56 protein-coding genes, 2 pseudogenes and 1 riboswitch (1 of these 59 cut by a window edge) are annotated in these 56,646 nt (G+C 54.6%); of the genes and pseudogenes, 32 read left to right on the forward strand and 26 right to left on the reverse strand.

Annotation, left to right across the window (positions count from 1 at the left end; genetic code table 11):
• Positions 1-33: 33 nt before the first annotated feature.
• Entirely contained in the window at positions 34-1,767 is a 1,734-nt protein-coding gene (gene argS / locus ENTMO_RS0115005; RefSeq protein ID WP_010432547.1) for an arginine--tRNA ligase, read from the reverse strand.
• 238 nt (positions 1,768-2,005) lie between these two features.
• On the opposite strand from argS, the gene ENTMO_RS0115010 reads away from it, so the two are divergent.
• Positions 2,006-2,566, forward strand: a complete 561-nt coding sequence (locus ENTMO_RS0115010; protein ID WP_010432549.1) for a VOC family protein — start codon at positions 2,006-2,008, stop codon at positions 2,564-2,566.
• Between the two features lie 78 nt (positions 2,567-2,644).
• The gene (cutC, locus tag ENTMO_RS0115015) at positions 2,645-3,388 is read left to right on the forward strand and encodes a copper homeostasis protein CutC (protein ID WP_010432552.1); all 744 of its coding nucleotides are present in this window, start codon (positions 2,645-2,647) and stop codon (positions 3,386-3,388) included.
• Between the two features lie 262 nt (positions 3,389-3,650).
• Here cutC and cmoB read toward each other — a convergent pair whose 3' ends face one another.
• Genes cmoB through ENTMO_RS0115040 form a run of 5 tightly spaced genes read right to left on the reverse strand, consistent with a single transcriptional unit; the run spans position 3,651 to position 7,232 of the window.
• Positions 3,651-4,622, reverse strand: a complete 972-nt coding sequence (gene cmoB, locus ENTMO_RS0115020; protein WP_010432556.1) for a tRNA 5-methoxyuridine(34)/uridine 5-oxyacetic acid(34) synthase CmoB — start codon at positions 4,620-4,622, stop codon at positions 3,651-3,653.
• On the reverse strand, positions 4,619-5,362 hold the full coding sequence (gene cmoA / locus ENTMO_RS0115025) for a carboxy-S-adenosyl-L-methionine synthase CmoA (protein WP_010432559.1): 744 nt from the start codon (positions 5,360-5,362) through the stop codon (positions 4,619-4,621). The genes cmoB and cmoA overlap by 4 nt, the downstream gene beginning before the upstream one ends.
• Before the next feature lie 40 nt (positions 5,363-5,402).
• The gene (locus ENTMO_RS0115030) at positions 5,403-5,798 is read right to left on the reverse strand and encodes an MAPEG family protein (RefSeq protein ID WP_010432562.1); all 396 of its coding nucleotides are present in this window, start codon (positions 5,796-5,798) and stop codon (positions 5,403-5,405) included.
• Between the two features lie 52 nt (positions 5,799-5,850).
• A complete protein-coding gene (locus tag ENTMO_RS0115035; RefSeq protein ID WP_010432565.1) occupies positions 5,851-6,669 on the reverse strand; it encodes a DUF72 domain-containing protein in 819 nt (272 codons plus the stop codon).
• Positions 6,666-7,232 carry a hydrolase gene (locus ENTMO_RS0115040; protein ID WP_010432567.1) on the reverse strand — a complete coding sequence of 189 codons (567 nt, stop codon included), beginning with the start codon at positions 7,230-7,232 and terminating at the stop codon, positions 6,666-6,668. Before ENTMO_RS0115040 ends, ENTMO_RS0115035 begins: the two co-directional genes overlap by 4 nt.
• Positions 7,233-7,496: 264 nt before the next feature.
• Here ENTMO_RS0115040 and aspS point away from each other — a divergent pair, with 264 nt between their 5' ends.
• From aspS to ruvB, 6 genes are all read left to right on the forward strand, one after another.
• Positions 7,497-9,269 carry an aspartate--tRNA ligase gene (gene aspS / locus ENTMO_RS0115045; protein WP_010432570.1) on the forward strand — a complete coding sequence of 591 codons (1,773 nt, stop codon included), beginning with the start codon at positions 7,497-7,499 and terminating at the stop codon, positions 9,267-9,269.
• Position 9,270: 1 nt separating this feature from the next.
• A complete protein-coding gene (gene nudB / locus ENTMO_RS0115050) occupies positions 9,271-9,714 on the forward strand; it encodes a dihydroneopterin triphosphate diphosphatase (protein ID WP_010432572.1) in 444 nt (147 codons plus the stop codon).
• 27 nt (positions 9,715-9,741) lie between these two features.
• The gene (locus ENTMO_RS0115055; protein ID WP_010432574.1) at positions 9,742-10,482 is read left to right on the forward strand and encodes a YebC/PmpR family DNA-binding transcriptional regulator; all 741 of its coding nucleotides are present in this window, start codon (positions 9,742-9,744) and stop codon (positions 10,480-10,482) included.
• A gap of 34 nt (positions 10,483-10,516) precedes the next feature.
• Positions 10,517-11,038 carry a crossover junction endodeoxyribonuclease RuvC gene (gene ruvC, locus ENTMO_RS0115060; protein ID WP_010432575.1) on the forward strand — a complete coding sequence of 174 codons (522 nt, stop codon included), beginning with the start codon at positions 10,517-10,519 and terminating at the stop codon, positions 11,036-11,038.
• 81 nt (positions 11,039-11,119) lie between these two features.
• A complete protein-coding gene (gene ruvA, locus ENTMO_RS0115065) occupies positions 11,120-11,734 on the forward strand; it encodes a Holliday junction branch migration protein RuvA (RefSeq protein ID WP_010432577.1) in 615 nt (204 codons plus the stop codon).
• An 8-nt stretch (positions 11,735-11,742) separates the two neighbouring features.
• On the forward strand, positions 11,743-12,753 hold the full coding sequence (ruvB, locus tag ENTMO_RS0115070) for a Holliday junction branch migration DNA helicase RuvB (RefSeq protein ID WP_010432579.1): 1,011 nt from the start codon (positions 11,743-11,745) through the stop codon (positions 12,751-12,753).
• 59 nt (positions 12,754-12,812) lie between these two features.
• Here the strand turns inward: ruvB and znuB are convergent, their stop codons facing one another.
• On the reverse strand, positions 12,813-13,598 hold the full coding sequence (gene znuB / locus ENTMO_RS0115075; protein WP_010432581.1) for a zinc ABC transporter permease subunit ZnuB: 786 nt from the start codon (positions 13,596-13,598) through the stop codon (positions 12,813-12,815).
• Positions 13,595-14,350, reverse strand: coding sequence for a zinc ABC transporter ATP-binding protein ZnuC (znuC, locus tag ENTMO_RS0115080; protein ID WP_010432584.1), 756 nt, complete (start codon positions 14,348-14,350; stop codon positions 13,595-13,597). The genes znuB and znuC overlap by 4 nt, the downstream gene beginning before the upstream one ends.
• A 77-nt stretch (positions 14,351-14,427) precedes the next feature.
• On the opposite strand from znuC, the gene znuA reads away from it, so the two are divergent.
• The 3 genes from znuA (at position 14,428) to lpxM (ending at position 17,798) form a co-directional block, all read left to right on the forward strand.
• A complete protein-coding gene (gene znuA, locus ENTMO_RS0115085; RefSeq protein WP_010432586.1) occupies positions 14,428-15,372 on the forward strand; it encodes a zinc ABC transporter substrate-binding protein ZnuA in 945 nt (314 codons plus the stop codon).
• 15 nt (positions 15,373-15,387) lie between these two features.
• A complete protein-coding gene (gene mepM, locus ENTMO_RS0115090; protein WP_010432589.1) occupies positions 15,388-16,707 on the forward strand; it encodes a murein DD-endopeptidase MepM in 1,320 nt (439 codons plus the stop codon).
• 119 nt (positions 16,708-16,826) lie between these two features.
• Entirely contained in the window at positions 16,827-17,798 is a 972-nt protein-coding gene (gene lpxM / locus ENTMO_RS0115095) for a lauroyl-Kdo(2)-lipid IV(A) myristoyltransferase (RefSeq protein WP_010432592.1), read from the forward strand.
• Between the two features lie 53 nt (positions 17,799-17,851).
• On the opposite strand, the gene pyk is transcribed toward lpxM, so the two are convergent.
• Both pyk and ENTMO_RS0115105 read right to left on the reverse strand, forming a co-directional pair.
• Entirely contained in the window at positions 17,852-19,294 is a 1,443-nt protein-coding gene (gene pyk / locus ENTMO_RS0115100; protein ID WP_010432595.1) for a pyruvate kinase, read from the reverse strand.
• A gap of 114 nt (positions 19,295-19,408) precedes the next feature.
• Positions 19,409-20,278, reverse strand: a complete 870-nt coding sequence (locus ENTMO_RS0115105) for a MurR/RpiR family transcriptional regulator (protein ID WP_010432597.1) — start codon at positions 20,276-20,278, stop codon at positions 19,409-19,411.
• 357 nt (positions 20,279-20,635) lie between these two features.
• On the opposite strand from ENTMO_RS0115105, the gene zwf reads away from it, so the two are divergent.
• From zwf to kdgA, 3 genes are all read left to right on the forward strand, one after another.
• Positions 20,636-22,111, forward strand: coding sequence for a glucose-6-phosphate dehydrogenase (zwf, locus tag ENTMO_RS0115110; protein WP_010432600.1), 1,476 nt, complete (start codon positions 20,636-20,638; stop codon positions 22,109-22,111).
• Positions 22,112-22,345: 234 nt separating this feature from the next.
• The gene (gene edd, locus ENTMO_RS0115115) at positions 22,346-24,157 is read left to right on the forward strand and encodes a phosphogluconate dehydratase (protein ID WP_010432604.1); all 1,812 of its coding nucleotides are present in this window, start codon (positions 22,346-22,348) and stop codon (positions 24,155-24,157) included.
• Positions 24,158-24,196: 39 nt separating this feature from the next.
• Entirely contained in the window at positions 24,197-24,838 is a 642-nt protein-coding gene (gene kdgA / locus ENTMO_RS0115120; RefSeq protein ID WP_010432605.1) for a bifunctional 4-hydroxy-2-oxoglutarate aldolase/2-dehydro-3-deoxy-phosphogluconate aldolase, read from the forward strand.
• Positions 24,839-24,879: 41 nt separating this feature from the next.
• On the opposite strand, the pseudogene purT reads toward kdgA, so the two are convergent.
• Positions 24,880-26,059, reverse strand: a pseudogene (gene purT, locus ENTMO_RS24205) (formate-dependent phosphoribosylglycinamide formyltransferase).
• 171 nt (positions 26,060-26,230) lie between these two features.
• Between purT and ENTMO_RS0115130 the strand changes: the two are divergent.
• Together ENTMO_RS0115130 and ptrB are read left to right on the forward strand one after the other, a co-directional pair.
• The gene (locus ENTMO_RS0115130) at positions 26,231-26,884 is read left to right on the forward strand and encodes a tellurite resistance TerB family protein (RefSeq protein WP_010432607.1); all 654 of its coding nucleotides are present in this window, start codon (positions 26,231-26,233) and stop codon (positions 26,882-26,884) included.
• Between the two features lie 83 nt (positions 26,885-26,967).
• Positions 26,968-29,028 carry an oligopeptidase B gene (gene ptrB / locus ENTMO_RS0115135; protein ID WP_010432609.1) on the forward strand — a complete coding sequence of 687 codons (2,061 nt, stop codon included), beginning with the start codon at positions 26,968-26,970 and terminating at the stop codon, positions 29,026-29,028.
• Here ptrB and exoX read toward each other — a convergent pair.
• The 3 genes from exoX to ENTMO_RS0115150 all read right to left on the reverse strand — a co-directional run bounded on the left by exoX (position 29,025) and on the right by ENTMO_RS0115150 (position 30,703).
• A complete protein-coding gene (gene exoX / locus ENTMO_RS0115140) occupies positions 29,025-29,687 on the reverse strand; it encodes an exodeoxyribonuclease X (protein WP_010432611.1) in 663 nt (220 codons plus the stop codon). The two genes, ptrB and exoX, sit on opposite strands and share 4 nt — an antisense overlap.
• A 24-nt stretch (positions 29,688-29,711) precedes the next feature.
• Positions 29,712-30,362, reverse strand: coding sequence for a carbon-nitrogen hydrolase family protein (locus tag ENTMO_RS0115145; RefSeq protein ID WP_010432614.1), 651 nt, complete (start codon positions 30,360-30,362; stop codon positions 29,712-29,714).
• A 110-nt stretch (positions 30,363-30,472) separates the two neighbouring features.
• Positions 30,473-30,703, reverse strand: coding sequence for a DNA polymerase III subunit theta (locus tag ENTMO_RS0115150; protein ID WP_010432616.1), 231 nt, complete (start codon positions 30,701-30,703; stop codon positions 30,473-30,475).
• 137 nt (positions 30,704-30,840) lie between these two features.
• On the opposite strand from ENTMO_RS0115150, the gene yobA reads away from it, so the two are divergent.
• The 3 genes from yobA to ENTMO_RS0115165 are packed head-to-tail and all read left to right on the forward strand — an operon-like array spanning position 30,841 to position 32,438.
• Positions 30,841-31,212 carry a CopC domain-containing protein YobA gene (gene yobA / locus ENTMO_RS0115155; protein WP_010432619.1) on the forward strand — a complete coding sequence of 124 codons (372 nt, stop codon included), beginning with the start codon at positions 30,841-30,843 and terminating at the stop codon, positions 31,210-31,212.
• A gap of 1 nt (position 31,213) precedes the next feature.
• Entirely contained in the window at positions 31,214-32,083 is an 870-nt protein-coding gene (gene copD / locus ENTMO_RS0115160; protein WP_010432620.1) for a copper homeostasis membrane protein CopD, read from the forward strand.
• Positions 32,084-32,099: 16 nt separating this feature from the next.
• On the forward strand, positions 32,100-32,438 hold the full coding sequence (locus ENTMO_RS0115165; protein ID WP_010432621.1) for a YebY family protein: 339 nt from the start codon (positions 32,100-32,102) through the stop codon (positions 32,436-32,438).
• Positions 32,439-32,804: 366 nt separating this feature from the next.
• Here the strand turns inward: ENTMO_RS0115165 and ENTMO_RS0115170 are convergent, their stop codons facing one another.
• Positions 32,805-33,785: a VirK/YbjX family protein gene (locus tag ENTMO_RS0115170; protein ID WP_010432623.1), complete on the reverse strand. Its 981-nt coding sequence runs from the start codon at positions 33,783-33,785 to the stop codon at positions 32,805-32,807.
• A gap of 167 nt (positions 33,786-33,952) precedes the next feature.
• On the opposite strand from ENTMO_RS0115170, the gene pphA reads away from it, so the two are divergent.
• Positions 33,953-34,591, forward strand: a complete 639-nt coding sequence (gene pphA, locus ENTMO_RS0115175; RefSeq protein WP_010432625.1) for a protein-serine/threonine phosphatase — start codon at positions 33,953-33,955, stop codon at positions 34,589-34,591.
• A 34-nt stretch (positions 34,592-34,625) separates the two neighbouring features.
• Here pphA and ENTMO_RS0115180 read toward each other — a convergent pair whose 3' ends face one another.
• The 4 genes from ENTMO_RS0115180 to yebS all read right to left on the reverse strand — a co-directional run bounded on the left by ENTMO_RS0115180 (position 34,626) and on the right by yebS (position 40,375).
• Complete coding sequence (locus ENTMO_RS0115180; protein ID WP_010432627.1) at positions 34,626-34,865, reverse strand: YebV family protein; 240 nt, start codon at positions 34,863-34,865, stop codon at positions 34,626-34,628.
• A 104-nt stretch (positions 34,866-34,969) separates the two neighbouring features.
• The gene (rsmF, locus tag ENTMO_RS0115185; RefSeq protein WP_029485123.1) at positions 34,970-36,433 is read right to left on the reverse strand and encodes a 16S rRNA (cytosine(1407)-C(5))-methyltransferase RsmF; all 1,464 of its coding nucleotides are present in this window, start codon (positions 36,431-36,433) and stop codon (positions 34,970-34,972) included.
• A 56-nt stretch (positions 36,434-36,489) separates the two neighbouring features.
• The gene (locus tag ENTMO_RS0115190; protein WP_010432633.1) at positions 36,490-39,123 is read right to left on the reverse strand and encodes a PqiB family protein; all 2,634 of its coding nucleotides are present in this window, start codon (positions 39,121-39,123) and stop codon (positions 36,490-36,492) included.
• A complete protein-coding gene (yebS, locus tag ENTMO_RS0115195) occupies positions 39,092-40,375 on the reverse strand; it encodes a membrane integrity lipid transport subunit YebS (protein WP_029485124.1) in 1,284 nt (427 codons plus the stop codon). Before yebS ends, ENTMO_RS0115190 begins: the two co-directional genes overlap by 32 nt.
• 132 nt (positions 40,376-40,507) lie before the next feature.
• Between yebS and ENTMO_RS0115200 the strand changes: the two genes are divergently transcribed.
• The 4 genes from ENTMO_RS0115200 to htpX all read left to right on the forward strand — a co-directional run bounded on the left by ENTMO_RS0115200 (position 40,508) and on the right by htpX (position 44,931).
• Positions 40,508-41,005 carry a GAF domain-containing protein gene (locus tag ENTMO_RS0115200; protein WP_010432639.1) on the forward strand — a complete coding sequence of 166 codons (498 nt, stop codon included), beginning with the start codon at positions 40,508-40,510 and terminating at the stop codon, positions 41,003-41,005.
• Between the two features lie 96 nt (positions 41,006-41,101).
• The gene (gene proQ / locus ENTMO_RS0115205) at positions 41,102-41,788 is read left to right on the forward strand and encodes an RNA chaperone ProQ (RefSeq protein WP_010432641.1); all 687 of its coding nucleotides are present in this window, start codon (positions 41,102-41,104) and stop codon (positions 41,786-41,788) included.
• A gap of 19 nt (positions 41,789-41,807) precedes the next feature.
• Positions 41,808-43,856 carry a carboxy terminal-processing peptidase gene (gene prc, locus ENTMO_RS0115210; RefSeq protein WP_010432644.1) on the forward strand — a complete coding sequence of 683 codons (2,049 nt, stop codon included), beginning with the start codon at positions 41,808-41,810 and terminating at the stop codon, positions 43,854-43,856.
• Between the two features lie 193 nt (positions 43,857-44,049).
• On the forward strand, positions 44,050-44,931 hold the full coding sequence (gene htpX / locus ENTMO_RS0115215) for a protease HtpX (protein WP_010432647.1): 882 nt from the start codon (positions 44,050-44,052) through the stop codon (positions 44,929-44,931).
• Positions 44,932-44,982: 51 nt separating this feature from the next.
• Here the strand turns inward: htpX and ENTMO_RS0115220 are convergent, their stop codons facing one another.
• Positions 44,983-46,356 carry an MFS transporter gene (locus ENTMO_RS0115220; RefSeq protein WP_010432651.1) on the reverse strand — a complete coding sequence of 458 codons (1,374 nt, stop codon included), beginning with the start codon at positions 46,354-46,356 and terminating at the stop codon, positions 44,983-44,985.
• A 178-nt stretch (positions 46,357-46,534) separates the two neighbouring features.
• Between ENTMO_RS0115220 and kdgR the strand changes: the two genes are divergently transcribed.
• Positions 46,535-47,326, forward strand: a complete 792-nt coding sequence (gene kdgR / locus ENTMO_RS0115225) for a DNA-binding transcriptional regulator KdgR (RefSeq protein ID WP_010432655.1) — start codon at positions 46,535-46,537, stop codon at positions 47,324-47,326.
• A gap of 64 nt (positions 47,327-47,390) precedes the next feature.
• On the opposite strand, the gene ENTMO_RS0115230 is transcribed toward kdgR, so the two are convergent.
• Positions 47,391-47,630, reverse strand: a complete 240-nt coding sequence (locus ENTMO_RS0115230) for a YobH family protein (protein WP_029485125.1) — start codon at positions 47,628-47,630, stop codon at positions 47,391-47,393.
• A 158-nt stretch (positions 47,631-47,788) separates the two neighbouring features.
• On the opposite strand from ENTMO_RS0115230, the pseudogene mgrB reads away from it, so the two are divergent.
• The 7 genes and pseudogenes from mgrB to rlmA all read left to right on the forward strand — a co-directional run bounded on the left by mgrB (position 47,789) and on the right by rlmA (position 53,024).
• A pseudogene (mgrB, locus tag ENTMO_RS24695) lies at positions 47,789-47,933 on the forward strand (PhoP/PhoQ regulator MgrB).
• A 74-nt stretch (positions 47,934-48,007) separates the two neighbouring features.
• Complete coding sequence (locus ENTMO_RS0115235) at positions 48,008-48,298, forward strand: YebO family protein (protein ID WP_010432660.1); 291 nt, start codon at positions 48,008-48,010, stop codon at positions 48,296-48,298.
• A 23-nt stretch (positions 48,299-48,321) separates the two neighbouring features.
• On the forward strand, positions 48,322-49,311 hold the full coding sequence (locus ENTMO_RS0115240) for an MBL fold metallo-hydrolase (protein ID WP_010432663.1): 990 nt from the start codon (positions 48,322-48,324) through the stop codon (positions 49,309-49,311).
• Between the two features lie 526 nt (positions 49,312-49,837).
• The gene (locus ENTMO_RS24700) at positions 49,838-49,981 is read left to right on the forward strand and encodes a DUF2627 domain-containing protein (protein WP_052302290.1); all 144 of its coding nucleotides are present in this window, start codon (positions 49,838-49,840) and stop codon (positions 49,979-49,981) included.
• Between the two features lie 12 nt (positions 49,982-49,993).
• Positions 49,994-50,203, forward strand: coding sequence for a transcription antiterminator/RNA stability regulator CspE (cspE, locus tag ENTMO_RS0115245; protein ID WP_001062678.1), 210 nt, complete (start codon positions 49,994-49,996; stop codon positions 50,201-50,203).
• Positions 50,204-50,439: 236 nt separating this feature from the next.
• Positions 50,440-52,140, forward strand: coding sequence for a peptidoglycan glycosyltransferase FtsI (gene ftsI, locus ENTMO_RS0115250; protein ID WP_010432666.1), 1,701 nt, complete (start codon positions 50,440-50,442; stop codon positions 52,138-52,140).
• A gap of 68 nt (positions 52,141-52,208) precedes the next feature.
• On the forward strand, positions 52,209-53,024 hold the full coding sequence (rlmA, locus tag ENTMO_RS0115255) for a 23S rRNA (guanine(745)-N(1))-methyltransferase (protein ID WP_010432669.1): 816 nt from the start codon (positions 52,209-52,211) through the stop codon (positions 53,022-53,024).
• On the opposite strand, the gene mntP is transcribed toward rlmA, so the two are convergent.
• The 5 genes from mntP to manX form a co-directional block, all read right to left on the reverse strand.
• Positions 53,021-53,587, reverse strand: coding sequence for a manganese efflux pump MntP (mntP, locus tag ENTMO_RS0115260; protein WP_010432671.1), 567 nt, complete (start codon positions 53,585-53,587; stop codon positions 53,021-53,023). The two genes, rlmA and mntP, sit on opposite strands and share 4 nt — an antisense overlap.
• 9 nt (positions 53,588-53,596) lie before the next feature.
• Positions 53,597-53,787: riboswitch (yybP-ykoY riboswitch) on the reverse strand.
• 198 nt (positions 53,788-53,985) lie between these two features.
• Positions 53,986-54,444, reverse strand: coding sequence for a DUF986 family protein (locus ENTMO_RS0115265; RefSeq protein WP_010432673.1), 459 nt, complete (start codon positions 54,442-54,444; stop codon positions 53,986-53,988).
• 54 nt (positions 54,445-54,498) lie between these two features.
• Complete coding sequence (locus ENTMO_RS0115270) at positions 54,499-55,350, reverse strand: PTS mannose transporter subunit IID (RefSeq protein WP_006810994.1); 852 nt, start codon at positions 55,348-55,350, stop codon at positions 54,499-54,501.
• 12 nt (positions 55,351-55,362) lie between these two features.
• Positions 55,363-56,163 (reverse strand): PTS mannose transporter subunit IIC, encoded by an 801-nt coding sequence (manY, locus tag ENTMO_RS0115275; protein WP_008500490.1) that lies wholly within the window; start codon positions 56,161-56,163, stop codon positions 55,363-55,365.
• 47 nt (positions 56,164-56,210) lie between these two features.
• Positions 56,211-56,646, reverse strand: the 3' portion of a protein-coding gene (gene manX, locus ENTMO_RS0115280) for a PTS mannose transporter subunit IIAB (RefSeq protein ID WP_010432678.1). 527 nt of this gene lie beyond the right edge of the window; the window shows 436 of its 963 coding nt (coding positions 528-963); its start codon lies off the right edge, out of view; the stop codon is at positions 56,211-56,213.

The raw sequence follows: 56,646 nt of genomic DNA on the forward strand, positions 1-56,646 counted from the left end.
AAAACAAAACCCGGCTTGCGCCGGGTTTTGTTTTTACATACGTTCTACGGTTTCGATACCCAGGGTATCCAGACCCAGCTTCAGGGTCTTCGCCGTCAGCTGCGCCAGCTTCAGGCGGCTGTTGCGAACCGCTTCGCTTTCTGCCGACAGGATAGGGCAGTGCTCGTAGAAGCCGGAGAACAGACCCGCCAGGTCGTACAGGTAAGCACACATCACGTGCGGCGTACCGTCACGCGCCACAACCGTCAGCGTTTCTTCAAACTGCAGCAGACGCGCTGCCAGCTGCGCTTCACGATCTTCGGTAATATTCACCGTGGCGTTCGCCAGCACGCTTTCGTCGATATTGGCTTTACGGAATACGGAGAGCACGCGGGTGTAGGCATACTGCATATAGGGTGCAGTGTTGCCTTCGAATGCCAGCATGTTATCCCAGTCGAAGATATAGTCGGTGGTACGGTTCTTGGACAGATCCGCGTATTTCACCGCGCCGATACCGACAGCGTTAGCCAGTTTTTCCAGCTCGTCGGCAGGCATGTCCGGGTTCTTCTCCGCGACCAGGCGACGGGCGCGTTCCAGCGCTTCGTCCAGCAGGTCGGAGAGCTTAACGGTGCCGCCCGCGCGGGTTTTGAACGGCTTACCGTCTTTACCCAGCATCATGCCGAACATGTGGTGTTCCAGCGGTACGGAATCCGGCACGTAACCGGCTTTACGCACGATGGTCCATGCCTGCATCAGGTGCTGGTGCTGGCGGGAGTCGATGTAATACAGCACGCGGTCTGCATGCAGGGTTTCGTAACGGTATTTCGCACAGGCGATATCGGTGGTGGTGTAGAGATAGCCGCCATCCTTTTTCTGGATGATGACGCCCATCGGTTCGCCTTCCTTGTTTTTGTACTCATCAAGGAATACCACCGTTGCACCTTCGCTCTCTACCGCCAGACCTTTAGCTTTCAGGTCTGCCACAATGCCAGGCAGCATTGGGTTGTAGAGGCTTTCACCCATCACGTCGTCGCGGGTCAGGGTGACGTTCAGGCGGTTATAGGTCAGCTGGTTCTGGGACATGGTGATGTCAACCAGCTTGCGCCACATCTCGAGGAAGTATGTGTCGCCGCCCTGCAGTTTTACTACATAGCTGCGCGCGCGCTCGGCAAAGGCTTCGTCTTCGTCGTAGTGTTTTTTGGCTTCACGGTAGAACCCTTCCAGGTCCGCCAGCGCCATCTCGCCTGCGTTTTCCTGCTGCTGTTTTTCCAGGTAAGCAATCAGCATACCGAACTGGGTTCCCCAGTCGCCCACGTGGTTCGCGCGGATCACTTTATGGCCGAGGAATTCATTGGTACGCACGGAGGCGTCGCCGATAATGGTGGAGCGCAGGTGGCCGACGTGCATCTCTTTCGCCACGTTTGGCGCGGAGTAGTCGATCACAATCGTCTGCGCCTTCGGCTGGGAAACGCCCAGACGGTCTGATTTCAGCGCCGCGTCAACGTGGCTTGCCAGGAACGCAGGCTCCAGGAAGATGTTGATAAAGCCCGGACCGGCGATTTCAGTCTTACTGGCAATCCCGGTGAGATCCAGATGCGTCAGTACCTGCTCAGCGAGCTGTCGCGGCGGCATGCCCAGTTTTTTAGCCACTGCCATCACGCCATTAGCCTGATAGTCGCCAAACTGTACTTTTGCTGACTGACGAACCTGCGGTTCGCAATCCGCAGGCGCACCTGCGGCAATCAGTGCCTGACTGACTTTTTCTGAGAGAAGAGCCTGAATATTCACCTGGATACCTTACGTTTTTGGTGCGGGGGAACAACGACCCGCGCCCGTTAAAGAATTTAGGGCGGGAGTATACTGCAAATGCCCTCTGGCGTCAGCATTGCGGGGGCTGAAGATAGTAAGAATCCAGGCTAAGAAGGTGTGCATAATCATGCAGTCGTAAAAACCCTTATTCTGCGGTTGGTCGAAAGAGGGGAACAGAGTAAATTAGCGGCTTTGCGACATGATAAGAGACTGACCTATGGCGAACTGGCAAACCATTGACGAACTGCATGATATTTCCGCAGATTTACCGCGCTTCACTCAGGCGTTCACAGAACTTGCCACCCGCCTGGGTCTGGATATCGCACCGCTTGAGGCCGATCACATCTCTCTGCGCTGTCATCAGAATGCGACAGCCGAGCGCTGGCGTCGCGGTTTCGAGCAGTGCGGTGAACTGCTTTCTGAGAATATCATTAACGGTCGCCCAATCTGCCTGTTTAAACTGCATGAACCAGTGCGTGTCGCGCACTGGCAGTTCACCGTGGTTGAACTGCCGTGGCCGGGCGAAAAACGCTATCCGCATGAAGGCTGGGAGCACATCGAAATTGTATTGCCGGGCGAGCCTGAAACGCTGAATGCGCGCGCGCTGGCGCTGTTATCGGACGCGGGCTTAAGCCAGCCGGGTATCTATGTGAAAACGAGTTCACCAAAAGGTGAGCGCGAGCGTTTACCCAATCCCACGCTTGCCGTTACTGACGGACAGGTCACGGTGAAGTTTCATCCGTGGACGATCGAACAGATCGTTGCCAGTGAAGCGTAAGAGTTGTGAGTTCAGGCCGGGACCGAAAAGGGATGGCGTGACATGATGGTTCGTTGAGTGGAAATTAAGGAGGATTAAATGGCGCTGCTGGAGATTTGTTGTTACAGCGTGGAGTGTGCCGTGACCGCGCAGGAGAAGGGTGCGGATCGCATTGAACTGTGCGCGGCACCGAAAGAGGGCGGGCTGACGCCCTCCTGCGGGGTGTTGAAGTCTGCCCGTCAGGCCGTCACGATTCCCGTTCACCCGATTATTCGTCCGCGCGGCGGTGATTTTTGTTACACGGCGGGCGAGTTCAGTGCCATGCTTGATGATATCGCGCTCGTTCGGGAACTGGGGTTCCCGGGGCTGGTAACCGGTCTGCTGGATGAAAACGGCAATATTGATATACCGCGCATGCGTCAGGTCATGAGCGCCGCGCAGGGGCTGGCCGTCACTTTTCATCGTGCATTTGATATGTGTAAAGATCCGCTTCAGGCCTTTGAAACACTTGGAGAACTTGGCGTGGCGCGCATTCTGACATCGGGTCAGCAGTCGTCAGCTGAAAAAGGACTGCAATTAATTACGGAACTAAAAGCACATTCCGGTGTTCCAATAATCATGGCGGGCGCAGGAGTACGCGCCAGCAATCTGGAACTGTTTTTAGACGCAGGGGTAGAAGAGCTTCACAGCTCGGCAGGTCAATGGATACCGTCACCCATGCGTTATCGCAATACAGGGTTGTCTATGTCGACGGATGCTGAAGCGGATGAGTACTCACGCTACGGTGTAGATGGAGAGTCGGTTGCGGTAATGAAATCGTTGATTGAACGTCATCACGTGTAGCAACGTACCGATTTTTACCGCGCATCATGTCGCCCAATATGATGCTTGCTTGTACCAGGCCCCTGCCAATTACACAGGGGCCTTTTTTTCTCCTTCATATTTCAAGCCGCAGCTGCGTTGGCCGCCTCGCTCACCCCGGTCACTTACTGATGTAAGCTCCAGGGGATTCGCTGCGTTGCCGCCTTGCTGCAACTTGAACTATTTCGGAGAAAACGTGCTACGAGTAGGCCGGGTAAGGCGCAGCCGCCACCCGGCTAAAAGGCTACGGCTTCGTTGCAATCAACACTGCACGCATCGGGGCAGGATAGCCTTCAATGGTTTTGCTGTGGTCGGCCGGATCGAGGAACTGCTCCAGCGATTCGGTGATCATCCAGTCGGTGCGGCGCTGTTCTTCGAGAGAGGTCACGCTGACATCCGCAATCCGCACATCCACAAACCCGCATTTTTCCAGCCAGTTCTTCAGCGCCAGCGCGGAAGGGATGAAATAGACGTTACGCATCTGCGCGTAGCGATCGCCCGGCACCAGAACGGCATGTTCATCACCGTCAATCACCAGCGTTTCCAGCACCAGTTCGCCGCCGCTGACCAGCTGATCTTTCAGTTGCCAGAGATGTTCAAGCGGTGAACGACGGTGGTACAGCACACCCATGGAGAAGACGGTATCAAAGGCTTTCAGGGCAGGGAGCTGCTCAATGCCCAGCGGCAGCAGGTGCGCGCGCTGGTCGTTGCCCAGCAGTTTACGCACCGCTTCAAACTGGCACAGGAACAGCTGCATCGGGTCGATACCGACGGCCAGATGGGCACCTGCGCCAATCATGCGCCACATGTGGTAACCGCTGCCGCAGCCCACGTCCAGAATGGTACGCCCGCTCAGGTCTGAAAGATGTGGCAGAACGCGATCCCATTTCCAGTCTGAGCGCCATTCGGTATTAATGTCCACACCGTACAGCGAGAACGGTCCTTTGCGCCACGGCATCAGGTTACGCATCAGGGTCTCGATGCGGTTTATCTGCCCGGCAGGGAGCGGCTCTTTACTTTCCGCCGTCACGCTGTGCAGCAGATCCAGGCGGTGTGGCGTCAGTTCCGGCAGAAACTCCACCGCGTTGGACCACTGCTTTAGCAGCCCATGCTGCTGATCGCGCTGCCAGGTGGCGATTTGCGCAGGCAGGGTTTCCAGCCAGTGGGAGAGGTGATTTTTTGCAATCAGCTGATAGAAGTTGCCGAACTCAATCATGCTGCATCCTCAGCTTTCAGCGCCACCAGAGAGCCAAAGTTAAAGCACTGGAACCACAGTTCACTGTGCTCAAATCCCGCTTTGCGCAGGCGCGCCTTGTGGGTTTCTACGGAGTCCGTCAGCATCACGTTTTCGAGCATGCTGCGCTTCTGGCTGATCTCCAGCTCGCTGTAGCCGTTCGCACGCTTGAAATCGTGGTGCATGTTGAACAGCAGTTCGCCTACGTTAGCGTCTTCAAAGCTAAACTTCTCTGAGAGCACCAGCGCGCCGCCGGGATTCAGACCTTTATAAATTTTGTCCAGCAGCAGCTGGCGGTCTTCAGGTACCAGGAACTGCAGGGTAAAATTCAGTACCACCATCGACGCGTTTTTGATCTCGATATCACGAATATCGCCTTCCACCACCTCGACAGGGGTGGGCGCTTTATAGGCGTCAATGTGGCGTCGACAGCGTTCGACCATGGCCGGAGAGTTATCGACGGCAATGATTTTGCAGTCATCCTGACGTACGTTACGACGGATCGACAGCGTTGCCGCGCCGAGCGAACAGCCCAGATCATAGACCTGCGTGCCGGGTTGAACGAAACGTTCAGCCAGCATGCCGATCATAGAAATAATATTGGAGTAACCGGGAACAGAGCGCTGGATCATATCCGGGAAGACTTCGGCTACCCGTTCATCAAAGGTCCAGTCGCCCAGGCTGGCGATAGGCGCGGAAAAAAGCGTGTCGCGATCTGACATAACGTAAAAATCCGGGAAAAATAAAGGGGCGTATTGTGCGCTAACGGAAGGAGAAAACCAACTCCCACGGCATATACCAAAGGTTAGCCAGCACCATCAGCACAAGCGAACACCAGGTCGCGCTCATGCCGGAACGACGCCAGCGAAATACGCGGTGGTGGTAGCCGTAATAATGCATTAACCGACCCGCAATCAGGAGCAGGCCGCAGACGTGCACCATCCAGGTTTCTGCCCCGTTCATTTCCATAAACAGCAGCAGGATCAGCGCGACGGGAATGTATTCAACCGCGTTACCGTGAATGCGAATGGCGCTCTGCAGTTCGGAAAAACCACCGTCACCGTAGGAGACGCGGTATTGCATTCTCAGGCGCACAACATCAAATGAAAACTTAATCAGCAGTAATGCACCTAACACCGCATACAGCGCGCTGACCATACAAACTCCCTGTTATTTGGCAGATGGCACCTCTCTATGATAAGTGCCTTCCTCAAAAAAGAGAAGATTGTTGTGGAATAGAAGGGGCGCTGCCGACGGACGGTACCGCGGCCTGCAAGGCCTGCCAGAGAGCATCGACCAGTTCGGGAGCCTGGGCAATGTCGGGAGTGTGCAGGAAAAGATAGGGCGTGGTCGTTTGTTCCCATTTCGCTAACGTTTGCAGCCAGACGGCGAACATATCCTGATTTTGCTGCATGTTATCGCTGCCGATGAACCTGACCATTGGATTTTGCGCGGTCACGATGGCGTGCACCGGAACTTTTGGCTTCTTGCGCTGGGCATCCACAATAGCCTCATTATGAGGAATTGCGCTGTGTACCGGGCGGCTATCGAGGATCACCCGGTTAATGGAACGTTCAAGAAGACCGCGATTGAGCGTGCGTTCGGCCTCACCTTTCGCAAAGAAGTCCTGGTGTCGGACTTCTACGCCATAGGTGAATTCACGGGGCAGAACATCCAGAAACTGCCACAGCGCGGGCAAATCGCGTGGGCCAAAGGTTGCGGGAAGCTGGAGCCAGTATTGGCCAATTCGGTTGGCCAGCGGGGACATGCGCGTAAAGAACTCTTCGGTTAAGTCACCGCAGTTACGCAGCGCGGCGTTGTGGGAGATAGTCGCCGGAAATTTAAAGCAGAAGCGAAACGCGTCCGTGGTTTGTTCCCGCCAGCGCTCAACAATCTCTGCTTTGGGGAGCGCGTACAGCGTGGTATTACCCTCGACACAGTTGAAGTGTCGGGCATACTCTTCAAGGCTGGTGATGCCCAGACGCACCCATCTCGGGTGCGACCACTGGGGCAGGCCCACGTATATCATAAGGCGCTTAAAATCTCGCTTGTGCTACGTACGCGACCGATGCGCGGGAAGATGTGGGTCATGCTGCCCTGATGCTGCTCCGCAGATGCCGCGCTGCAGGCATCTTCGGCGATCACCAGATTAAAACCCAGCTCCCAGGCGTTGCGGGCCGTTGACTCCACGCCGATGTTGGTGGAGATCCCGCACAGGATAATGGTGTCGATCCCGCGACGGCGCAGCTGCAGCTCCAGATCGGTGCCGTAGAACGCGCCCCACTGGCGTTTGGTGACTTCGATATCGCTGTCGCGTTTGCCGAGCGAGAGAGGATATGTCCACCAGTTGTCCGGCAATGCGTGCGCGGCAGCCTGTGCGTCAACCGGCTGTTTCAACGCTTCGGCGAAATCCACTGACCAGCCGACGCGCACCATGATAACAGGCGCACCGCTGGCACGGCATTTTTCCGCGAGACGGGCCGCACGGCTGACCACATCGTCAGCGGTATGTGGGCCACCGGCAAAGGGGAGGATCCCTTCCTGTAAATCAATCACCACAAGTGCAGTTTTGGTGGCATCAAGTGTCAACATAGTAACTCCAGTTAAATGAATAGCTTTGGCTACACCTTACGACGTGATGACCTGTTATCGGTCGGATAATTTTGTTAATTTTTGTGAGAATACGCAACAAGAGTGCAGCAAACGAGCGTCAGGCCGCGCTTCTCTCTTATCGTCCGGCGGAATTTCCAGTATAATAGCCGCCTTTTTTCATCCAGTTGTGACATACAGAAAGCTGCGACATCGTGGCCTGCAAGACAGGCGACAATCAGCCTGCGGCTAATTAAGGGATATCTCATGCGTACAGAATATTGCGGGCAGCTGCGTCAGTCCCACGTCGGGCAGCAGGTTACCCTGTGTGGTTGGGTCAACCGTCGTCGTGATCTTGGTAGCCTTATCTTCATCGATATGCGCGACCGCGAAGGTATCGTTCAGGTGTTCTTCGATCCGGATCGTGCAGAGGCGTTGAAGCTGGCTTCTGAACTGCGTAATGAGTTCTGCATTCAGGTCACCGGCACCGTGCGTGCGCGTGACGAGAAAAACGTTAACGCAGACATGGCGACCGGTGCGATTGAAGTCCTGGCGTCTGACCTCGTTATCATCAACCGTGCTGAAGCGCTGCCGCTGGACTCAAACCACGTCAACACTGAAGAAGCGCGTCTTAAGTATCGTTACCTGGATCTGCGTCGCCCGGAGATGGCTCAGCGCCTGAAAACCCGTGCGAAAATCACCAGCCTGGTGCGTCGTTTTATGGATGACCACGGTTTCCTCGATATCGAAACCCCGATGCTGACCAAAGCCACGCCGGAAGGCGCGCGCGATTATCTGGTTCCGTCCCGCGTTCATAAAGGCAAATTCTACGCGCTGCCACAGTCTCCTCAGCTGTTCAAACAGCTGCTGATGATGTCCGGCTTCGACCGTTACTATCAGATCGTAAAATGCTTCCGCGACGAAGACCTGCGCGCTGACCGCCAGCCAGAATTTACACAGATCGACGTCGAAACTTCCTTCATGACCGCCGAGCAGGTGCGTGAAGTGATGGAAGCGCTGGTGCGCGGCCTGTGGAACGACGTGAAAGGCGTTGAGCTGGGTGACTTCCCAATCATGACCTTCGCCGAAGCCGAGCGCCGTTACGGTTCTGATAAACCAGACCTGCGTAACCCGATGGAGCTGGTGGACGTGGCAGACCTGGTGAAAGCCGTTGAGTTTGCGGTATTTGCTGGCCCGGCTAACGATCCGAAAGGTCGCGTCGCGGCCCTGCGCGTTCCGGGCGGTGCGGCCCTGAGCCGTAAGCAGATCGACGACTACGGTAACTTCATTAAGATCTACGGTGCGAAAGGTCTGGCCTATATTAAAGTGACCGAACGTGCAAAAGGTCTGGAAGGTATCACCAGCCCGGTAGCGAAATTCCTGAACGCAGACATCGTGGAAGCGATCCTTGAGCGCACAGGCGCACAGGACGGTGACATGATCTTCTTCGGCGCAGACAATAAGAAAGTCGTGGCGGATGCGATGGGCGCGCTGCGTCTGAAGCTCGGCAAAGACCTGAGCCTGACCGACGAAAACAAATGGGCGCCTCTGTGGGTTATCGACTTCCCAATGTTTGAAGACGACGGTGAAGGCGGTCTGACCGCAATGCACCACCCGTTCACCTCGCCAAAAGACATGAGTGCGGCAGAGCTGAAAGCGGCACCGGAAGACGCGGTCGCGAACGCTTACGATATGGTTATCAACGGCTACGAAGTGGGCGGCGGTTCCGTACGTATTCACAGCGGCGAAATGCAGCAGACCGTGTTTGGCATTCTCGGCATTAACGAGCAAGAGCAGCGCGAGAAATTCGGCTTCCTGCTGGACGCCCTGAAATACGGCACGCCTCCACACGCGGGTCTGGCATTTGGTCTTGACCGTCTGACCATGCTGCTGACCGGCACCGATAACATCCGTGATGTTATTGCCTTCCCTAAAACCACTGCTGCCGCGTGTCTGATGACCGAAGCGCCAAGCTTTGCCAACCCGGCCTCTCTGGCTGAACTGGGCATTGAAGTGGTGAAGAAGGAAGAGAAAAACTGATATGGCATATAAGCTTCCCGTTTCTGTCCTGGTGGTCATTTATGCAGAAGACACGAAGCGGGTGCTGATGTTGCAGCGGCGCGACGATCCTGATTTTTGGCAGTCGGTTACCGGCAGTCTGGAAGAAGGGGAGACCGCGCCGCAGGCCGCCGCGCGTGAAGTAAAGGAAGAGGTCGCCATTGATGTTGCTCGCGAGCAACTGACCCTGAAGGACTGTCAGCGCACGGTGGAGTTTGAAATTTTTAGCCATTTACGTCATCGCTATGCGCCGGGTATCGAACGCAATACGGAATCGTGGTTCTGTCTTGCGCTTCCCCACGAACGGGAGATCGTGTTCACTGAACACCTGACCTACCGCTGGGTGAATGCGGCGGATGCCGCTGCACTCACCAAGTCGTGGAGCAACCGGCAGGCGATTGAAGAATTTGTAATTAACGCTGCCTGAAAAGGCGCGCTCTTTGAGGATATTTTTATGGCAGGTCATAGTAAGTGGGCCAACACCAAACACCGCAAAGCGGCACAGGATGCCAAGCGCGGTAAGATCTTTACCAAAATCATTCGCGAGCTGGTGACTGCTGCGCGTCTGGGCGGCGGCGATGCGGGTTCTAACCCACGTCTGCGTGCAGCGATCGATAAAGCGCTGTCGAACAACATGACGCGTGACACCCTGAACCGCGCAATCGCACGTGGCGTGGGCGGTGATGAAGACGCGAACATGGAAACCATCATTTATGAAGGTTACGGTCCTGGCGGTACAGCGGTAATGGTTGAATGTCTGTCTGACAACCGTAACCGTACCGTAGCGGAAGTGCGTCATGCGTTCACCAAAACCGGTGGTAACCTGGGCACTGACGGTTCCGTGGCTTACCTGTTCAGCAAAAAAGGCGTCATCTCCTTCGAGAAAGGCGACGAAGATGCGATCATGGAAGCGGCGCTGGAAGCCGGTGCAGAAGACGTGGTGACCTTTGACGACGGTGCTATCGACGTCTACACCGCGTGGGAAGAGATGGGTGCGGTACGCGACGCGCTGGAAGCGGCTGGCCTGAAAGCGGACAACGCTGAAGTCTCCATGATCCCGTCCACCAAAGCGGATATGGATGCAGAGACTGCGCCAAAACTGCTGCGTCTTATCGACATGCTCGAAGACTGCGACGACGTGCAGGAAGTGTATCACAACGGTGAAATCTCTGATGAGGTTGCAGCGACTCTCTAATGAGAGCGTATAAATCCGTTACAGGAGACGCGTGATGTCGATTATTCTCGGGATTGACCCAGGCTCACGCGTCACCGGTTATGGCGTTATCCGTCAGGTTGGACGCCAGCTAACCTACCTGGGCAGTGGCTGTATTCGCACCAAAGTCGACGATTTGCCGTCGCGTCTGAAGCTCATTTATGCGGGCGTGTCGGAGATCATCACCCAGTTTCAGCCTGACTATTTCGCCATTGAGCAGGTCTTTATGGCGAAAAACGCTGATTCGGCGCTAAAGCTCGGTCAGGCGCGCGGCGTTCCCATCGTCGCTGCCGTGAACCAGGATTTGCCGGTATTCGAATATGCGGCAAGACAGGTTAAGCAGACGGTGGTGGGCATCGGTAGCGCGGAGAAAAGCCAGGTACAGCATATGGTGCGTACCTTGCTGAAGCTTCCCGCGAACCCGCAGGCCGACGCCGCCGATGCGCTGGCGATTGCGATTACCCACTGTCACGTCAGCCAGAACGCGATGCAGATGAGCGAGTCGCGGCTTAATCTGGCACGAGGCAGGTTACGATAATAAGAAATCAGGCTGGATAAACATCCAGCCTTTTTTTATTATGTCGCCAGTCAACATTTTTCCAGAACGCAGGAGCGTCACGTGATAGGCAGACTCAGAGGCATCATTATTGAAAAACAACCCCCGTTAGTGCTGCTGGAAGTGGGTGGCGTGGGCTATGAAGTCCATATGCCGATGACCTGCTTCTACGAGCTGCCGGACGCGGGCAAAGAGGCGATTGTCTTTACCCAGTTCGTGGTGCGTGAAGATGCCCAACTGCTGTACGGCTTCAATAACAAGCAGGAACGCACCCTGTTCCGCGAGCTGATTAAAACCAACGGCGTCGGGCCGAAGCTGGCGCTGGCGATTTTATCCGGCATGTCCGCTCCACAGTTTGTGAATGCCGTTGAGCGCGAAGATCCTGCTGCGTTGATTAAACTGCCGGGTATCGGCAAGAAAACCGCCGAGCGTCTGATTGTCGAAATGAAAGACCGATTTAAAGGTCTGCACGGCGATCTGTTTACCCCGGCGGCTGACCTGGTGCTGACGTCCCCGGGCGCGCCTGCGTCGGATGACGATGCGGAACAGGAAGCGGTTGCTGCGCTGGTGGCGCTGGGCTATAAACCTCAGGAGGCCAGCCGTATGGTGAGTAAAATTGCCAAACCGGATGCCAGCAGTGAAACCCTGATTCGTGAAGCGCTGCGCGCTGCATTGTGAGGTAAAGGATGATTGAAGCAGACCGCCTGGTATCGGCAGGCACAATTCAGGCAGATGACGTGGTGGATCGCGCGATCCGCCCAAAACTGCTTGATGAGTATATCGGCCAGCCGCAGGTTCGTTCCCAGATGGAGATCTTCATCCAGGCGGCAAAACTTCGCGGCGATGCGCTCGATCACCTGCTGATTTTTGGCCCTCCGGGTTTGGGGAAAACGACCCTGGCGAATATCGTAGCCAATGAAATGGGCGTGAATCTGCGCACCACCTCCGGTCCGGTGCTGGAGAAAGCGGGCGATCTGGCGGCAATGCTCACCAACCTTGAGCCGCACGACGTGCTGTTTATTGATGAAATCCACCGCCTGTCGCCGGTGGTGGAGGAAGTGCTCTATCCGGCGATGGAAGACTACCAGCTGGATATCATGATCGGCGAAGGTCCGGCCGCGCGCTCCATTAAAATCGATCTGCCACCGTTTACCCTGATTGGCGCCACGACGCGCGCCGGGTCGTTAACTTCTCCGCTGCGCGACCGTTTCGGTATCGTGCAGCGCCTGGAGTTTTACCAGGTGCCCGATCTCCAGCATATTGTTGGCCGTAGCGCCCGCTATATGGGTCTGGAGATGAGCGAAGAGGGCGCGTTTGAAGTGGCGAAGCGTTCCCGCGGTACGCCGCGTATCGCAAACCGCCTGCTGCGCCGCGTGCGTGACTTTGCCGAAGTAAAGCATGATGGCACGATTTCGGCAGAGATCGCCGCCCAGGCGCTGGATATGCTGAACGTCGATGCGGAAGGCTTCGATTACATGGACCGTAAGCTACTGCTGGCGGTACTGGATAAGTTCTTTGGCGGCCCGGTCGGGCTGGATAACCTGGCGGCGGCAATCGGAGAAGAGCGAGAGACGATTGAGGATGTGCTGGAGCCGTATCTGATCCAGCAGGGCTTCCTGCAGCGTACGCCGCGTGGACGTATGGCAACGGTGCGGGCGTGGAATCATTTCGGCATTACGCCACCGGCGATGCCGTAATGCATTGTTCCCTCTCCCGGTGGGAGAGGGCCAGGGTGAGGGCATCAGCGCCCTCGATGTTAATTAGCGGTTTTTTTCATCATACTGAAGATAAATAATGCCGCCGCACACAGCACCACTGACGGCCCCGCTGGCGTGTCATAGAACGCCGAGAAGGTTAGCCCTCCCGTTACCGCAATCATCCCGATAATGACGGCCACACCGGCCATCTGCTCAGGCGTACGGGCGAAACGACGCGCGGTTGCCGCAGGGATAATCAGCAGTGACGTGATAATCAGCGCACCGACGAACTTCATCGCCACGCCGATGGTTAATGCCGTCACCAGCATCAGCAGCAGCTTCACGCGCTGCAGCTTCACACCGTCGACAAACGCCAGGTCCGGGCTGACGGTCATCGCCAGCAAATTACGCCACTGCCAGAGCAGAATAGCGAGCACCACCACCACGCCGATGGCGATAGAGATGAGGTCTTCCGGCGTCACGGCCAGCAGGTCGCCAAACAGGTATGCCATCAGGTCAACGCGGATATTCGACATCAGACTGACGACCACCAGACCGAGAGAGAGGGCGCTATGCGCCATAATGCCAAGCAACGTGTCTATCGCAAGATGAGGGCGTTTCTCCAGCCAGACCAGACCGGCCGCCAGCAGCAGCGTCACCACAATCACCGCGTAGAAGGGATTCACGTCCAGTAGCAGGCCAAAAGCAACCCCTAACAGAGAAGCATGGGCCAGCGTATCGCCGAAATAGGACATTCTGCGCCACACCACAAACGAGCCCAGCGGGCCCGCGGCGCAGGCAAGCATAATCCCGGCCAGCCAGCCGGGCAGTAACAGTTCAATCATGAGTGTCCGTTTCCCCGGCGCAGGACAATTCGTCCCTGTAAATCATGGCGGTGGTTATGATGATGGCGGTAAATTCCCAGCTGTTCTGCACCACGCGGGCCGAACATTGAGATGAACTCCGGGTGCATCGAGACCACTTCCGGCGTGCCGGAGCAGCAGATGTGATGATTCAGACACAGCACTTCGTCAGTTTTCGCCATCACCAGATGCAGATCGTGAGAAACCATCAACACTGCGCAATCAAGCTCACGACGAAGCTGGTCGATCAAATCATAAAGCGCAACCTGACCGTTCACATCCACGCCCTGGGTGGGTTCATCCAGCACCAGCAGCTGCGGGCTGCTCAGCAGTGCACGGGCAAGCAACACGCGCTGGGTTTCACCGCCAGAAAGCTTTTGTAACGGGGCGTCGACAAGATGACCTGCCTGCACGCGTTTCAGTGCGGGGAGGATATCGGCCTTACGGGTACCCGGGCGTAGACGCAGAAAGCGACTGACCGTCAGCGGCAGCGTGGCGTCCAGGTGTAATTTTTGCGGTACATAGCCGATGCGCAGTTTATCTTCACGTTTGATAACACCTTCATCGGGGGCTACCAAACCCAGTACCACGCGCACGAGCGTAGATTTGCCTGCGCCATTAGGGCCAAGCAGCGTCAGAATTTTGCCGGGTTTTAGCTCCAGCGACACGTCAGAAAGGACGCGGCGCTGACCGAAAGATACCGACACATTTTCAAGAGAAACCAAAGTCGTCATGTCAATTTAAGCTTGCAGAAGTCAACGAATGTTATAATATCACATTCCACGCATTCATTACGATGATTAGTCGCATTATGTTACATAAAAATACGCTTCTTTTCGCAGCATTATCCGCTGCGCTTTGGGGGACAACAGCACAAGATGTTAACGCCGCCGTTGTCGCTTCGCTTAAACCGCTCGGATTTATTGCCGCCGCCATTGCTGATGGGGTGACTGAGACCGAGGTTCTGCTCCCGGATGGTGCATCCGAGCCTGATTATGCTCTGCGTCCGTCTGATGTAAAACGCTTACAAAACGCGGACTTAGTTGTCTGGATTGGACCAGAAATGGAAGCGTTCATGCAGAAGTCGGCGAAACAGGTACCCGATGCAAAACAGGTCACTATTGCCGAACTTTCTGGCGTAACGCCGCTGCTCATGAAAGGGTCAGATGACGAGGGTGACGAACACGACCACGATCATGCTCACGACGAAAAAGGTGACGAGCATCACCATCACGGCGAGTACAATATGCATCTCTGGCTCTCCCCAGAGATAGCGCGGCTCTCGGCGGTTGCAATCCATGACAAATTAGTGGAACTTATGCCGCAAAGTCGAGTCAAACTCGACGCCAACCTGAAAGCGTTTGAAGCTCAATTAGCTGCAACCGACAAGCAGGTGGGTACCGAGCTCGCACCGCTAAAAGGAAAAGGGTATTTCGTTTTTCATGACGCCTATGGCTATTACGAAAAACACTACGGCCTGACCCCACTGGGGCACTTTACCGTTAACCCTGAAATTCAGCCTGGTGCGCAGCGTTTACATGAGATCAGAACACAGTTGGTTGAGCAAAAAGCGACGTGCGTTTTTGCTGAGCCACAGTTCAGGCCAGCGGTCGTAGAAGCCGTGGCCAGGGGAACATCCGTGCGCATGGGAACCCTTGACCCGCTAGGTACGAACATCCAGTTGAGCAAAGCGAGCTATTCGCAGTTCCTCAGCCAACTGGGGAATCAGTATGCGAGCTGCCTGAAAGGAGATTAACGAGGAAGTGAATACGTGCAACAGATAGCCCGCTCTGTCGCCCTGGCATTTAACAATCTGCCTCGACCCCACCGCGTTATGCTGGGGTCGCTTACAGTTCTCACCTTAGCGGTCGCCGTCTGGCGGCCCTATGTTTACCACCCGAGTTCTGCCCCTATCATTAAAACCATCGAGCTTGAGAAAAGTGAGATCCGTTCACTGTTGCCTGAGGCCAGTGAACCTATCGACCAGGCTGCTCAGGAAGATGAAGCTATCCCGCAGGATGAACTGGACGATAAAATCTCCAATGAGGCGGGTATTCATGAATATGTCGTGTCGACCGGTGATACGCTGAGCAGCGTGCTCAACCAGTACGGTATCGACATGGGGAATATCAGCCAGCTCGCGGCCTCAGACAAAGATCTCCGTAATCTGAAAATTGGTCAACAGCTCTCCTGGACCTTAACTGCAGATGGCGATTTACAACGTCTGACCTGGGAGATGTCCCGCCGCGAAACCCGCACCTACGATCGCACTGCAAACGGTTTCAAAATGACCAGCGAAATGCAGCAGGGCGACTGGGTTAACAGCGTGATGAACGGTACCGTCGGGGCGAGCTTTGTTTCCAGCGCGCGCGATGCCGGGCTGACCAGCGCTGAAATCAGCTCGGTGATCAAAGCTATGCAGTGGCAGATGGATTTCCGCAAGCTGAAAAAAGGCGACGAATTCTCCGTGCTGATGTCCCGCGAAATGCTGGACGGCAAGCGCGAGCAGAGCCAGCTGGTGGGCGTTCGTTTACGCTCTGATGGCAAAGATTATTACGCGATCCGTGCCGAAGACGGTAAGTTCTACGACCGCAGCGGTACGGGGCTTGCGAAGGGCTTCCTGCGCTTCCCAACGGCTAAGCAGTTCCGTGTCTCCTCAAACTTCAACCCGCGCCGTCTTAACCCTGTCACCGGACGCGTTGCGCCGCACCGTGGTGTAGACTTCGCGATGCCACAAGGTACGCCAGTGCTGTCGGTTGGCGATGGCGAAGTGGTCATGGCAAAACGTAGCGGCGCGGCAGGGTATTACGTGGCTATCCGTCACGGTCGTACTTACACCACGCGCTATATGCACCTGCGTAAGCTGCTGGTTAAACCTGGCCAGAAAGTGAAGCGTGGCGACCGCATTGCCCTCTCGGGCAACACCGGACGTTCAACCGGTCCGCATCTCCACTATGAAGTGTGGATCAACCAGCAGGCCGTGAATCCGCTGACGGCGAAATTGCCGCGTACCGAAGGTCTGACGGGTAAAGATCGTACCGATTACCTGGCACAGGTCAAAGAGGTGATGCCACAGCTGCGCTTTGATTAAGCCCTCTGTTTGTTAATGAAGCCGGCGTCTTTATGCGCCGGCTTTTTCTTTTGTACGCAAGCGACTGCCTCGCTACACTATCTGAATATATTTTTGCGTCACCAGACCCTGGAACCAGCATGGAAACCAAAAAAAACAATATTGAATACATTCCTGAGTTTGAAAAATCTTTTCGCCATCCGCGCAACTGGGGCGCCTGGCTTGGGGTTTATGCCTTTGCTGGCATAGCGATGCTGCCTGCTTCGGTGCGCGATCCCGTTCTGGGTAAAATTGGCCGTCTGGCCGGGCGTTTAGGCAAGAGCGCCCGCCGCCGCGCGCAGATCAACCTTTACTACTGTTTTCCTGAAAAAAGCGAGGCTGAGCGCGAAGCCATCATCGATGAGATGTACACCACCGCGCCGCAGGCAATGGCGATGATGGCCGAACTGGCGCTGAAAGGGCCGGAGAAGATCGTCGACCGCGTTGACTGGAAAGGGCTGGAAATCATCGACGAAATGCGTCGCAACGACGAAAAGGTTATTTTCCTCGTGCCTCACGGTTGGGGCGTTGATATTCCGGCGATGCTGATGGCATCTCAGGGCCAGAAAATGGCGGCGATGTTCCATCACCAGGGTAACAAGATCTATGATTTTGTCTGGAACACAGTGCGCCGTCGCTTTGGTGGACGTTTGCATGCGCGAAACGATGGCATCAAGCCGTTTATTCAGTCTGTTCGTCAGGGTTACTGGGGATACTATCTGCCGGATCAGGACCACGGCCCGGAGCACAGCGAGTTTGTCGATTTCTTTGCAACGTACAAAGCCACGCTGCCTGCGATTGGTCGCCTGATGAAGGTTTGCCGTGCTCGCGTGATCCCGCTGTTCCCGGTCTATGATGGTAAAACGCATCGCCTGACCATTGAGGTGCGGCCGCCGATGGATGACCTGCTGACAGCAGACGATCGCACTATCGCGCGGCGTATGAATGAAGAGGTGGAAATTCTGGTGGGGCCGCATGCCGAACAGTACACGTGGATACTGAAGCTGCTGAAGACACGTAAGCCGGGTGAAACAGAGCCGTACAAGCGCAAAGAGCTTTTCCCGAGGAAATAAAAAACCTTCCCCTTACCCTATCCCTCTCCCCTTAGGGGAGAGGGGAGCGGATCTTACTCTACGGTCAGTACGCGAGTGGTATTGGTTGAGCCGATGGTGCTCATCACATCACCCTGCGTCACGATGACGATATCACCGGACACCAGGTAGCCTTTGTCGCGCAGCAGGTTCACGGCATCGTGCGCGGCAGCGACGCCGTCATTGGTGCTGTCGAAGTGAACCGGGGTCACGCCGCGGTACAGCGCCGTCAGGTTCAGCGTACGTTCGTGACGGGACATGGCGAAGATCGGCAGGCCGGAGCTGATACGCGAAGTCATCAGTGCGGTGCGGCCAGATTCGGTCATGGTGATGATGGCAGTCACCCCTTTCAGATGGTTGGCTGCGTACATCGCAGACATCGCAATCGCTTCTTCCACGTTGTCGAACTGAATGTCCAGACGGTGTTTAGAGACGTTAATGCTTGGGATCTTCTCTGCACCCAGGCACACGCGCGCCATGGCGGCCACGGTTTCTGCCGGATACTGGCCCGCAGCGGTTTCCGCAGACAGCATTACCGCATCGGTACCGTCCAGCACGGCGTTAGCCACGTCCATCACTTCCGCACGAGTTGGCATTGGGTTAGTGATCATGGATTCCATCATCTGGGTGGCGGTGATCACCGCGCGGTTCAGCTGGCGCGCGCGACGGATTAGTGCTTTCTGGATGCCGACCAGTTCCGGGTCGCCAATTTCTACACCCAGATCGCCACGGGCAACCATCACCACGTCAGATGCCAGAATCACGTCGTCCATCGCGTCCTGATCGCACACGGCTTCAGCACGCTCCACTTTGGCAACGATCTTCGCGTCGCATCCTGCATCACGCGCCAGACGACGGGCATAGTTCAGGTCTTCGCCGCAGCGCGGGAAGGAGACGGCCAAATAATCAACGCCAATTTGCGCCGCAGTCACGATATCCGCTTTGTCTTTGTCGGTCAGCGCTTCTGCAGACAGGCCGCCGCCGAGTTTGTTGATACCTTTATTGTTCGAGAGCGGGCCACCGACGGTCACTTCGGTGAACACTTTCATGCCCTGAACTTCGAGGACTTTCAGCTGTACGCGTCCATCATCGAGCAGCAGGATGTCGCCAGGCACAACGTCAGCAGGCAGACCTTTATAGTCGATACCCACTTTCTCTTTGTCGCCTTCGCCTTTGCTCAGGTTGGCATCCAGCAGGAATTTATCGCCGATATTGAGGAAGACTTTGCCTTCTTTAAAGGTCGATACGCGGATTTTTGGACCCTGAAGGTCACCGAGAATGGCAACATGGCGGCCCAGTTTAGCCGCGATTTCACGCACTTTATCGGCACGTAATTTATGGTCTTCTGGCGTACCGTGAGAGAAGTTCATACGCACCACGTTGGCACCCGCGGCGATAATCTTTTCAAGATTATTATCGCGATCGGTAGCCGGGCCTAATGTAGTTACGATCTTGGTTCTGCGAAGCCTTCTGGACATGTAATACTCCGTTGACTGAAACAACTTTGGTGTTGCGTGAACATTAAATCGGCCTTCATCTGCCGCAAGGCAGCAAAGAGGGGACCGAATGCCGTAAGTCGTACATCTTAGTTATTAGGGAACATCGCTCTTTATAAGCAATTCTTTATCAAAACGCGATTCCTTGAGCGCTTCCTTGACACGCTTCAAGTTATCTCTGAATTTTGCACCCCTGCGCAAGGTAAAACCGGTCGCCAGCACATCAATCACCGTTAGCTGCGCCAGACGTGACACCATAGGCATATACATGTCGGTGTCTTCCGGCACGTCCAGAGTGATGGCGAGCGTTGCTTCCCGCGCCAGCGGCGTGCCTGCGGTCGTCAGGGCAATCACCATGGCATCGTTTTCACGTGCCAGTTGAGCCAGCTCAACCTGGCTCTTGGTGCGCCCGGTGTGCGAGATCAGTACCACGACATCATCTTCGCTACAATTCATACAACTCATGCGTTGCAGCACAATGTCATCGGTATAAATTACCGGTACGTTAAAGCGGAAGAACTTGTTCATGGCATCATGCGCCACGGCAGCCGACGAGCCAAGACCGAAGAAGGCAATGCGTTTGGCCTGCGTCAGTAAATCGACCGCGCGATTGACCGAGCCCATGTCCAGCGACTGACGTACGTGGTCCAGCGTCGCCATGGCGGATTCAAATATTTTCGCTGTGTATGCATCAACGCTGTCGTCTTCATCCACATTGCGATTAACATACGGGGTGCCGTTTGCCAGACTTTGCGCAAGATGCAGTTTAAAATCAGGAAAGCCGCGCGTTTCCAGACTGCGGCAGAATCGATTAACCGTCGGTTCGCTGACGCCCGACTCCTGCGCCAGAGCGGCGATGCTTGAATGAATCGCCTGAGCGGGAGAGGCAAGAATAACTTCGGCCACTTTTCGCTCGGATTTGCTAAGGTGTTCCAGTTGAAACTGGATTTTTTCCAGCATGTTCATTGTTAACAGGGCGCTCGTGGGGGTGGAAACGATTTCATTAATAGATGAAATCGAGATTCGATTTAGCCGATATTACCCCTGTGTTTTACTAAAGGGTAACAGTCGACAAGAAATGTTGTTGTTTTTTTTCATTACTTGATCGATGTCGGATTTTGCTGGGACCCTGTTGCGCAAAGAATCGACGTTTGTTGCGTCATTGCGCCATCGCTAACGTCTGAAGGGCGGAAAATCGCGGTATCGCACGCGACGTTAAGCGCTAATGGTTTCAGGAATGACGTAAAAGCAGTACAGTGCATTGTAATAAAATTACAACGATACCTGGCAGAAGCACCAGGTGATCTAACTGAGGAGAATGACATGGCGGTAACGCAAACAGCCCAGGCATGTGACCTGGTCATTTTCGGCGCGAAAGGCGATTTAGCACGCCGAAAATTGCTGCCTTCCCTGTATCAACTGGAGAAAGCGGGTCAAATTCATCCGGATACCCGTATCCTGGGTGTTGGGCGCGCCGACTGGGACAAGGACGCTTATACAAAAGTGGTGCGCGAAGCGCTCGAAACTTTCATGAAAGAGAAAATTGATGAAAGTTTGTGGGACACGCTGAGCGGACGCCTTGATTTCTGCAATCTGGACGTCAACGACGTAAGCGCCTTTACCCGTCTGGGCGAGATGCTGGATCAAAAAAATCGCGTCACCATTAACTATTTTGCGATGCCGCCAAGCACCTTCGGCGCGATCTGCAAAGGTCTGGGCGAAGCGAAGCTGAACGCTAAACCGGCACGCGTCGTGATGGAAAAACCGCTGGGTACCTCGCTGGCAACGTCGCGGGAAATCAACGACCAGGTGGGCGAGTTCTTTGAAGAGTGCCAGGTCTACCGTATCGACCACTATCTCGGAAAAGAGACGGTACTGAACCTGCTGGCGCTGCGTTTTGCGAACTCCCTGTTTGTAAATAACTGGGACAACCGCACCATCGACCACGTGGAAATCACCGTGGCGGAAGAGGTGGGGATTGAAGGTCGCTGGGGTTACTTTGACCAGGCCGGTCAGATGCGCGACATGATCCAGAACCACCTGCTGCAAATTCTGTGCATGATTGCCATGTCTCCACCGTCTGACCTGACGGCCGACAGCATTCGTGACGCCAAAGTGAAAGTGCTGAAATCACTGCGCCGCATCGACCGCTCCAACGTGCGTGAGAAGACTGTCCGCGGCCAGTACACCGCCGGGTTTGCTCAGGGTAAAAAAGTGCCTGGCTATCTGGAAGAAGAGGGCGCGAACAAGTCCAGCAACACCGAGACCTTCGTGGCGATCCGCGTGGATATCGACGACTGGCGCTGGGCGGGGGTCCCGTTCTACCTGCGTACCGGGAAACGTCTGCCTGCTAAATGTTCCGAAGTGGTGGTTTACTTCAAAAACCCAGAGCTGAACCTGTTTAAAGAGTCCTGGCAGGAGCTGCCGCAGAACAAACTGACCATCCGTCTGCACCCGGACGAGGGTGTTGATATCCAGATCCTGAACAAAGTGCCGGGTCTGGATCACAAACATAACCTGCAGACCACCAAGCTGGATCTGAGCTACTCCGAAACCTTCAACCAGACGCACCTGGCTGATGCTTACGAGCGTCTGCTGCTGGAAACCATGCGCGGTATCCAGGCGCTGTTCGTGCGTCGCGACGAAGTGGAAGAGGCGTGGAAATGGGTCGACTCCATTACTGAAGCCCGGGCAGCCGATCAGGATGCGCCAAAACCGTATCAGGCAGGAACATGGGGACCGGTCGCATCGGTTGCGATGATCACGCGTGACGGTCGCTCCTGGAACGAGTTTGAGTAACGGTCACCTCTAGCCCAAAGGTGTTATTTTACCGGTAACATGATCTAACACAGCTAGTGGCACATTTTTTAAACTTTTAAGCTCCGCGTGGATTCACCCGCGGAGCTTTTTTTATTACACTGCCGGAAGCGATTTTGCCCTTGAGCTCCGGACAGCAAGCGTTTCAGCGTTGTTAACAACTGCCAGCGACTTTGTAAACTCCCGAGCCCAGACAAATAAATTAGAGGAGCTTTTATGAATCCGACATTGTTACGCGTAACACAACGCATCATTGAACGCTCGAAAGAGACCCGTTCCGCCTACCTCGCCCGTATTGAACAAGCAAAGAGTGAGACCGTCCACCGTTCGCAGTTGGCCTGCGGTAACCTCGCGCATGGTTTCGCCGCCTGCCAGCCGGGTGATAAAGATTCGCTGAAAAGCATGCTGCGTAACAATATCGCCATCATCACCTCCTACAACGATATGCTCTCCGCACACCAGCCGTATGAAGTCTATCCCACTATCATTCGTAACGCGCTGCACAGCGTAAATGCCGTGGGTCAGGTGGCAGGCGGTGTGCCCGCTATGTGCGACGGCGTGACGCAGGGACAGGACGGGATGGAGCTGTCGCTGCTGAGCCGCGAAGTGATTGCGATGTCTGCGGCGGTGGGCCTGTCTCACAATATGTTCGATGGCGCGCTCTACCTTGGCGTATGCGACAAGATCGTCCCTGGCCTGGTGATGGCGGCGCTGTCATTTGGTCATCTGCCCGCGATTTTCGTGCCGTCCGGCCCGATGGCGAGCGGTCTGCCAAATAAAGAAAAAGTGCGTATCCGCCAGCTCTACGCGGAAGGCAAAGCCGATCGTCAGGCGCTGCTGGAAGCGGAAGCCGCCTCCTACCATGCGCCGGGCACCTGTACCTTCTACGGTACAGCCAACACCAACCAGATGGTGGTGGAGTTCATGGGGATACAGCTTCCTGGCTCGTCCTTTATCCAGCCGGATGCGCCGCTGCGCAAGGCGCTGACTGAAGCCGCGGCGCGTCAGGTGACGCGTCTGACCGGGAACGGCAACGACTGGATGCCGATGGGCAAAATGGTTGATGAGAAAGTCATCGTCAACGGGATTGTTGCGCTGCTGGCAACCGGTGGTTCAACCAACCACACCATGCACCTGGTCGCGATGGCGCGCGCGGCGGGCATTCTGATCAACTGGGATGACTTCTCTGACATCTCCTCCGTGGTGCCGCTGATGGCGCGCCTGTACCCGAATGGTCCGGCAGACATCAACCACTTCCAGGCGGCGGGCGGCGTTCCTGTCCTGATGCGCGAGCTGTTGAAAGGCGGTCTGCTGCATGAAGACGTGAACACGGTGGCGGGCTTTGGCCTGCAGCGTTATACCCTCGAGCCGTGGCTGAACAACGGCGAGCTGGACTGGCGCGAAGGAGCGAGTGACTCTCTCGATCCTCAGGTAATCGCGACCTTCGAAAAGCCGTTCTCCCGTCACGGTGGCACCAAAGTGCTGAGCGGTAACCTCGGTCGTGCAGTCATGAAGACCTCCGCCGTCCCGGAAGAGAACCAGATTATCGAAGCGCCTGCGGTGGTGTTCGAAAGCCAGCACGACGTGCTGCCTGCCTTTGACGCGGGCCTGCTTGATAAAGACTGCGTGGTGGTAGTGCGTCATCAGGGGCCAAAAGCCAACGGGATGCCAGAATTACATAAACTTATGCCACCACTTGGTGTATTATTGGACCGCCGTTTCAAAATCGCGCTGGTGACCGATGGACGCCTCTCTGGCGCATCGGGTAAAGTGCCTTCTGCCATCCATGTGACCCCGGAAGCCTACGACGGTGGTTTGCTGGCGAAAGTGCGTGATGGTGACATGATCCGCGTGAACGGCCAGACAGGTGAGTTAACCCTGCTGGTCGATGATGCAGAGCTGGCAGCACGTCAGCCTCATATTCCTGACCTGAGCGCATCGCGCGTGGGTACCGGACGCGAAATGTTTGGCGCGCTGCGCGAGAAGCTGTCCGGCGCAGAGCAGGGCGCAACCTGTATTACGTTTTAAGACGACGTGTTTTTAACGATCTGGCGAGAGAAAACTCTGATGAAAAACTGGAAAACAAGTGCAGAAGCAATCCTGACCACTGGCCCTGTCGTGCCGGTCATCGTGGTGAACAAACTGGAGCACGCTGTCCCAATGGCGAAAGCGCTGGTTGCGGGCGGCGTTCGCGTCCTGGAAGTGACCCTGCGCACCGCGTGTGCGATGGACGCTATCCGCGCTATTGCCAAAGAAGTGCCGGATGCCATCATCGGTGCGGGTACCGTTCTGAATGCGCAGCAGCTGGCTGAAGTGACCGAAGCCGGTGCTCAGTTCGCTATCAGCCCGGGACTGACTGAGCCTCTGCTGAAAGCGGCAACCGAAGGTTCGATTCCTCTGATCCCGGGTATCAGCACCGTGTCTGAACTGATGCTGGGCATGGATTACGGTCTGAAAGAGTTTAAATTCTTCCCGGCTGAAGCCAACGGCGGCACCAAAGCGCTGCAGGCGATTGCGGGTCCATTCTCTCAGGTGCGTTTCTGCCCGACCGGCGGTATCTCTCCTGCCAACTACCGTGACTACCTGGCGCTGAAAAGCGTACTGTGTATCGGCGGTTCATGGCTGGTGCCAGCGGATGCGCTGGAAGCCGGTGACTGGGATCGCATCACCAAACTGGCTCGCGAAGCGGTTGAAGGTGCGAAAAAGTAAGTTAATCGCAGCATGAAAAACGGGCCTTTTGGCCCGTTTTTTTATCCCTCTACCTTGACGTTCGCAGCGGCCGCTTTCGCTCTCGCCACGGCGTCGTCCACGTTATCCCCGGTGGCTAACGCTACGCCCAAACGACGGGTTCCATCGATTTCCGGCTTACCGAACAAACGGATCTGCAATCCTGCACCTACCGCTCCGTCAACGTTATCAAACGTCACGTTCCGGCTGGTCAACTCGGGCAGGATTACGGCCGATGCCGCAGGACCGTACTGGCGAATGCCGCCAACAGGCAGGCCGAGGAAAGCGCGCACGTGCAGGGCGAACTCGGAGAGATCCTGCGAAATAAGCGTCACCATGCCGGTATCATGCGGACGAGGGGAGACTTCGCTGAAAATCACCTCGTCGCCGCAAACAAACAGCTCTACGCCGAAGAGACCATAGCCGCCGAGCGCCAGGACGGCCCTGCGGGCGATATCCTGCGCGCGCTCCAGCGCCAGAGCGCTCATCTGCTGCGGCTGCCAGGATTCACGGTAATCGCCGTCTTCCTGACGGTGGCCAATCGGGTCGCAGAAATGGACGCCATCCACGGCGCTAACGGTGAGCAGAGTGATTTCGAAATCAAACTTCACGACGCCCTCAACGATCACGCGACCGGCTCCGGCACGACCGCCCTGCTGGGCATAATCCCACGCGTTATCCAGCGCGCTGCTGTCACGAATAAAGCTCTGTCCTTTACCGGAGGAGCTCATCACGGGCTTAATGATGCACGGGTAGCCAATCTCCTCTACGGCCTGCAGGAATGCGGCTTTATCACCAGCAAAACGGTAGCTCGACGTGGGCAACTCCAGCTCTTCTGCGGCCAGGCGGCGAATGCCCTCGCGGTTCATGGTGAGCTTCGCGGCGTTGGCGCAGGGCACCACGCGCTGGCCTTCCTGCTCAAGAGTAATGAGCGTGGTCGGTGGCAATGGCTTCGATTTCCGGCCCGACAAAATCGGGTTTCTCGCGCGTAATCAGCTCGCGAAGGGCATCGCCATCCAGCATGTTAATGACATAAGAACGATGGGCAACATGCATCGCGGGGGCGTCGGCATAACGGTCTACGGCAATGACTTCAATGCCCAAACGCTGGCATTCAATAGCGACCTCTTTACCCAGTTCACCCGAGCCTAAAAGCATCACACGTGTCGCCGCAGGTCGCAGCGCGGTTCCTAAACGAGTCATAAAAATCCCCCTGAAAAAGTTGCGGGCAGTATAAACGAAAACGTTTGCGTCTGTCTTGCGCGCGGGGTCTTTCATCGCACAACAATTTGCGCTTCTTTAGAGCAGGCAGACATTTCCTGACACCCACTCGCTTAGGCTGTGAGCAATATGCACGGTTAAGTGAGGGGAATCATGTCAGGCTGGTTAAATCAATTGCAATCCATGCTGGGTCAGAAAGGTACATCCTCCGGCGCGCAGGGGCTCAGCAAGCTCCTGGTACCGGGCGCGCTGGGAGGACTGGCGGGGCTGCTGGTCGCCAATAAGTCATCGCGTAAGCTGCTGGCAAAATATGGCACTGGCGCGCTCCTGGCGGGGGGCGGAGCCATCGCGGGTACCGTCCTGTGGAACAAATACAAGGACAAAGTGCGCACCGCGCATCAGGGTGAACCGCACTACGGCGAGCACGTCTCCCCGCTGGATATCCGAACAGAGCGGCTCATTCTGGCGCTGGTGTTTGCCGCCAAAAGCGACGGACATATTGATAGCAAAGAGCGTGCGGCGATAGAGCAGCAAATGCGTGAGGCCGGTGTGGAAGAGCAGGGGAGATCGCTGGTTGCACAGGCCATCGAACAGCCTCTCGATCCCCAGCGTCTGGCGCAAAGCGTGAAGAACGAAGAAGAGGCGCTGGAACTCTATTTTCTGAGCTGCGCGGCTATCGATGTCGATCACTTTATGGAGCGCAGCTACCTGAATGCGCTCGGCGATGCGCTGAAGATCCCTCAGGATGTTCGTGAGGGCATTGAGCAGGATATTCAGCAGCAAAAACAGACGTTACAGGCCGGGTAATCATCTGATGTGGTCATGTTTCGCTTGCATCATGCGCGTGTTTTGCCAACCTTATAGGGTGTAAAACTCAAAAGAATCATGACATGCCACCGAAAGCCCGACGTACTCCTTATGCGATCACCACGCATGGTGATACGCGCATAGACCATTATTACTGGCTGCGGGATGACTCGCGTTCCCAGCCAGATGTGCTCGACTATCTGCACCAGGAAAACGACTATGGCCGCAAGGTCATGTCCAGCCAGCAGGCGCTGCAGGATCAGCTGCTGAATGAAATGGTGCAGCGTATCCCCCAGCGCGATGTGTCTGCCCCCTGGACCAAAAACGGTTATCGCTACCGTCATATCTATGAGCCCGGCAATGAATACCCCATCTATCAGCGCCAGTCGGTGCTATGTGCCGAATGGGACGAATGGGAAATCCTGCTGGACGCCAACCAGCGTGCCGCTCACAGTGAATTCTATACGCTGGGCGGTATGTCGGTGTCGCCAGATAACGCCATTATGGCGCTCGCAGAAGACTATCTTTCTCGCCGACAGTACGGACTGCGCTTCCGCAATCTCGAGTCGGGGAACTGGTATCCGGAAATGCTGGAGAATATCTCCCCGGATTTTGTCTGGGCGAATGATTCTGAAACGGTCTACTACGTCAAAAAGCATGCGTCCACGCTGCTGCCTTATCAGGTCTGGCGGCACACCGTAGGGACGGATTCTGCCGATGATGAAATGGTGTACGAAGAGAAAGACGAGACGTTTTACGTCAGCCTGCACAAAACCTCATCGCGTCACTATGTGATTATTTATCTGGCCAGCGCCACCACCTCGGAAGTCCTGCTCCTGGATGCTGAACTGCCTGATGCGCAGCCGCTCTGCTTCCTGCCGCGCCGAAAAGATCATGAGTACAATCTTGACCATTTTCAGCACAGTTTTTACCTGCGATCGAATCGCGAGGGTAAAAACTTCGGCCTCTACAAAACCAAAGTGCGAGATGAGCGCAAGTGGGAGGTGCTGATCCCCGCGCGGGAGCAGGTGATGCTGGAAGGCTTTACGCTCTTTACCGACTGGCTGGTGGTGGAAGAACGTCAGCGGGGGTTGACCAGTATCCGCCAAATCAACAGGAAAACGCGGGAGGTTGTGGGAATTGCCTTCGACGATCCGGCCTATGTCACGTGGATTGGCTTCAACCCTGAACCGGAATCGTCGCGCCTGCGTTATGGCTACTCTTCAATGACGACGCCGGACACCCTATTTGAACTGGATATGGACACCGGGCAGCGCCAGGTGATTAAACAGGCTGAAGTAAAAGGATTTGAGTCGGATAACTACCGCAGCGAACACCTGTGGGTGACCGCCCGCGATGGCGTTGAGGTGCCAGTCTCCCTAGTGTATCACAAGGCGCATTTTAACAAGGGCAAAAATCCTCTTCTGGTTTACGGCTACGGCTCCTACGGCTCCAGTATGGATGCGGATTTCAGCGGTAGCCGTTTGAGCCTTCTCGACCGCGGCTTTGTCTATGCTATTGCCCACGTGCGCGGTGGCGGTGAACTGGGCCAGCACTGGTATGAAGAGGGGAAATTCCTGAAGAAGAAAAACACCTTCAACGACTATCTCGACGTCTGTGATGCCCTCATCGAACAAGGCTATGGCGACCCGACGCTCTGCTTTGGGATGGGGGGAAGCGCGGGCGGCATGCTGATGGGGGCCGTGATTAATCAGCGCCCTGAGCGCTTTAAGGGCATCATCGCGCAGGTTCCGTTTGTCGATGTGGTGACCACCATGCTGGATGAGTCCATCCCGTTAACCACGGGAGAATTTGAAGAGTGGGGGAATCCTCAGGACGAAATCTATTATCGCTACATGAAAGAGTACAGCCCCTACGATAACGTGGAGGCGAAAGCGTATCCGCATCTGCTGGTCACCACCGGCCTGCATGATTCACAGGTGCAATACTGGGAACCTGCAAAGTGGGTGGCGAAACTGCGTGAACTGAAAACCGACGATAATCTGCTGCTGCTCTGTACCGACATGGACTCCGGGCACGGGGGTAAATCAGGGCGATTTAAATCCTATGAAGGCGTCGCGCTGGAGTACGCGTTCCTGATTGGCCTGGCACAGGATACGCTGCCAGGCCGCGCAGAACGTTAGGCGTCGCCCAGATAGTGCTTCAGCGTCAGGCGAAGCTCCGGGCTCATTCTGTCGAGGTTGTTATACAGCCAGCGCAGATAACCCGGATCTTTATCCGCCACTTCCGACACCGGTTTGCCGCGATATTTCCCAAAGGTAAAGGTGGTCAGTAACGCAGGGCGTCCGGTGATGGTTGCCATATCATCCGGCGTCCAGCCAGAGATATTCATAATATCAATCAGCAACGCGGCGGTGATATAGCAGTCATAGAGGGCGCGGTGATGGTGCAGCCCCTCGGGCGTCCTGACGCTGAGCTTGCGGGATTTATACAGCGCCATATTGCTGTATTTAATCCCCGGCCACAGTCGACGAGCCAGCTTCATGGTGCAAATCCATTCGCCCGGCATTTCCGGAAGAACGCGACGATCAAAGCTGGCGTTATGTGCGACATACCACGGGCTGCCGTAATAATGCGGTATGATCTCTTCAATCCATGGCTTGTCCGCCACCATCGACTCCGTAATGCGATGGATTGCCATCGCCTGCGGACTTATCGGACGGTCGGGACGCACCAGGTGGCTCATCGGGTTGACTATCTTTCCGTCAACCACATCGACTGAAGCCACTTCTACTATTCCGCCCTGCAGATCGCAGGTTTCGGTATCGATGACGCGCAGCATTGATCGCTCCTGACCCTAAAACGCTTAGCCTAAAGGAATGATATCGCCTTGCCAACCCTGTCTGCCAAGAGATCCGGTTAAGAGCAGTTCGCCTTTGTCGGCGCGAACGATCAGCTGACCTTTTTCATCCCATAATGCACTGCCGCTGCGGGCGTTGGCCATCAATACCGCAATGGCATACTTATGCGCGAAGCGCTGCAATGTGCTGATGGACTGCCGCCAGCGGTTATCGCCCACCGCCTGGCAGCTGGTAAATAACGTGGCTTGCGGATCGAGGTTAGGGGTGTCTGACTGGGTATCGATAATGGTGAGCTGTTTATCCCCCGGGATCAGGCTTGCCCCGCTTCCCTGAGGATAACGAAGGACAGTATCGAGATGGGGCGTGAAGAGGGCAAGTCCTTTCTGACGCTGGCCCTGATGAACGAGCGTCAGCCCTGCAATAACCGTTATATTGTGTGACTGCGCGGCGTGAAGGAGTGGGGCAAGCTGCAGATCGTCGGGCGGCGCGGGCAGGTCAGCCTCGCCGGGGCCTGTTAATGAGAGTTCAGGAAACACCAGCAACTGACACTGCTGTCGCGCCGCTTCGTCAATGAAACGGAGGTGGTGTTTTACATGGCTATCCACACTGGGGTGCTGTGCGGCATATTGAGCTGCTGCAATATTCCATCGAGACATCGTGACTTCCTTATACACTGAGTCGCCGGGATTTAAGAATACACCTAATTTTATAAGGGTTTTCTTATCCTGCCATAATCCGCGTAAGGAAGTGTAATGCGTCGTTAAGCTTATTTAACTTTAGGTTCGTACGGCAGTCGCGAGAGATTAACCGAGGCCAGGCGATGCGCAATCAGGCGTTCTCGAAACCAGTCGCGCAGGTGCGCGGGTTGTTCACGCTCGACAACTTCAGCCACGATGGGCATGTTGTAGCGTTCTTTGAATGCCACGCCAGCGGCAGCGAGATCGACATTGACTTTGTCCATCTCGTCCTGAGGAAGGGCAGCCAGATTAATGTTCATTACCTTCTCCTTTTTATGCGGCGGCAACGTTACCGCGATTGGATGACGATGACAAGCGAAGGGAGGATGATCCTCGACTCGTTTATTATACAGCGTTATTCTTTACCTTACAGGCATAACAAAAAGGAATGATTGTGATGGATTTCTCCTCTTCCCGCGCGGTGCGCGCGCTCACTTTATTGATCGCGTCGGCAGTGACGCCCGCCGTCCTGGCACATGCGCATCTCAAACAGCAATCCCCGGCGGCCAATACTCAGGTAGCGGCCCCGCAGACCCTTACGCTGAACTTCTCCGAAGGTATTGAACCGGCATTTAGCGGCGTTGTGGTGACCGACGCGCAACAGCAGGTGATGAAAACCGGTACCGCTAAGCGGGATGAAAAAGACAACGCCCGGCTGGTTGTGCCACTGGAACAACCGCTGGCGGCGGGCACCTATCAGGTGGACTGGCATGTGGTCTCGGTTGATGGCCACAAAACCAAAGGCAGCTATCACTTTAGCGTGAAGTAATATGCTGGCGCTGGTCTACGTGGCATTACGCTTCATCCATTTCGGCGCGTTGATGCTGATTTTTGGCAATGCACTCTACAGCGTCTGGTTTGCGCCGTCGTCACTGCAACGTCTGATGCTGAGACGCTTTCAGGCGCAGCAGAAAATGGCCGCGTTAATCAGCCTGGTGACCGCACTCCTGATGTTTGCGGTGCAGGGCGGAATGATGGGCAACGGCTGGCCCGATGTGCTGAGTACGGATATCTGGCGGAGCGTGCTGGGGACGCAGTTTGGCGGCGTCTGGCTGTGGCAAATCATTCTGCCCATCATCACCGCCGGTGCTGCGTGGCTGGCACCCCAAAAAGGTTCGCGACTGTTGCTGCTTGCGATGGGGCAATTTGTCCTGCTGGCGGGCGTCGGGCATGCGGCAATGGACGACGGGGCACCGGGGGCACTGCACCGCCTTAATCATGCGATCCATCTCCTCTGCGCGGCAACCTGGCTTGGCGGATTGTTGCCGCTGCTGTTTTGCATGCGTCTCTCGAGCGGACGCTGGCAGACGACGGCGGTCTATACCATGATGCGTTTTTCCCGCGTGGGGCACTATGCCGTGGCTGGCGTGATATTCACGGGTATCATTAACGCGCTGTTTATTACCGGCATCAATGTGCCCTGGCAGGCGGGCTACGTAAAAATGTTGTTGTTCAAATGTGCGCTGGTGGCGTTGATGGTGGTAATTGCGCTGGCGAATCGGTATTTTCTGGTGCCACGCTTTCGTCCGGATGCCGGGTGGGAGCAAACCCTTTTTATCAGGATGACACAGGCAGAAGTGGTGCTGGGCGCGTTGGTACTGGCCACGGTCAGTCTGTTTGCGACCTGGGAACCCTTTTGACAAGGTTTAAAGACATATGAAAAAGACACTACTTTCTCTTTTACTGCTGGCCTGCACTGGCAGTGCGCTGGCAGCGCCGCAGGTGATCACCGTCAGCCGTTTTGAGGTGGGTAAGGAAAAATGGGCCTTCAATCGTGAAGAGGTGATGCTGACCTGCCGTCCTGGCCACGCCCTGTACGCGATCAACCCAAGCACGCTGGTGCAATACCCGCTAAACGATACCGCAGAGCAGCAGGTTGCCAGCGGTAAGAGTAACGGACAACCGATTAGCATTATCCAGATTGACGATCCCGCTAAACCTGGCCAGAAGATGAGCCTGGCACCGTTTATCGAGCGCGCGGATAAACTCTGCTAACGCCAATGTTTCCAATAAAAAACCGCAGATGCTAGCGAAAGCACTGCGGTTTTTTACGTTTAATGATGCTCCGACGCTTTTTTTCAGGCCACTTTAGCTGTGGACTGGAAAACCTGGCGTCGTCATCTATTCTTAAAAGGCAAGGCGACTTAGCCTGCATTAATGCCAACTTTTAGCGCACGGCTCTCTCCCAAGAGCCATTTCCCTGGACCGAATACAGGAATCGTATTCGGTCTCTTTTTATCTGCATGAAAGTAAACGATAAAATCCTGCTATCGACCTCTGCAGCGAGCACATTTCCTGTGAGCCTGGTTCAAACATACCACAACACGGCAGGCCAAAGTCCAGCCCTTTTTGACTGTTTTGTTAAATTCTTGTGCATAGTTGGCGAAAGCCCTCAGTAGTCTGGAAGCGAGAACTCATCGATCCCGCGATATCATCCAGCAGCTCGAAGCGGCGACGATATTCAGCCCGCTTTTTACTGGCGATCTCTTCCAGTGATTTACGTTCCACCTGCAGGGGGAGTTGCCAGCAGAAAGGTGAAAGTTTACGGCCGTTAAGCGTTTCCCAGAATTCGTCGTAGCTGGCGTGGAAATGTCGACCTTTGCTCAGGCGATAGCGCAACGCGCGGAACACGTGTCCCTCATCGCTGACGGCGAAAATGGCGTGAATATTCGCCTGTGCGGCCAGCTGGAAAATCACTTCCATCAGGACGCGCTTAGGGAACAGGCCGTGGCAGGCTCGGGTGGCCTGCTTGATCGCCTCCCGCGATACGTTGCGGCGCGGTCCCTGAAGTCCGCCAATGACCAGCACTGGCCGACCGTGGCTGCGCGCGACGCAAAACGTCAAGCTGGCGAGCAAGGTGTTATTGCTGTCATGGAGCCACAGCGTACTCTCGCCTTCACGCTCGGCTTTGCCGGCGGAGGAAGCATTGACGGTATAGATCACGTCGTTTTTTGCCTGAAATTGCACAATGCACTGCTCGTGCGGGCTCGTCAGGGCGTGGCCAAGATCGCTGTTCTTCAGGCTATCGATCCAGTGATAGTGACTGACAACAGCGTCGGCGCGATCGCCAGGACGCAGGCCGCGCATCAGGTACTGGCGGTGGGTTTTACTCGGTAACGTGATTTGCGATGCCAGCAGCCTGTCAAAATCATCGCGTCCTGATAGCGCGTCCAGCATGCGATGGGTGGAAGCGCGGAATAACAGTGAGCGCAGAAGAAATTTCAGCCGGTAGTCGCGCTTCTGCCAGATTGGGCCCGGAACGCGTTTTCCTTTCACCAACTCGGAGATGATATTTGTGCGACAGGGATACAGCACATCGTTTTGCAGGTGTATGTTAGACACGTTAAGACCTCTCATTCTATTTCGCTCTATTTTAGAGGGGCGGGAATAAGGGATTAATAGCCCGACGATCTTTATTTCCGTTTGGTTGAAGGTTTGTTTGGGTTGGAAAAAAACGATGTCGGGACAGGATATTTTCTGCTGCAGCTATACTCTTTAAAGGAGGCATTATGTATCAGAAAATAGAAGGTGACCGCTGGCGTCACGTCTGGGTTGTTAGCGATATTCATGGCTGCTATCAATGGCTTATGGACGCACTGAAGCGTCGACATTTCAATCCTTACGAGGATCTTTTGATTTCCGTTGGCGATATTATCGATCGCGGCCCCGATTGCGTGAAATGTTTACAGCTTATGGACGAAAAATGGTTTCGGGCGGTGCGAGGCAATCATGAACAAATGGCACTGGATGCAATAGAAAATAATGATTTTGCGCTTTGGATGTCAAATGGCGGCATATGGTTTTCAGCGCTCGAAGACAAACGGAACGCTCTGAGGCTACTCAACGCGTGTCGGGACTTACCGCATATTATTGAAATAACCTGCGCAAACGGTCTGAATGTTATTGCCCACGCGGATTATCCGGCAGAGGCGTACGTCTGGAACAAACCGGTGAGCCTGCAGCGTGTGCTGTGGGATCGTGACCGTTTAATGGGGTTTATGGTGGGTAAAGGGCAGGGGATCCAGGGGGCGGACCATTTCTGGTTCGGTCATACGCCACTGGATAAACGCTATGACTTTAACAATCTGCACTATATCGACACCGGTGCGGTGTTCGATGGCTTCCTTACCCTGGTTCAGCTGCAGTAATAAATAACCCGCCTTCGGGCGGGTTCACTTTAGGTCAGGCAAGACGCAAGACCCAGGCATCGTTGTTACGGTCGTAATGCTCGCGGTAAAGGACTGAGTGTTCTCCATCAAGGATAGCCGGGACGCTGGTGTCGGCATCCCAGGCATCCAGTTGCATGCACAAATCCGGGTCGGATTTGCAGGGAATACTTAACGTTCGATCGCCTTGTGCTTCGCCGCGCAATTCTGCGTCGTCGATTTCAAAAGCGCCAATACGCACGCTGGTTTTCGTCATAGTGCTCTCCGGGTTCGTTGCAAAAATCTGGTATGACCAGTACGGGCATCCATTTTTTAGCCTAGACAAGGAGAGCAAAATCGCCAGTAAAAAAATGCGCTTTTTTAGTCGGTGCGAGTGTTACCCGTAAACAAGCGACCATCACGAACCAGCTCGCGCGGATAATTATTTTTCAGCCGTGATCCGATCTTTTTCGCCAGCCCCAGCGGGAACCCCTGATAGGTGACAATGACCTCATCCTGGGACGGGGCGCTTTCAGGGTAAACATCACGGCCGCGATACCACTCTTCGGCTTCCTGATGCGTTAACTCAAAGGTGTTGTCGCTACCCGCCAGCGCAATAACCGCCTCGTGCTGCCAGCGGTACCCCTTGTTGTGTACTTCCGCCAGGCGGATACCGATACGGGAAAAGCGGACTTTACCGATAAGCGGCTCAATGTGTGCCGGGAACAGCCATATCTCTTTATCACGTATCCAGAGGTGCAAACTCTCGTCCCAGACCAGCCCAACCCTGTTGGCGGCGGCTTCAAGCTGCGCGGCATCGCGACCTTTAAGCGGCGCAAACGGGAAATTGCCGACTTTGAATTTTGGTATTGGCAGGGGAGCCACCGCCTGCGTTTTACGCAGACGTGCGACAAAGAACCCTTCACAGTCGTAAATTTGTGGGAACACGTGGAGGAAACCATCGGGCGTGGCCGCCTCATGTGCCGTGGGGAATAAGTCATTAAGGGGCAAGAACTCGACCGCATCGGGGTATTGCGCTTTCAACCACAGACAAACCTCTTCGTTCTCATCGCGGTTTAAGGTGCACGTTGAGTAGACCAGCGTGCCGCCGGGACGCAACGCGTGAAACGCACTCTCAATCAGCTCGCGCTGCGTGGCAGCGATATCCAGGTTGCTTTCCACCGACCAGTTTTTGAGTGCATCAGGATCTTTGCGCACCACGCCCTCGCCGGAGCAGGGAGCATCCAGCAGAATGGCATCGAATGCCTCCGGTAAGGCGGCACCGAATACGCGACCGTCAAAATGCGTCAGGGCCACGTTATGGATACCGCAGCGGCTGATATTGGCGTGGAGCACCTTCACGCGGCTGGCGGAAAACTCGTTGGCGAGAATTGCCCCGCGGTTGCCCATGCGTGCGGCAATCTGCGTGGTTTTTGAGCCGGGTGCGGCGGCGACATCCATCACGCGTTCGGGCGCGTTACCCTCAGCGAACAGGGCGGCAACCGGCAGCATCGAACTCGCTTCCTGAATATAAAACAGTCCGCTCAGATGTTCAGCGGTGCTGCCCAGCGGTAAAGCGTCCTCGTCGTCGCGCTCGATCCAGAAACCTTCTTCACACCATGGCACCGGCGTAAGTTGCCAGCCATACGGCGACACCAGCGTCAGAAAATCGGCCACGCTGTTTTTGAGCGTATTGATGCGGATGCTACGACGCAACGGGCGCTGGCACGCGGCGATAAAATCATCGAAGGAAAGATGAGAAGGAAGCGCCTCGCGCATCTGCGCCAGGAATTGTTCAGGAAGAAATACGGAGTTTTGAGCCACGGGCACACCACAGGGAAACATTCAGGCGCGCAGTGTAACATAAAGGCTCCGGCGCGTTGACACCGGAGCCTTTCAGATTAACGCGGCAGGGCGGTTCCCCATTCGCGCCACTCTTTGGGTTCACTTTCAAGGAGCAGGAAGTGTTTACCCGGCTGGGCTTTCGGTGCCAGCGGTGTACCCGGTGGCGTTGCGAAGGCGATACCGCCGCGTATGAACTGGTTAAAGGTACCGGTTTTCACCACGCCGCCCGTCAGGCCAAAGTCCAGTGAATATCCGGAGGCCAGCCAGAATACGGAGTTGTTGCGTACCAGGTGCTGGTAACGATCGCTAATGCGCAGCGCGACCATCACGCGGTCCGAAAGGGTACCCAGCGTCAGGCCCGTCACGGTGCCGACTTCAATACCGCGGAACAGCACCGGTGTACCGATGGAAAGTCCACCGGCTTCCGGGACTTCGACCACAATGCTCAGGCCATCAAGGTAGCGCGAGTCGGTAATCGTCGCTTCCTGCAGTTCAAAGTCACGACGGGCTTTCCCTCGACCGGCTTCAACGTTGATGTAGGGCTGCAAAATTGTGTCGAGATGCTCAACGCCTGCGGCAGAAATCTGCGGCGTGACCACGGAGAAACGTGAGCCCGCACGGGCGAAGGTCTGTACATACTCCGGATAGAGCACGGCGGTGGCCCGCACTTCATTGCGCGATGTGATCAGCGTTAGCTTCTGGATCTGCCCGATATCAATGCCCAGATAGCGAATTGGCATTCCCTCAGCCAGTTTCCCCGCATCGAAGGCATGGAGGGTAATCTGTCCGCCTACGGCACGCGCCGCGGTCTCAGACGGGAAGAGGATACGCTTATCCCCCTTGCGCATATCGCCACCCGCACCGGGCAGATTATCGAAGCTAATCGCACCGCGCAGTGCGCGGGAAAGAGGAGAGGCCTGCACGGTTAATCCGCTGCCGTTAAGCTGGACCTTCGCACCGCCTTCCGCCCAGAACACACTATTTGCGGTGAGTAGCTTGCGGTATTCCGGCTTGATATGCAGTTCGATATCAAAGGCGTCCGCGCGCGGACGTACGGTGATCACTTCCCCGACCTCAAACTTGCGATACAGCACAACCGAACCGGCCTGCACGTCTGGCAGCGTCTCGGCGCTAAGCGTCAGCGTGGTGGTCGGCAGATCGCTCAGACTGTTTTCTATCGCCTTGTCCAGATTGGCATACAGGGGATAACTCTCCCGCACGGGGCCTTTATTGCCCGGCAGAATGCGGATCCCGCCGTTGACCCATTCGCTGGCGCTGGCGCCGAGAAACTCAACGCCGTCCAGACCGACCTTCACATCGACGCGGCTGTTCACTACAAACTTACTGTCACCATGCACCAAATCGCTGTACTGCGGATCGATAGCGGCCGAGAAGGTGACCCCTTTTCCCGACAGGGTGCGCTCCAGCACCTGGCCCACCTGCACGCCATGTAAGATCAGCGGCTGACCGGCTTCAATGCCGTAACTTTCCGGGGCGTTAAGCGTGACGGTCACAACGCCGGGTTTTTGCAGCAGCGCTTTGTCCGCCGGGGCAATAACAAAACTGTTGCTGGGCTGCCCCTCTCCGGGGATAAGTTCAAAGGTAGCGCCCGTAAGCAGGCTGCTGATACTGGCATCACTCAGCGACAGTTTTGGACTGCGCATCTCAATACGCGTTTTCTCTCGCAGGAGATCGACCACGCTCGGATCAACGGTCATCTCACCGGTTACCGAACCGCCGGGATTGAGCGTCATTTTCGTGAGCTGTCCGACCTCAAGCCCTTGATACATTAGCGGAGTCGAACCGGCTTTCAGCCCTTTGGCGTCGGGCAGGGCAAGTTTCACGATAACACCGCGCTGGCTGTGGGCCAGATCGGCGTACAGTCCAAAGGTATCATCGGCTTTGGCAGGGCTGGACCCTTCCGGGGAATCGAAGGCAATAGCGCCATTCACCAGCGCCGCCAGGCTTTCCAGCTTCACTTTTGCACCGCTCAGGCTGACGTCCGCATCCACGCCGGACACATTCCAGAAACGGCTGCCTTTTTTCACCAGGTTAGTGAAGCGGCGATCGATCAACACGTCAATGGTCACACCCTGTTTGTTCGGGTTGATGGCGTAATCGTAAACGCGACCCACCGGAATTTTGCGGAAGTAAACCAGCGAACCGCTGTTCAGTGAACCCAGGCCAGGTGCCTGCAGGTGGATCATCAGGTCGCCGTTATTGAGTCGGTACTTCGGCTGCGTATCGAGCGCTACAAAGTGATCCTGCGGCTCGCCTTTACCCGGCATCATGCCGATATAGTTACCGCCAACCAGGGCATCCAGCCCCGACACACCGGCGAGAGAGGCTTTCGGCGTCACCAACCAGAACTGCGTTTCGCTGCGCAGAGCATCCTGCATGTCAGATTTGATACTGACTCGCACCTGAATTTTGTTCAGCCCTTTTCCCAGCGTGATGTCCTGGACTGTACCGACTTCCACCCCCTGGAAGCGAACAGGGGTGCGCCCGGCGACGATACCGTCGGCGGTCTGGAAGTCAATGGTGACAGTACTTCCGCGATCTTCATAGCTCGTCCAGACACGCCAGCCCGCGATCATCAGGGCGATGACGGGCAGCAACCAGAATGGCGAAATGCGGCGTTTTGTTTTAATTCTCGCTTCAGTCGGCGAAGCGGGCGTTTCCTGACTCATGTGCATCCCAAAGTAAGCGGCTATCCAGCCATTCCACAGCAAGAATAGTCAATATCACCGCAGAGCCGAAATAAAAAGCTGCGGGTCCCATTGTAAAAGCAAGCAGCTGATCGCGATTGATGAGCGACATCATCAACGAAATCACGAACAGATCCAACATCGACCAGCGACCAATCCAGGTAACAAACCGCAGAAGCAGGATGCGTGTGCGCAGGCCCTGTTCGCATTTAAAATGGATGCTGATAAGTAACGTAAACATCACCACCACTTTGGTGAACGGCACCAGGATACTGGCGATAAACACAATGGCCGCCACGCCCACGTTGCTGTGGGCGAGGGAGATAATCCCTGAAAGGATGGTGTCTTCCTGGCGCGCGCCATTCACGTAAATGATTGAAATCGGCAGCATGTTAGCCGGGATCAGGAATACCATGGAAGCAATCAACGCTGCCCAGCATTTTTGCAGGCTGTTGTTGCGCCTCAGCCTTAGCGGAATATGGCATCGCGGGCAGCGTCCCCGTGTATCCGGCAAGCCGGTGTAGTGACAACCTAAACAGACGCGCAGGTTTTCATCCGGACGCGAGGCCGGGCGCTGGGGATAAAAACGCTCCCAAAGCTGCTCTACGTTCAGATGGATCAGCGTCAGAATACTGAGCAACACCAGGCAGATGAAAGCGAACAGCCCAACGCCGGGCTGCAAAAATGCGTAGTCCTGCACTTTAATTGACGCCACACCGACCCCGACCAGGTAGATGTCCAGCATGACCCACTCTTTCAGCTTATCGAGCATCAGCAATACGGGGCGCAGATTCATCCCAAGGATGTTACCAAGCCACAGATAGGCGATGGCGGCGACCAGAACCAGTGGCGCACCGACGGTACAAAACAGCACCATTGCGGCGGTCAGGGGATCGCCCTGGCGCGTCATCTGCCAGATCCCTTGCAGCACGTTGGCATCAATACGCACGCCGAGCAGATAAAGTTTCAGCAGTGGCTCGCTCCAGGCAAAGGGCATAAGCAAGAGCATTGTCACGGCCATGGCTGCCAGACGGGTCAACGACCAGTCCCGCCCGTCGCGGATTTTGGCGTCACAGCAGGGACAAAACGCACTTTGGTGCGATTTCATCTTCGGCAACATAAAAAGCGTATCGCACTGCGGGCAACGCTGATAATGTGCACGAGGCAGGGCTTCACTTACCGTATGGATAGTGATCTTCTTTATCGGCGTAATTTTGGTTGTTTTTAAGGCCATCAGCTGCGCACAAAAGTGTATTGTTGAAAGTTATATTAACTCATGAATTGATTGATCTTGAGCATGAGCGCATTTAATGCTTATTTTAATAGGCTATGCGGTAATTTTGTAAGACAACTAAGTGATTGAAGAATGAGCAAAACAGAATTCTACGCGGATCTCAACCGCGATTTTAAGGCATTGATGGCAGGTGAAACCAGCTTCTTAGCCACTCTGGCAAATACAAGTGCATTATTGTTTGAACGGTTGACCGAGGTTAACTGGGCCGGTTTTTACCTTCTTGAAGGTGAAACACTGGTGCTGGGGCCTTTCCAGGGAAAACTGGCCTGTGTGCGTATTCCGGTCGGACGCGGCGTATGCGGTACCGCGGTGGCCACCAACCAGGTTCAGCGCGTGGAGGATGTTCACGCTTTCGACGGCCACATTGCCTGTGATGCGGCAAGTAATTCTGAAATCGTACTGCCGCTGGTAGTAAAAAATCAGATTATTGGCGTTCTGGACATCGACAGTACGGCTTTCAGTCGCTTTACGTCTGAAGACGAGCAGGGCCTGCGCGAGCTGGCGGCGAATCTCGAAAACGTTCTGGCAGCAACCGATTATCAAAAATTCTTTGCGAGCGTCGCAGGATAATCAACGGATAACGTAGCAATTACTGATAGCGTCATTATAATGTCGCCTGTTCATGCCTGCGCGAGTTGGCAACGTCCGTTGTAATCAGGAAATTTCATGGAAAATCAACCTAAGTTGAATAGCAGTAAAGAAGTTATCGCATTTCTGGCCGAGCGTTTTCCTCAGTGCTTCAGCGCTGAAGGTGAGGCTCGTCCTCTGAAAGTCGGTATCTTTCAGGATCTGGTCGCGCGCGTTGAAGGTGAGATGAATCTCAGCAAAACGCAGCTTCGCTCTGCCTTACGTCTTTATACGTCTAGCTGGCGTTACCTGTACGGTATCAAACCGGGTGCAACCCGTGTTGATCTCGACGGCAACCCTTGCGGCGAACTGGATGAGCAGCACGTTGAACATGCGCGCAAGCAGCTGGAAGAAGCCAAAGCACGCGTTCAGGCACAGCGTGCCGAACAGCAAGCGAAAAAACGCGAAGCCGCTGCGGCAAATGGTCAGGAAGATGCGCCTCGTCGCGAGCGTAAACCGCGTCCAGCACCGCGTCGCAATGAGAATAGCGATCGCAAACCGCGTGCAGACAAGCCAGCAGCTAAAGCCCCACGCGCGCCTCGTGAAGAGCAGCGCCATACCCCAGTTTCTGACATTAACGCACTGAGCGTCGGTCAGGCTCTGAAGGTCAAAGCGGGTAACAATGCGATGGACGCCACCGTACTGGAAATCACCAAAGACGGCGTTCGTGTACAGCTGACTTCTGGTATGTCAATGATAGTACGCGCAGAACACTTGTTGTTCTGAAACGGAGGCCAAGCCTGGCATGAACACTTTTTTTAAGCTCACCGCGCCGGCGGGCCTGTTTGCTATAACAGGTCACGCCTTCGCTGTGGACGATATTACGCGTGTTGATCAAATTCCGGTATTAAAGGAAGAGACGCAGCACGCGACGGTGAGTGAGCGCGTGACGTCGCGCTTTACTCGTTCGCACTATCGTCAGTTCGATCTCGATCAGGCCTTTTCGGCCAAAATCTTCGACCGTTATCTGAACTTGCTGGATTACAGCCATAACGTATTGCTGGCCAGCGACGTCGAACAGTTCGCTAAACGTAAATCCGACGTGGGTGACGAACTGCGCTCCGGTAAGCTGGATCTGTTCTACGATCTGTATAATTTATCGCAAAAGCGTCGTTTTGAACGTTATCAATACGCGCTGAAAGTGCTGGAACGTCCAATGGACTTTACCGGCAACGACACCTTTAATCTGGATCGCAGCAAAGCGCCATGGCCGAAAGACGAAGCCGAGTTGAATGCGCTGTGGGACGGAAAAGTTAAATATGACGAACTGAGCCTCAAGCTCACCGGCAAAGACGAGAAAGAAATTCGTGAGACCTTAAACCGTCGCTACAAATTTGCCATCCGACGCCTGGCGCAGACCAACAGTGAGGATGTTTTCTCACTGGCAATGACGGCGTTCGCCCACGAAATTGACCCGCATACCAACTATCTCTCTCCGCGAAATACCGAGCAGTTTAATACTGAAATGAGCCTGTCTCTGGAAGGTATTGGCGCAGTGTTGCAGATGGACGATGACTACACCCTGATCAACTCCATGGTGGCAGGTGGCCCTGCCTCCAAAAGCAAAGCGACTAGCGTAGGCGATCGCATTGTCGGTGTTGGTCAAACCGGACAGAACATGGTCGATGTGATCGGCTGGCGTCTGGACGATGTGGTTGCGCTGATCAAAGGGCCGAAAGGTAGCAAAGTTCGCCTGGAAATTCTGCCTGCAGGGAAAGGGACGAAAACCCGTATCGTCACCCTGACACGCGAACGCATTCGTCTTGAAGACCGTGCCGTCAAAATGTCGGTGAAAACCGTCGGTAAAGAGAAAGTCGGTGTTCTGGATATCCCTGGCTTCTACGTTGGTCTGACCGACGACGTGAAAGTGCAGCTGCAGAAGCTGGAAAAACAGAACGTCAGCAGCGTGATCATCGATCTGCGCAGCAACGGCGGTGGGGCGCTGACCGAAGCGGTTTCCCTGTCGGGTCTGTTTATTCCGTCTGGCCCGGTTGTTCAGGTTCGTGATAACAACGGTAAAGTGCGTGAAGATGCCGATACCGATGGTGTGGTCTATTACAAAGGCCCGCTGGTGGTGTTAGTCGATCGCTTCAGTGCGTCTGCTTCTGAGATCTTTGCCGCGGCAATGCAGGACTATGGCCGTGCGCTTATCGTCGGTGAGCCGACCTTTGGTAAAGGCACCGTTCAGCAGTACCGCTCTCTGAACCGTATTTACGATCAGATGCTGCGCCCGGAATGGCCTGCGCTGGGCTCCGTTCAGTACACCATTCAAAAGTTTTACCGCGTGAACGGTGGCAGTACGCAACGTAAAGGCGTGACGCCGGATATCATGATGCCAACGGGCACCGAAGAGACCGAAACGGGCGAGAAGTTTGAAGATAACGCGTTGCCGTGGGATAGCATCAATGCTGCGACGTTTGTGAAATCTGGCGACATGACTCAGTTTGGTCCTGCGTTGTTGAAAGACCATAACGAACGCATCGTGAAAGATCCTGAATTCCAGTACATCCTGAAGGACATTGCGCGTTTCAATGCCCTGAAGGCGAAACGGAACATTGTTTCTCTCAATTACGCTCAGCGTGAAAAAGAGAACAATGAGGATGACGCAACGCGTCTGGCGCGTATCAACGATCGCTTCAAACGTGAAGGTAAGCCTCTGCTCAAAAAACTGGACGATCTGCCAAAAGATTACCAGGAGCCGGATCCGTATCTGGACGAGACGGTGCATATCGCCCTCGACCTGGCGAATCTGCAAAAAGAGAAACCCGCAGTGCAACCGGCACCTGCAAAATAATCCCTCAACAGGCACAAGACATTGTGCCTGTTTTTTTTAGTTCTGCTTCCTCTCGTCAAGCTGCTCTTCAATTGTGTAAAGTTGTGTCTTTCTGGTGACTTACACCCCTCGAATCCTTGAAAATAGCCACAATACCCATACGATGTGGGTAATCGCATAGTGCGTTTTGTTAAACAGAGGTTAAAAGAAAATTATGATGCGAATCGCGCTCTTCCTGCTCACCAACCTGGCGGTTATGGTGGTATTCGGGCTGGTGCTAAGCCTGACAGGAATTCAGTCGAGCAGCGTTCAGGGTCTGTTGATTATGGCGCTGCTGTTTGGTTTTGGTGGCTCATTCATCTCACTGCTGATGTCGAAGTGGATGGCGCTGAAATCAGTCGGTGGTGAAGTTATCGAGCAGCCACGTAACGATATGGAACAGTGGCTGATGAACACGGTGGCTCAGCAGTCAAAGCAGGCAGGCATCGCGATGCCTCAGGTTGCAATTTACCATGCACCGGACATTAACGCCTTCGCAACGGGGGCACGTCGTGATGCGTCTCTGGTTGCCGTCAGCACCGGTCTGCTGCAGAACATGAGCCGTGACGAAGCCGAAGCGGTTATCGCTCACGAAATCAGCCATATCGCGAACGGTGATATGGTTACCATGACCCTGATTCAGGGCGTGGTGAACACCTTCGTGATCTTTATCTCTCGTATCCTGGCGCAAATCGCGGCAGGCTTTATGGGGGGCAACCGCGACGAAGGTGAAGAGAGCAACGGAAACCCGCTGATCTATTTCGCTGTTTCGATGGTACTTGAGCTGGTGTTCGGTATTCTGGCAAGCATCATTACCATGTGGTTCTCACGTCACCGTGAATTCCACGCGGATGCAGGCTCTGCAAAACTGGTAGGGCGTGAGAAGATGATTGCTGCGCTGCAGCGTCTGAAGACCAGCTACGAGCCGCAGGAAGCGAACAGCATGATGGCCTTCTGCATTAACGGTAAATCGAAATCACTCAGTGAGCTGTTTATGTCTCACCCGCCGCTCGATAAACGTATTGAAGCGCTGCGCAGTGGCGAATACCTGAAGTAACGCGAAGACACCGAAAAAAGCCGGGCTGGAGAGTACTCCGCCCGGCTTTTTTTATGCCTTCACGCCGGGCTGGGTGACCCGAAGTCCGCTGATTATGGCCGCGAGGGTTGCAAGGAAGCCTGCGGTCAAGAGCGCAACGTGGTTACCATTCTGCCCGGCAAGGTTAAACATCAGCGCAACCAGTGCAGCACCGGTACTTTGACCCAGCAGACGCGCCGTACCGAGCATGCCGCTGGCTCCCCCGCTGCGATGGCGCGGTGCGGAAGTGATAATGGTGTGGTTGTTCGGCGACTGGAACAGACCAAAACCCGCACCGCACAGGATCATGCGCCAGATGATATCCAGATCCGAAGGCGATGAGGGAAGCAGAGCCAGGGCAAACAAGCCGGTTGCCATCACCGCCAGCCCGATTGCACCCAGCAGTCCGGCATGCACGCGTTCGATCAAATACCCGGCCAGCGGCGCCATCACCATCGTCGCCAGCGGCCATGGCGTTAACAGCAGCCCGGTTTCAACCTCAGAACGACCAACCACACTCTGCAGGAAGAAGGGCAGGGAAACCAGCGCCAGCATCTGGGCACAGAACGAGCAGATCGAGGTGCAAATAGACAGTGAAAAAAGGGGAATACGCAGCAGGTCTACCGGCAACAAGGGTACCGGCAGTGCAAGCTGGCGACGCACAAAGAAGAAACCTACAACCAGTAGAGCGGCAAGTTCTGCGCCGGTAAGCGCTAACGACTGACCCTGGGCAAACCCGCTCAGAGCCGTGATGAGCAGGCCAAAGGTCAGGGCATTCATTATCGCACTGGGCAGATCAAAGCGGGGCATGGTGCTTTTCGGGCCATTACCAGGGAGATAGCGCAGGGCAAAGACGATTGCGACGATGCCGAGCGGCACGTTGATGGCGAAAAGCCATTGCCAGGAGGCGACAGAAAGAATGGCCGCCGCAATAGTCGGTCCGGCGGCAGAAGAGACCGCGACAATAAATGAGTTGATCCCCATACCGCGTCCTAAATGGCGCTGCGGGTAGATTAAGCGGATCAGCGCGGTGTTGACGCTCATCAGCGCCGCGCCGCCAAAACCCTGGGCAATACGGGCTATCGTCAGGGTATGCAGCGTATCTGAAAGGGCGCAGAAAAGTGACGTCAGGGTAAAAACCACCAGCCCGCACTGATAAACCCGGCGATAGCCGAACATGTCGCCCAGCAAAGAGAATGAGAGCAGCGAAACCACAATGGCTATCTGATAAGCGTTGACGATCCAGATAGAACTGGCGGGGGAAGCCTGCAGATCGCTGGCAATCGTTGGTAGGGCAACGTTAGCAATGGCACCGTCGAGAACGGCCATGGAAATACCGATGATAATCGTCGCAATAGCGCCGTAACGCTGGGGCAAAGGCAGACCATCGGAAAGGATTTTTTGCATTTTGGGTGAATAGCTCGGTAGGAAATTATTCTCAGGGTAACTATTTTAGCACTGTTAATTCCGTTTTATGTCGCAGATTTGTAACGAAGTAAACGAGGATTGATTGCAGCTAGCATGACGGGAATTTATAATAAAAACCGGTTCTGATTTTTATAAAACACTCTCCATGAGGTGATAAATGGCAATTGCAGATTTGGATAAGCAGCCAGATTCTGTTTCTTCCGTGCTGAAGGTGTTTGGCATCTTACAGGCGCTCGGAGAAGAGCGTGAAATTGGTATTACAGAGTTGTCGCAGCGTGTGATGATGTCGAAAAGCACCGTTTATCGCTTTTTGCAAACCATGAAGTCACTGGGCTATGTTGCGCAGGAAGGCGAATCTGAAAAATACTCGCTGACGCTGAAACTGTTCGAACTGGGTGCCCGTGCCCTGCAAAACGTTGATCTGATCCGCAGTGCGGATATTCAGATGCGCGAACTTTCTCGTCTGACAAAAGAAACGGTCCACCTTGGCGCACTGGATGAGGACAGCATTGTTTACATCCATAAAATTGATTCCATGTATAACCTGCGCATGTATTCGCGCATTGGTCGCCGGAACCCGCTCTACAGTACCGCCATTGGTAAAGTACTGCTGGCATGGCGCGACCGTGAAGAGGTGGAGCAGATCCTCTCTGGCGTGGAATACAAACGCAGCACGGAGCGTACCATCACCACCACCGATGAGCTATTAGCGGTGTTGGATAAAGTGCGTGAGCAGGGTTACGGTGAAGATAACGAAGAACAGGAAGAAGGGCTGCGCTGCATTGGCGTTCCTGTGTTCGACCGCTTCGGTGTTGTTATTGCTGGCCTGAGTATCTCCTTCCCGACGCTGCGCTTCTCCGAAGAACGCCTGCATGAGTACGTGGCTATTCTTCATACTGCCGCGCGTAAAATCTCTGAGCAGATGGGCTATAACGATTATCCGTTTTAACCCCGGCAGGGATAAAAAAAACGCCGCATTTGCGGCGTTTTTCATGGATGCGGTTCAGCGATATTTAGCCGTTATCAATTACTACGGACGATTTACGCAGGACGGGGCAGTTGGTCAAACCGATGATCCCACTGTCCGAGTGGATGTACTGCGCAGTACTCATGCCCTGGGCTGTCAGATATTTACACTTGATACCTAAACCTGCGGCGTTTTCGGTGCTCCCCACAAGCACGCCATATCCGGTTAACAGAAGACCAGTCCAGAGAACGGCCAGTGCAATAATAGTTCGAATGATTAAATGCATCATTGCCTCTTTATCGTTGTTGTCATGCATTTAGCCTAACCTGTTTACTCAGTGAAACAAGTGCACGATTCCGAAAAGAGTTTGATGAGGTACAGTTAGACGCTGTTTAAGATAGCCGTGATAACCTGGCTGCCTAGGGTCATAAAACGGAGAGTGGAGTGAAAAAAATACGCTGGGTAATTCTGGTTATCGTGTTGGTGGCATGTGTGGTGCTGTGGACACAGACTATCAACGTGAATGTGCGATCAGGATGTACAGTTTTTTAGCGGCGTTTGCGCAATCAACAAGTTTATTCCGTGGTAAGACGCATTTTTTCCTAAGGTCATTTCCTTCCTTCGCGCCAGTGGTAAAATGGGCGTTTTTATTGAGGTGGTGAAATGGGTGAGTTAATGAATTCAGGGCTGCTAAATCTGGCATCCCTGATGGTCTCGTTGGTTATTCTGGTCGCTGGACTGGTCATTTGGTTTTTCGTCAACCGTGCCAGCTCGCGCACGAACGAGCAAATCGAGTTGCTTGAAGCGCTGCTCGATCAGCAAAAGCGCCAAAATGCGCTGCTGCGCCGTCTGTGCGAAGCAAACGAACCAGAAGAGAAAGAAGCCCCTAAAGAAGCGGTCGTCGCAGACAAAGAAGACGAAGACGACTTTATCCGTCTGGTGGCCGAACGATAACCTGTTGCTCGCGGGAGGTGGCCGTGGTCTGGAAAAATCCCTGGTATGACCCCTCCCGGATCCATCATACGCCGAATGGCTTTCGCAATACTGCACCTGTAGGACATCAGCCCGGCGATGTAGAGCGCTGGCGTAAGGCGCGGAAAGCGGCTGGTTTACCTAAACCGCCTGCGCAGGGATATGACGATTTCATACGCCAGTGGTGGCAGCCTGTTGAGCTGAAACAGCCACAAGGCGACGGGGTCTGGTGGCTTGGACACGCTAGTCTGCTGGTGCAGATGGATGGCAACACCATTCTGACCGACCCGGTCTTTTCGCGACGCGCTTCTCCGCTTCCTTTTGCAGGACCGGTGCGCAAAACACCTCCTGCACTGTCTGTTGAACAACTTGTGCAGCTTGATGCAGTGGTTATCTCGCATAATCACTACGATCATCTCGACGGTGCAACCATTCGCCGTATCCTGAAACGTTTTCCAGACGTAATGCTGTTTGTTCCCTTAGGTCTGGCAGACTGGTTTCGCCGTCGCGGAGCCAGGCACATCGTACAACTCGACTGGTGGCAGAGCATAACCTGGCAAGGAATCACCCTGACAGCCGTTCCGGCGCAGCACTGGAGTATGCGTACCCCCTGGAACCGGAATCGTTCATTATGGTGTGGTTGGGTCTTTGAGGGACGAAAGCACCGCTTTTGGTTCAGCGGTGATACGGGCTATTCGCCGGAGCTGTTAACGATACCCGAACGTCTGGGCAAAATTGACACCGCCGCGTTGCCGATTGGCGCCTATGCACCAGAATGGTTCATGGCGGTCCATCACATGAACCCGCAATCTGCCGTGGCGCTATGGCAGCAGCTCGGCCAACCCCTGGCCTTTCCCATCCATTGGGGCGTGTTTGAACTGGCAGATGAATCCCTTGATGAACCCGTCCATGCGTTAACTCAGGCGCTGAATAATGTAGCACCGGTTAATAATTCCTTCAGGATACTGAAAATTGGCGAATATTTATCCTTTTAAACAATGTGCGTAACAGTTGCATATATTTTGTATTTATAGCCCTTCAGGATTGTTTTATTTTTATCGAAACGTTTTGCTTGCCTTGTTTTGAGGCAGAGTCATAAAAATTTCATTATTTTGGTGCATCCAATTCTTTATTCACTGGTGGTTTTTAATGCAGTGTCTGTATGTTTATTATCATCAAATATGCATTGTCCGTTATCGATGCGTTGGAATGATTTGAGCATAAGTTTTCACAAAATGTTCTAACGCAATCAAGGTTCTAAAGAAAGTTGCCCCTGTATCTGGACGGCAAGAAATGTATGGTCTATGGTAAAAAAGTCTTAGATAACAGCGCTTGCGGTAATAGCGCAGTGGCGGTGTAAAGAACACACGTTGTCCATGATCGTTGCGCATAAGTGTGCAGATCATACCAGGGCAGTGTTTGAATTTGTGCGGCGGATCGAGACACGTTTAAAAATGGCTTGCCATATTAATCGTTGTGTGTGATAACACGTTTTGGGTCAAACGAGGTACAGTTCTGTTTATGTGTGGCATTTTCAGTAAAGAAGTCCTGAGTAAACACGTTGTCGTTGAATACCGCTTCTCTGCCGAACCTTATATTAGTGCCTCATGCAGTAATGTCTCAGTTTTATCTCAGTCAAGCCTGCGGGCTAAGAAAACACTCTAAGGAATTTTGCAAATGGCAAAGATTAAAGGTCAAGTTAAGTGGTTCAACGAGTCTAAAGGTTTTGGTTTCATTACTCCTGCTGACGGCAGCAAAGATGTGTTCGTACACTTCTCTGCAATCCAGGGTAATGGCTTCAAAACTCTGGCTGAAGGCCAGAACGTTGAGTTCGAAATTCAGGATGGCCAGAAAGGCCCAGCTGCAGTTAACGTAACTGCTATCTGATCGAACCACTGCTGACTGAAGTGCCTGGCGCTTCAATCTCAGATATAAAGCCTCGCGTATCGCGGGGCTTTTTTATTCTGTTATCTTTCAAAATATTACCATTCCTCTTCTTGTTAGTAACTTGTTGCAAAGCTACGAGGTTATTAGCATTGTTTCCTCTCCTTCAGATCGGTTTTTCCCGTTAAATCAGGGCGTTGATCAACAGCCCTGAGGCTCAGGCGAAAAAGAAAACCATAATGACCACCGGAAACTTTACGCCGGCGCGTTTTGCTCTGCTTTGTTTTGCTATTTTTTGCAGTCTGGCTTTTTTGCTGGGGCGGGTGGCCTGGCTGCAAATCGTTAAACCTGACAATCTGGTTAAGCAGGAGGACATGCGCTCGCTGCGTGAGGTCGCCATTGATGCTCCGCGCGGAATGATCGTGGATCGCGAGGGAAGGCCGTTGGCGGTGAGTGTGCCTGTCCGGGCGGTATGGGCCGATCCTAAAACGGTACTGGCAAAAGGTGGCGTAGGGTTTGACAACCGCTGGCAGGCGCTGGCCAATGCGCTGCATCTCTCTCTGAGCACGCTGTCGTCGCGAATAAACAGCAATCCGCAGGGACGGTTTATTTACCTGGCCCGTCAGGTCGATCCTTCACAGGCGCAGTGGATAGACAAACTCAACCTGCCGGGCATTAATTTACGCGATGAATCCCGCCGCTTTTACCCTGCGGGACATGTGGCGGCCAATCTTATTGGCTTTACCAATATCGATGGACAAGGAATTGAAGGTGTTGAGAAGAGTTTCAATACTCAGTTGATGGGCAAGCCTGGCGTCCGACAGGTGAGGGAAGACCGCTATGGGCACGTGGTTGAAAATCTGACGGAAGTGGCACCCGTGCCTGCCCATAACATTCAGCTGAGTATTGATGAGCGTCTGCAAACTATCACCGAAGATGCGCTCGATAATGCGGTGGCGTGGAATAAAGCCGAGTCGGGGGCGTCGGTATTAATCAATATCCAGACGGGCGAAATTCTTGCGATGGCAAGCTATCCGGATTTTAACCCTAATAATCGCGAAGGGGCGACGTTAAACGATTTCCGTAATCGTGCAATAAGCGATACCTTCGAACCGGGTTCGACCGTCAAACCGCTGGTGCTGATGACGGCGCTGCAGCAGGGGCTGGTGCAGCCGGACAGCGTGATTGACACCCACCCGTACATGCTTGACGGGCACCGTATCCGCGATGTGGGTTACTACCCGGAACTGACGATGACCGGCATTCTGCAAAAATCGAGCGATACGGGCGTGTCACGCCTCTCTCTTGCGATGCCGGTCCAGCATCTTATTGATACCTACAGAAACTTTGGTTTCGGCACAAACACTGGCCTTGGCTTAACGGGGGAAAGTGCGGGGCTATTACCACAGCGTAAATTCTGGAGCCAGCTCGACAGGGCGACGTTTGCATTCGGCTATGGCCTGATGGTGACGCCGCTTCAACTGGCGCATGTTTACGCCACTATCGGTAGCTTTGGTCTTGAGCGTCCACTCTCTATTACCCGCATTGACCCTCCCGTTATGGGCCACCGGGTGATGTCAGAGGCGATTGCGCATGAAGCCGCACATATGATGGAAAGCGTTGCGCTGCCGGGTGGCGGCGGTGTTAAGGCCGCAGTACGTGATTATCGCGTGGCGGTGAAAACCGGGACGGCGAAGAAGATTGATGACAGCGGGAAATATGTCGATAAATATGTCGCCTATACCGCTGGCGTTGCGCCTGCCAGCGATCCGCGCTTTGCGCTGGTGGTGGTCATCAACGATCCTCAAAACGGCGCCTACTACGGCGGTGCCGTCTCCGCGCCGGTGTTCAGCGAAATTATGGGCAACGTGCTGCGTCTGGAGAATGTGAGACCGGATGGTCTACCGGCGGATTCTGACCACCTTATCGTCATGCGTTAACCCTGGCGTTTATAACGCGGGCGAATAGCGGTACACTTCGCCCTTTGGTTTATGCCCCCGGAGTTGTCATGTCCTTCAGTTGTCCCCTTTGCCATGCGCATCTGCTGCGCTCAGAGAAAAGCTTTACCTGTCCGCAGGGACATCAGTTTGATATAGCCAGGGAAGGGTACGTGAATCTTCTTCCTGTGCAGCACAAGCGCTCCCGCGACCCGGGTGACAGTGCAGAGATGATGCAGGCGCGCCGTGCGTTTCTGGATGCAGGACATTACCAGACTCTTCGGGACACCGTTGCGCAGGTGCTGGCGCATCGCCTGCCTGATAATGCTACCGCTGTGCTGGATATTGGCTGTGGCGAAGGCTACTACACGGCAACGTTTGCAGAGATTGCCCGCGAGAAAGGCGCAGAGACTTTTGGTCTGGACGTGGCAAAAGTGGCGATTCGCGCGGCGGCAAAACGCTATTCAGCCGTAACGTTTTGCGTGGCATCCAGCCACAGGCTGCCGTTTGACGACGCCAGCATGGACGCCATTATCCGCATTTATGCGCCCTGCAAAGCGGAAGAACTGGCGCGCGTAGTGAAACCGGGTGGCTGGGTGATCACCGTCACGCCAGGACCACGGCACCTGATGGAATTGAAAGGGCTGATTTACGACGAAGTGCGTTTGCACGCGCCTCACTCTGAACAGCTGCCGGGTTTTATACTGCAACAGGAACACACTGTGGCGTATGAAATGGAGCTCAAAGGGGAGGAGGCAGTAGCGTTGCTGCAGATGACGCCGTTCGCGTGGCGGGCAAAACCAGAGGTATGGGAAACGTTATCAAAGCAGACCGTTTTTCGCTGCCAGACTGATTTCAGTATCCACGTCTGGCAGCGCGAGGTTTAACCGGCGAAATGCGCCCAGAGGATTTGAGCGCCAATACCGATTAACACGATACCGCCTAAAATTTCGGCTCGCTTGCCCAGCAGCGGGCCGATAAACCGACCCACCATCATCCCCAGCGTTGACATAATCAACGTAGCGCAGCCGATGGCCAGTGCAGTTGCAATAATATTGACCTGAAGGAATGCCAGACCGACACCGACCGCCATAGCATCGAGGCTGGTGGCAATCGCCGTGGTGACCAGCAGCCAGAAGCCGTGGCGATGCTGTGGCTCATCATCCTCATCGCTGTTACCGCGAAAACCTTCGATGACCATTCTCCCCCCCAGGAACACCAGCAGGACGAATGCAATCCAGTGGTTCCACTCCAGCACGAACTGGCTGGCGAGCATCCCCAGACCCCAGCCAATAAGCGGCGTTAGCGTTTCGATAGCACCAAAAATCAGGCCGGTACGCAGGGCTTCTGAGAATTTAGGTTTGTGGAGCGTGGCGCCTTTTCCGATGGAAGCAGCAAATGCGTCCATGGACATGCCAAAAGCAAGGAGGATCGTAGCGGAGATGTTCATAACAGCGTCCAGACCGGGGATATCCATATGACACATCACTGCCCCCAGTAAACAGCAGTTGATGTATCTATGGTCTCGCCTGATCGCAACACACCTGAAATGTGCTGAAAGCGATCCGTACGCGCCACGTTTTTCAACGAGTATGTTGACACGTACATTTCCTGAGAACAGGAAATCGGCTACTCCCCAACGACGGGCGCAACCTTAACATATTTTGAGAATATAAAACAACAACGAAGCAGGCTTAATTTAGCTGCTTTTCTGATAACGATTTTCATTTAGATTTATGCGTGAAAATATCGTTAATAAATATAAGTTAAGATGATGGGGGGATATAGCAACGGCTATATTGTCTGCACGCAAATATCGTACTTTATAGCCGATGCTATAATAATAAGCTATTGAGTTTTAAGGAGTAATCTGGAGATCTTTTCAAGGTCATCAATATTCTTGACCCGAATCAGCAGACGACGCTGCTCTAATTGCATCACCAATACACCATCTTCGGATAAATTCATCTCTTTAATGCGGTTATATTCTATCCAGACATTGGCGAAGAAGAATCCGTGTTTTTTAAAAATGATTTTTGGCGAGCGGATCCAGAACAGGTAAATCGCCATTAATGCCAGCGCACATAATAACCATGTGGTTAATAGTGCACCGTTGCTGGTCACGTTCTTGTAGATCAGAATGACGATCAGGCCCGCGAAGATGAATCCATCAACGCGACCTCGTCGCAGAAGAGGAAGGGAAAGCAGCGTCTCGCCGTGGCGGCGGGGCATGATGAACTCGTCATAGATCGCGTAAGCCATAAGGGCAACAATAAACAAAACCAGTACGATGTCCGTGACAGTCATTCATCCTCCAGATAAAAAGACCGGGGGCAAGCCCCCGGCGTATAGCATTGAAACTTACAGGCCCAGCAGACCGACAGCGTAGCCCGCGATACCGATGACGAAGAAGCCAACGATGATCCACAGCGGGTTCACTTTCTTACGCAGCAGCCACATACAGGCGAAGGTCAGCAGCAGCGGCACCAGGCCCGGCATCAGCTGGTCCAGAATCGTCTGCACGGTAGTCACACGCGTCTGACCATCCTGCCCGGTGATGGTCGATACCACCAGCGGGATGTTTACGTGCGTCCACTTGTTAACCAGTGCCCCCATCACAAACAGGCCGAGGATTGACGCCCCCTCGGTCAGTTTCTGCAGGAAGCCGCCGCCCATGTCCTTAACGATATCCACGCCTTTACGGTAGCCGTAAGCCACGCCGTAGTAACGGGTCAGCAGACGTACTGCGTTGAAGAGGATGAAGAACAGCAGTGGGCCAAGCAGGCTGCCGCTCATGGCGATACCGGCACCCAGTGCCGCGAAGACCGGACGAACGGTGCCCCAGAAGATCGGGTCACCGACACCGGCCAGCGGGCCCATCAGGCCGACTTTGATACCGTTGATGGCACCATCGTCAATCTCTGCGCCGTTCGCACGCTGCTCTTCCATCGCCAGCGTTACGCCCAGTACGGGGGCCGCAACGTAAGGATGGGTGTTGAAGAATTCCAGGTGACGCTTAATCGCCTGACGACGTGCTTCGTTGTTTTCCGGATACAGGCGTTTGATTGCCGGTACCATGGAGAAGCAGAAGCCCAGCGCCTGCATACGTTCGAAGTTCCATGAACCCTGGAACAGGTTAGAACGAATGAACACGCCACGAATATCACCCGGAGTGAGTTTTTTCTCAGTGGTAGTTTTTGTCATATCAACCATTTCGCTCACCTGCTAGTCCAGTTCGTTATCGAGATCGTTGTTACCAGCAGCCTGCGCTGGGGCACCCGCGACGCGGTTATATTTCGGGCTGAGCTGGATGTAGAGAATCGCCATCACTGCACCAATCACACCCAGAGCTACCAGGTTGAAGTTGGTGAAGGCGGCGGTCACGAAGCCGAGGTAGAAGAACGGCATCAGGTAGCCTGCGCGCATCATGTTGATGACCATCGCGTAACCGACCACCACGATCATGCCGCCTGCGATGTTCAGACCGCCGGTGACCACTTCTGGAATGGCGTTCAGCATGCTCTGGACTTCACTCGTACCGACAGAAATCGCCACGATAACCGCCGGGATCGCAATACGCATCGCCTGCAGGAACAGGGACGACACGTGGATCCAGGATAGCGCCGTCAGGTTGCCGTTTTCGGCCGCCTTATCCGCCGCGTGCTGGAAGGCAACGGTGATGGTACGCACGATGATGGTCAGAACCTGGCCTGCTGCAGCCAGTGGGATCGCCAGGGCGATACCGGCACCAATACTTTGATGACCGGCAATAACCAGAACGGTCGAGATAATCGACGCCAGCGCGGCATCGGGCGCAACCGCTGCACCGATGTTCATCCAGCCGAGGGCGATCATTTCCAGGGTACCACCGATGATGATACCGGTTTTCATATCACCGAGAACGGCACCAATCAACGTACAGGCCACCAGCGGACGGTGGAACTGAAATTCATCAAGTACGGATTCCATACCCGCAATACATGCGACGACGAACACCAGCACAATCTGAAGAGTGGTAATCTCCATTGTACTTCTCCTATTGCATAAGCTTTATGTGAAAAACCGGCGCGGGCTTATTTCCCAACTTTGCCGATCAAATCCATCATTTTCAGTTTCTGATCCGTGGAAACCTTACGGGCTTCCAGCTCAATACCGCGTGCATTCAGCTTGTTGAATGCCTCAATATCTTTTTCATCAACCGAAATCGCGTTGTTGACCTGCGTTTTGCCCTGACGGAAAGCCATACCACCAATGTTAACGGAGGTGATTTTCACGCCGCCTTCAACAATGCGCTCGACGTCTGTTGGGTTAGTGAACAGAAGCATCACGCGCTCGCCCGCATATTTCGGGTTGTTGTAGACGCGGATCATCTTGGCCACATCCACCACGTGCGCGGTAACGCCTGGAGGGGCAACCTGAGTCAGAAGGGTTTTACGTACGGTATCCGCAGCCACTTCGTCACTGACGACGATGATGCGGCGAACGTTGGTCTCTTTGGTCCAGCGTGTC

The sequence above is a fragment of the Enterobacter mori LMG 25706 genome, from assembly GCF_000211415.1.
Classification (GTDB): Bacteria; Pseudomonadota; Gammaproteobacteria; order Enterobacterales; family Enterobacteriaceae; genus Enterobacter; species Enterobacter mori.

Bases quoted from the DNA above. Each gene is read 5' to 3' on its own strand.
- znuA (WP_010432586.1), top strand. From the start codon at position 14,428: ATGTTACATAAAAATACGCTTCTTTTCGCAGCATTATCCGCTGCGCTT.
- ENTMO_RS0115010 (WP_010432549.1), top strand. From the start codon at position 2,006: ATGGCGAACTGGCAAACCATTGACGAACTGCATGATATTTCCGCAGAT.
- ENTMO_RS0115190 (WP_010432633.1), bottom strand. From the start codon at position 39,123: ATGAGTCAGGAAACGCCCGCTTCGCCGACTGAAGCGAGAATTAAAACA.
- ENTMO_RS0115200 (WP_010432639.1), top strand. From the start codon at position 40,508: ATGAGCAAAACAGAATTCTACGCGGATCTCAACCGCGATTTTAAGGCA.
- kdgA (WP_010432605.1), top strand. From the start codon at position 24,197: ATGAAAAACTGGAAAACAAGTGCAGAAGCAATCCTGACCACTGGCCCT.
- ruvB (WP_010432579.1), top strand. From the start codon at position 11,743: ATGATTGAAGCAGACCGCCTGGTATCGGCAGGCACAATTCAGGCAGAT.
- rsmF (WP_029485123.1), bottom strand. From the start codon at position 36,433: ATGTTTCCCTGTGGTGTGCCCGTGGCTCAAAACTCCGTATTTCTTCCT.
- znuB (WP_010432581.1), bottom strand. From the start codon at position 13,598: ATGATTGAACTGTTACTGCCCGGCTGGCTGGCCGGGATTATGCTTGCC.
- ENTMO_RS0115265 (WP_010432673.1), bottom strand. From the start codon at position 54,444: ATGACTGTCACGGACATCGTACTGGTTTTGTTTATTGTTGCCCTTATG.
- ENTMO_RS0115035 (WP_010432565.1), bottom strand. From the start codon at position 6,669: ATGATATACGTGGGCCTGCCCCAGTGGTCGCACCCGAGATGGGTGCGT.
- znuC (WP_010432584.1), bottom strand. From the start codon at position 14,350: ATGACGACTTTGGTTTCTCTTGAAAATGTGTCGGTATCTTTCGGTCAG.
- htpX (WP_010432647.1), top strand. From the start codon at position 44,050: ATGATGCGAATCGCGCTCTTCCTGCTCACCAACCTGGCGGTTATGGTG.
- proQ (WP_010432641.1), top strand. From the start codon at position 41,102: ATGGAAAATCAACCTAAGTTGAATAGCAGTAAAGAAGTTATCGCATTT.
- zwf (WP_010432600.1), top strand. From the start codon at position 20,636: ATGGCGGTAACGCAAACAGCCCAGGCATGTGACCTGGTCATTTTCGGC.
- prc (WP_010432644.1), top strand. From the start codon at position 41,808: ATGAACACTTTTTTTAAGCTCACCGCGCCGGCGGGCCTGTTTGCTATA.
- ENTMO_RS0115055 (WP_010432574.1), top strand. From the start codon at position 9,742: ATGGCAGGTCATAGTAAGTGGGCCAACACCAAACACCGCAAAGCGGCA.
- rlmA (WP_010432669.1), top strand. From the start codon at position 52,209: ATGTCCTTCAGTTGTCCCCTTTGCCATGCGCATCTGCTGCGCTCAGAG.
- ENTMO_RS0115220 (WP_010432651.1), bottom strand. From the start codon at position 46,356: ATGCAAAAAATCCTTTCCGATGGTCTGCCTTTGCCCCAGCGTTACGGC.
- ENTMO_RS0115230 (WP_029485125.1), bottom strand. From the start codon at position 47,630: ATGCATTTAATCATTCGAACTATTATTGCACTGGCCGTTCTCTGGACT.
- nudB (WP_010432572.1), top strand. From the start codon at position 9,271: ATGGCATATAAGCTTCCCGTTTCTGTCCTGGTGGTCATTTATGCAGAA.
- ENTMO_RS0115040 (WP_010432567.1), bottom strand. From the start codon at position 7,232: ATGTTGACACTTGATGCCACCAAAACTGCACTTGTGGTGATTGATTTA.
- cutC (WP_010432552.1), top strand. From the start codon at position 2,645: ATGGCGCTGCTGGAGATTTGTTGTTACAGCGTGGAGTGTGCCGTGACC.
- ftsI (WP_010432666.1), top strand. From the start codon at position 50,440: ATGACCACCGGAAACTTTACGCCGGCGCGTTTTGCTCTGCTTTGTTTT.
- mntP (WP_010432671.1), bottom strand. From the start codon at position 53,587: ATGAACATCTCCGCTACGATCCTCCTTGCTTTTGGCATGTCCATGGAC.
- ENTMO_RS0115145 (WP_010432614.1), bottom strand. From the start codon at position 30,362: ATGTCTCGATGGAATATTGCAGCAGCTCAATATGCCGCACAGCACCCC.
- lpxM (WP_010432592.1), top strand. From the start codon at position 16,827: ATGGAAACCAAAAAAAACAATATTGAATACATTCCTGAGTTTGAAAAA.
- ENTMO_RS0115165 (WP_010432621.1), top strand. From the start codon at position 32,100: ATGAAAAAGACACTACTTTCTCTTTTACTGCTGGCCTGCACTGGCAGT.
- ENTMO_RS0115235 (WP_010432660.1), top strand. From the start codon at position 48,008: ATGGGTGAGTTAATGAATTCAGGGCTGCTAAATCTGGCATCCCTGATG.
- ENTMO_RS0115150 (WP_010432616.1), bottom strand. From the start codon at position 30,703: ATGAACATTAATCTGGCTGCCCTTCCTCAGGACGAGATGGACAAAGTC.
- pyk (WP_010432595.1), bottom strand. From the start codon at position 19,294: ATGTCCAGAAGGCTTCGCAGAACCAAGATCGTAACTACATTAGGCCCG.
- kdgR (WP_010432655.1), top strand. From the start codon at position 46,535: ATGGCAATTGCAGATTTGGATAAGCAGCCAGATTCTGTTTCTTCCGTG.
- manY (WP_008500490.1), bottom strand. From the start codon at position 56,163: ATGGAGATTACCACTCTTCAGATTGTGCTGGTGTTCGTCGTCGCATGT.
- ruvC (WP_010432575.1), top strand. From the start codon at position 10,517: ATGTCGATTATTCTCGGGATTGACCCAGGCTCACGCGTCACCGGTTAT.
- yobA (WP_010432619.1), top strand. From the start codon at position 30,841: ATGGATTTCTCCTCTTCCCGCGCGGTGCGCGCGCTCACTTTATTGATC.
- ENTMO_RS0115130 (WP_010432607.1), top strand. From the start codon at position 26,231: ATGTCAGGCTGGTTAAATCAATTGCAATCCATGCTGGGTCAGAAAGGT.
- ENTMO_RS0115105 (WP_010432597.1), bottom strand. From the start codon at position 20,278: ATGAACATGCTGGAAAAAATCCAGTTTCAACTGGAACACCTTAGCAAA.
- aspS (WP_010432570.1), top strand. From the start codon at position 7,497: ATGCGTACAGAATATTGCGGGCAGCTGCGTCAGTCCCACGTCGGGCAG.
- yebS (WP_029485124.1), bottom strand. From the start codon at position 40,375: ATGGCCTTAAAAACAACCAAAATTACGCCGATAAAGAAGATCACTATC.
- exoX (WP_010432611.1), bottom strand. From the start codon at position 29,687: ATGCTGCGCGTCATCGATACCGAAACCTGCGATCTGCAGGGCGGAATA.
- ENTMO_RS0115030 (WP_010432562.1), bottom strand. From the start codon at position 5,798: ATGGTCAGCGCGCTGTATGCGGTGTTAGGTGCATTACTGCTGATTAAG.
- edd (WP_010432604.1), top strand. From the start codon at position 22,346: ATGAATCCGACATTGTTACGCGTAACACAACGCATCATTGAACGCTCG.
- cmoA (WP_010432559.1), bottom strand. From the start codon at position 5,362: ATGTCAGATCGCGACACGCTTTTTTCCGCGCCTATCGCCAGCCTGGGC.
- cmoB (WP_010432556.1), bottom strand. From the start codon at position 4,622: ATGATTGAGTTCGGCAACTTCTATCAGCTGATTGCAAAAAATCACCTC.
- copD (WP_010432620.1), top strand. From the start codon at position 31,214: ATGCTGGCGCTGGTCTACGTGGCATTACGCTTCATCCATTTCGGCGCG.
- pphA (WP_010432625.1), top strand. From the start codon at position 33,953: ATGTATCAGAAAATAGAAGGTGACCGCTGGCGTCACGTCTGGGTTGTT.
- ENTMO_RS24700 (WP_052302290.1), top strand. From the start codon at position 49,838: ATGTGTGGCATTTTCAGTAAAGAAGTCCTGAGTAAACACGTTGTCGTT.
- ENTMO_RS0115270 (WP_006810994.1), bottom strand. From the start codon at position 55,350: ATGGTTGATATGACAAAAACTACCACTGAGAAAAAACTCACTCCGGGT.
- cspE (WP_001062678.1), top strand. From the start codon at position 49,994: ATGGCAAAGATTAAAGGTCAAGTTAAGTGGTTCAACGAGTCTAAAGGT.
- ptrB (WP_010432609.1), top strand. From the start codon at position 26,968: ATGCCACCGAAAGCCCGACGTACTCCTTATGCGATCACCACGCATGGT.
- ENTMO_RS0115180 (WP_010432627.1), bottom strand. From the start codon at position 34,865: ATGACGAAAACCAGCGTGCGTATTGGCGCTTTTGAAATCGACGACGCA.